This window comes from Streptomyces sp. NPDC031474 (genome assembly GCF_055581185.1).
The window spans coordinates 455269-511335 of record NZ_JBVIJX010000006.1 but is presented as its reverse complement, the minus strand read 5'-3'; the positions used below and the strand labels follow the sequence as shown (position 1 = coordinate 511335).

Sequence of the window (56067 nt, the reverse complement as noted above, 5' to 3'; positions counted from 1 at the left end):
TCGACCGGAAGCATCGTTTTCGAATCGGGCAGGATCGCGGCCACGTACCGGGCTGTGGGTACTGTCGCCTCATAGATCGTGCTCTGGTGGTGCAGGATGCCGTGCAGCTCGTCGAGCGCCTTGGTTCTCGCGCTCTGATCTGCATCCAGTAGCGCGACCAGAGTCTTGGGTGCGTCCGTGGCCGGCCCGTAAGCATGCTCCAGCGTGGCCCAGTTGGTTCCGGTGAGTGTCTCTTGCGGATCGGGCAGATCGGCGCCGGACGGCGGCATGTGCTTGGCTCTCACGCGATCCGCCACAAGGGCGCTATGTACTGCTCCGGGCGGCTGCTGATGAGCAGATGGCGCAGATCGTCACGCTGGGAGCCGCTGAAGCCCAAGACCTCTGTGAGGTGGCGGAACGTCGTGTGGGTGACTCCGCGGCTTCGGGCCTCATGCTCGAACTCGTCGAGCTGGGGCAGCACGGTACCGGGATCGACCTTTGCCGCTGGCTGGTCCTTGAGCCATGCGGCCTTGTTGCGTTCGTAGTCGATTTCCGAGTAGCCGCAGACCTCGCGGCTGTGCGTCTCGACCTCGTCCAGGGTGGTGGTCGACAGGATGGCGCGGGCCAACTGGTTGCGGTTCAGTGCCTCGTCCAGGTCGACCTCATGAACCGTCGGGCCATCGTCCGTGAGTGGGATGGGGAGTCCCGCGTCCCGTACCTCGCAGATGCCTCGTACCCCTCGGGCTGTTGCAGCGAGCATCCCGGTGGCCTCGGATGGGTGCCACTCCAGGATCGAGCTGACCGGCTCTGCATCCTTCGCGGTGAAGGTGTGGATGAGGGGCCCCAACAAACCGCGAACCTCGTCGAGCGGGAGTTCGCCATCAAGGCCGGGGCCGGCCACCAGTAGCCGGATAGGCGCGTTCACCTGGCAGGACGCGGCCAGGGTTAGGGCATCGGCTAGCGGGCTCTTGAGCGTCGGCTCATGGCCTCGCGCGAGGATGTCTCCGCCCACGTCCAAGAGGTCGATCGATGTCGGCTCCAAGTGGGTCACCAGCTCTTCGAGTTGGCGAGTGACGCCTTCGACGCCGTGGTGTGGGTCGATCAGAGTGAAGGTGTGCGGGAGCTCTGCCGCAAGCCGGGGGAGTGTGGATCCTGCTGGAGCGATCGGGCGGGCCGTGGCCGGCACTGACCAGACAGACGGGGTGAGCGGTTCGAGTCCCGTGAAGTCGGAGGGGCCTCTGGGTCCTGGGACCGGGTCGACCAACAGGCGGTCCCACGCGTAGGTGAGGATCACCGCCTGGTCGTCGTCGCCGTACAAAGCGGCGTCAAGCATTTCGGCGGCGACTGCGTCGCCCCCTCCTCCTGCTGCGACGATCAACCGCGTCATGTGCCCAACATTACGGGTTCGGCCTCTGGCCACTCACCCTATAGTGGCTAGAGGCCATAGCCACTTGGACGAGGAGGGGACATGCCTCAGATCGAAGAGGCGCAGCCGAAGTATCTCCAGATCGCTCACTACATCCGCGATCAGATCCTTCGGGGCGACCTGAGGGCGGGGGACGAGGTGCCTTCGGAGCGGCAGTTGGCGGCGAACTGGAAGGTGTCCAGGCCGACGGCCGCACGGTCGTTGGAGGCGCTGAGCCATCAGGGGCTGGTCGAGAAGCGGCAGGGGTCGGGCACGTATGTGCGCAGCCTTGAAGTCAACCGGCGGGCACGGGAGTTGTACGGGCGGGCGCGGCAGACGGGGAAGATCTACACCCCCGGTGAGTACGCGGTGATCACCTCGGCCGGGTGGCTGGAGGCTCCGGATCACGTCGCTGAGGCGTTGGGCCTGGTGAAGGATCGTCGGGCGGTGCACCGCCGGCGCGTGACCAACAACCAGGACGGCCCTATCACGCTGTCCACCTCGTGGTTTGCTCCCGACGTCGGGCAGCGGGCGCCCAAGCTTCTGGAGCCGGAACGGATCCAGGAGGGCACCCTGATGTACGTCGAGAACATGACGGGACGGCAGGGGAGTTATGCCGAGGACCGCATGTGCGCTCGGCAGGCGACTGACGAGGAGGCGGCAGACCTCCAACTGGAACCCGGATCAGCGGTCTTGATCGTGCACCACGTCGTGTTCGACCTCCAGGACCGGCCGTTGGAGTTCGCCGAAGCCACCTACCCGCCGCAGCGCTGGGCGTTCGAGCAGGGCTACCCGCTCACCTGATGGGTCGCCATTTCGGCGAACCGCTTGCACAGCGTGAGTGGCTAATGCCACTATCCAGTAAGTGGCTAATGCCACTCAGTGAAAGGGGGCACGGTGTGACGGGTCAGCGGCCGGAACGGGGCGCGCACTTACCTTGCCGGGGGTGTCGTGGGCGGGGCTGGAAACGTGTCAGCTCGCGCACGGCCCTGGCGCTCTCCACCGTCGACGACCGTGCCCGTGCCGCATCGAAACGGCGCTGCCTCGACTGCGACGGCAGCGGCAAGGAGTGAGCACGGATGGCTTACACGATCGACCGCTATCCCTCTGAGGACTCGCCGCGACTCGGGGCGATGACCCTGTACCCCGTCGCGGAGTCCGTGCATCTGTCCCGGCGCTGGTTCCGGAAGTTCATCGCCCCGTACAACCCGGCCTGCTCGGTCGATGACTGCGTACTGATGATCTCGGAGCTGGTGACCAATGCCATCGTCTACGGCGAGTCCGACGAGGTGTGGCGGGTCCGTGTGGAGTGGTTCCGAGAAGGGGCCTCGCTCAAGGTCGAGGTGCACAACGCAGGCTTTCCGGCGGGGGTGAAGCTGCGACGGCCCGACGCTGCTGACGCGCATGGGCGTGGGCTGCTCCTCGTCGACTCCATCGCCGACTCCTGGCACTCCGGGCCCAGTCACTTCGGCGGGACGGTCGTGTCCTTCGTGATGGCCGATGCCTGGCCCTCATGAGGCAGGTGTGACGCCGCAGTACTGCGCAACGGGATTTCTCGCTAGTCTGGTTGACCAGTTGACTTGGCCAATCCCGACGGGCGGCGTTCATGGCGTATGAAGTGGAGGCACCGAAGTACGTACGCCTCGCCCAGACGATCCAACGCCGCATCGAGGATGGCACGTATCCGCCGGGTACGAAGGTCCCCAGTGAGAATCAGCTGGTCCAGGCTTTCGGCATGTCCCGGCCGACCGTCGTGCGAGCCCTTGAGCTGCTGAAACGGGATGGCTGGCTGGAGTCCCGGCAGGGGTACGGCACCATCGTGCGCGGGCGGCCGGCCGGTGTTGAGCAGAAGGACCGCCGCGGGCGTGAAGTGCTGGAGCGTGACGAGTCGCAGACTCCGGGGCGTCTGGTCGCAGTCGATCAAGTGCCGGTTCCCGCCCGTGTCGCCTCGGTGCTCGGGCTGCCCAAGCGGGCCAAAGTCCTGATGCGCCGGTTCCTGGTCGAGGAGGACGGGGAAGCGGTTGAGCTCGTCTCGTCGTACTTCCCCGTCGGCCTCGTCGAGGGCACCGAGCTGGGGAGCTCCGAACCGCTGGGCGCCGGCGTTCGGGAGCACCTTGAGGGTCGGAAGAAGGTCCGCTTCGACCATGTGACGGAGCGGGTCTCGGCCCGGATGCCTGATGCCGGTGAGGCCGATCTGCTCGGCCTGCCTGATGGTGTGCCCGTCCTGAGTGTCCTGGTCGTCGCCTGTGATGCGTCCGGCCAGGCTTTGCAGGTCTCTGACGTGTTGCTGCCTGCTGATGGGCAGGAGCTCGAAGACACGTATCGCTTGAACTGAGCCCATTTCCGGGCCAGTTACCTCCTATTCTCACTTGACAAGTCAACTTGGCAACTCTAACTTCGGACTTGCTAAGTCAACCTGTCAGGTGGCAGGTTGATCGATCTCAGAAGGAGAACTCTCTGTGCGTGTGATCCGCGTTGACGCCTCGACCGCGACGATCCTGCTCACCGAAGCGCCGGTACCGAAGGTGCGTGACCGGCAGACCGGTGAGATCGCCAAGGACGCCGTGAGCGGTGAGGCGCTGATGACCGTCGGTGTCGTCTTCATCGACGAGGGGGACTCGTCGCTCATCCAGGTCACCGTCCCGGAAAGCGGCGTGACGGAGGGCCTGAATGTTGGCGCTCCGGTGTCGCTGCCGGGGCTCATTGCCCGGCCGTGGGAGAGCGTGTTCAACGGCCAGCAGCGGCACGGCATCGCCTACCGCGCGACCGCGATCGCGCCGGGCGCGTTCCCGGTCGCTCAGGCGGGCTGATCGTCGTGACGGACCTGATTACGTTGGCCGAGCTGGGCGCGCCGCTCGCTGCGATAGGCGGCGCGGCCTACGTCCGGCGCGCGAACCCGGCGGCGTACTGGTCCACGGTCGGGCTTCCGGTCTCGGTGGCCCGGCTGCTGGCCTCGTACTCCTCGACCATGGATGCCTGCGGCCTGACCGTCGAGCCGTCCCGGTTGCGGGTGCTGGCCATCAAAGCGACCAGCCGACGGGAGATCCGTCCCGTCCCGCCTCGCCGGGGCATCATCCGGCCCACTTCGACCGGCCTGCGCGTTCGTCTTCGGCTCGCGCCGGGCCAGGAACCCGCTGACGTCGCGGCCTCGGCGGAACGGCTCCGCCATGCCTGGGGCGTGCACGCCGTGTACGTGAAGGACGTCAAGCCCGGTGTCGTCGAACTGCGGCTCATCGGCTTCGACGTCCTGCGCAAGGTCCGGATGCCTCGCAGGATCGAGGGCGGGTTTCTCGAAGTGCCGGTGGCGCTTCGGGAGGACGCCACGGCGTTCTTACGCGACTACCGCGCCGTACCGCATGAACTCGTCCTCGGCGCGACGCTGTCGGGCAAGTCCATGTACCTGCGGAACCTGATTGCCGGTCTCGCCCGACAGAACGTCGCCCTGGTCGGCGTCGACTGCAAGCGGGGCGTCGAACTGGCTCCGTTCGCCGCCCGGTTCGCCGCGCTGGCTACCGATCCGGACGAGGCGGCCGAGCTGCTGCCCGTGCTGGTCAAGGAAATGGAGGACCGATACGACCTCATCAAGGCGCGACAGGGCATCGCCCCCGGCATTCCCGACGAGGAGATCACCTCTGATATCTGGGGCCGGCCCGAGATTGAACGGCCCACTCCCATCGTCCTGTTCGTCGACGAGGTGGCTGAACTCTTCCTCGTCGCCACTCGCAGGGACGAGGACCGCCGAGACGAGATGGTCACTCAGCTCATCCGGCTCGCCCAGCTCGGCCGTGCGGCCGGCATCTACCTGGAAGTGTGCGGACAGCGCTTCGGCGCTGAACTCGGCAAGGGCGCGACCATGCTGCGGGCCCAGCTCACAGGCCGCGTCTGCCACCGCGTCAACGACGAAGCCTCGGCCAAGATGGCGGTCGGCGACATCGCCCCCGAAGCGGTCTACGCATCCTGTGCCATCCCTGCCGAGCTGCCCGGCCTGGCCGTGGCCGGTGATACCTCCGGTGGCTGGTCCCGCATCCGTACTCCCCACCTGTCCCTCGCCGCCGCTGCGGCCACCTGCCGTGACACGGCCCACCTCGCCCCGGAAGTTCCGGCGCTCGCGCCCTTCCGGCCGTACGCCCGGCCCGTAGTCCTCGACACCCCCGAACCGGTACCTACCGCGCGCCTGTCCTCCGAGAGGACGGAGGACTGACTGATGCGCATCCCGCGGCCCGACCCGGTTTTGGTCCAAGCGGCCATCGCTGCAGCACTGTCCTTCGCCCACCTTCACGACCTCGCTGCGGCGGCCGGACAGGACGGCTGGAAGGCGTGGGCCTACCCGATCAGCGTTGACCTGCTCCTCGTCGCGGCCTGGCGACGGCTGCGCTCCGGTACGGCGAAAGCCGCTGGCTGGTGCTGGTTCGTCGTCGCCCTGGTCGCGTCGCTGGGCGCGAATGTCGCCACGGCCGGCCTGCTCGACCTCGACGACGTCCCGGCCTGGCTGCGCATCCTCGTCGCCGGGTGGCCCGCGGTCGCCTTCCTCGGTGGAACGCTCCTCGCGCACGGCACCCCGGACCGCGACCAAGGGCCGGAACCGGACCAGGACGACACAACCATGACGCCCGTGACACCGACTGCCCCCACCCCCGAGCTGCCCGCCGCCACCCCTCAACCGGCCGCACAGCCCGCCGCCGCTCCCGTCCCGCCCGCCCTCGTCGCTCTCGCCCGCAAGGTCGCCGACGACCACCGGACACGGACCGGCACGGACATCGACACCCCAACCCTTCGCACCCGGCTCGGCGTCCCGCTCCCGCTCGCCGAAGCCATCGCCGCCCAACTCGCCTGACTCCGGAGGACTTTCCACCTTGCGTCCGTCCACGCTCCGCGCGCTCAAGCGTGCCGCCGAGCTGACCCGACAGCACCGCCTCACCGAAGCCGTGCTCATCGCCGAACCGGTGATCCTCACCGCCGACACCCACGAGGGCGACGAGATCTTGCGTTGGCTTGCCGACCACGTCGCCGACTTCACCGGCGAGAACCCTGAGGAGCTCCCCTGATGCCCGCCAACCGCCGCTTCCGCAACGTCACCCGCATCGGTCCCGTCCAGGTCGGTACCGCCTACGACGGCCGCGGTCGCGAGAAGCACACCGCCGTCTGCACCGCTCCACGCTGCGGCTTCTCCAACGACTACGACACCCGCGCCGCCGCCGAACTCGCCGCCCGCACCCACCGCTGCCGCGTCCGCTGAGGAGCTGCTGTGACCGTCTCCCTCCCGCTCGTCTTCGTCCTGGGCGTCATCGCCTGGGCCACGATCAAGTTCCTCGGCGTCCGGATGTGGGTCGCCGTCGTCATCGCCCTCTTCGGCTTCTGGATCTCCCACACCTTCCTCGCCCCGGCCATCGAGTCCGGCACCCGCTCCGGGGTCGGCGTCGTCAACGGCGACAACCGCTGAAAGGAGCTCCGCCATGTTCCGCCCCAAGCTGCCCGACGTCCCCACTCCGCCGCCGACCCTCATCCCACAGCAGCACCACCAGCACAACCCGGCCCCCGCCGCCGGCCGCTCGCTCCACCCCTACGTGGGCCCGGTCGCCGCTGTCCTCGTCGGCGGAGTCGTCCTCACCGCGCTCCTGGCGGCCGTCGCCATCACGGCCATCTCCGTGGCCATCGCCGCCGTCGTCCTGCGCTCCCTGCTCAACAACGCCAACAGGCGCTGACCGGCCGCCGGGGCGGCAAACGCCGCCAAGCATCCCGCCGCCCCGGGGCCGTACCTCCCAACCGCAGAAACAGCCGAAAGGAACACCCATCATCACCCGGCAGACTCCGCCCCCGCTGGCGGAACTCTCCATGCTGGCCTCCCTCGGCACCATGCCCGAGCTGGCCCGCCAACTCTCCACCCTGGGCGGCTGCACCCACCCCGTCCGCCTCGACGGCCACCGCACCGAATACGCCGTCGACACGGCAACCGGCGAGATCGGCCGCACCCTGCACCACCTCGACTCGACCGCCCTCCCGGCCGGCCAACTCCTCGTCCGCTGCAACAACCGCCGCGCAACCCGCTGCCCGGCCTGCGCCGAGACCTACCGCCGCGACACCTACCACCTGATCACCGCCGGACTACGCGGCGGCAAGGGCACGTCGGACCAGGTCGCGACACACCCGCGTGTCTTCGCCACCTTCACCGCCCCCGGCTTCGGCCCGGTCCACAACCGCCGATCCGATGGCCGTCCCTGCCGCTGCGGTGCCCGTCACGACGAGAACGACAGCACGTTAGGCACGCCCCTCGACCCGGACCGGTACGACTACGAAGCGGCCGTGCTCTGGAACGCCCACGCCGGGCACCTCTGGCGGCGCTTTTCGATCTACCTCCGCCGGGAGATCGCCAAGCGCGCCGGCCTCACCCAACGCACTTTCCGCGACCATGCCCGCGTCTCCTTCGCGAAGGTCGCCGAGTACCAGAAACGCGGAGCCGTCCACTTCCACTCGGTCATCCGTATCGACGGCCCGGAAGGCGGCGACACGGCACCGCCCGCCTGGGCGACGGCAGAGCTCCTGACGGACGCCATCCAAACCGCGGCCGCCGCCGCCCGCGTCGACGGCCCGACCATCGATGGACGCGCACACGCCTTCGCCTTCGGCCGCCAACTCGACGTCCGCACGATCCGATCCGCCGACTTCGACAACGGCCAGGAGCTCACCGAACGAGCCGTCGCCTCGTACATCGCGAAGTACGCGACCAAGGGTGCTGAGACGGCGACCGACACCCTCGACCGCCCGCTCAAGTTCCTCGCCGAGCTCGCGCAAGCACGCATCTCCGACCACGCCCGACGCATGATCCGCGTCGCCTGGACCCTCGGCGCACGCCCCGAGCTCGCCGAGCTCCGCCTACGGGCCTGGGCTCACATGCTCGGCTTCCGCGGCCACTTCTCCACCAAGTCCCGCCGCTACTCCACCACCCTCGGCGCACTCCGCACAGCGCGCGCGGACTGGCGTCGCGCACAAGTCGCCGCGCCCGTCGCGACAGAGCCGACGGAAACCACCCTCGTCCTCTCCCACTGGGTCTTCGCCGGAACGGGCCTTTCCCGCGCCGAAGCCTGGCTATCCGCATCCCTCGAACCCGCTCCCGGAACGGAAGGGGAACCCACCGCATGACCGACCGCTACCTGTCCGTCGACCAGGTCGCCGAGCTGCTCGGCACGACCGCCCGCTTCCCCCGGCGACTGATCGAGGAGCGGCGCATCCGCTACGTGAAGGTCGGCCGACACGTCCGCATCCCCGAGAGCGCGGTCGAGGAGTTCGTACAGTCCCGCATGGTCGAGCCGCTGAGGCGACCGCGTCCGCGCTACGGGAGGGCTGCCTGATGAGCGGCAACCACAAGGGCAGGCGTCGCCGCTTCGGAGCGATCAGACGGCTCCCGTCCGGCCGCTATCAGGCGCGCTATCCGGGACCCGACGGCGTGATGCGACCCGCGCCGGAAACCTTCGCAACGATCGCTGACGCTGACGATTGGCTTGCCGAGAAGCAGACCGAAATCCGTCGCGGTGACTGGCGCGACCCGGAAGCGGGGTCGGTCAACTTCAAGGTCTACGCGGAGAAGTGGGTGGAGGAACGAGAGCTCTCCGTCCTCAGCGAAGACCTGTACCGCTACCTCCTGAACGACCACATCCTTCCCACCTTCGGCGAATCGGACCTCGACGAGATCACCGCACCCCTCGTCCGCGAATGGCGCGCCGAACGCCTCCGCACGACCAAGGCGAAAACCACGATCGCCAAGGCGTACCGCCTCCTGAAAAGCATCATGGAGACGGCCGTGGACGACGACCTGATCAAGCGCAACCCGTGCCGGATCAAGGGCGCCGGAAAGGAAAGGGCAACGGAACGTCGAATCGCCACCGTCGCCCAGGTCGACGCTCTCGCCGACCACATCGGCCCCCGCTGGCGTCTCATGGTCTACCTCGGCGCGTACGGCCCTCTCCGCCCCGAGGAGCTGGCCGGCCTCCGCCGCCGGGACGTCGACGTGGACGCACTGAAGATCAAGGTCCGCGTCGCCGAGCCGGAACGCACGAACGGCCGCCGCGCCCCCGGCGAAACCAAATCCGAAGCCGGAACCCGGACCGTCCACCTTCCCGAGTTCCTCCGCCCGGAGCTGCGCCTCCACATGGAGCTCTTCGCGGGCAAAGGCCCCACCGGCCTGGTCTTCCTCGGCGAGAAGGGCGCGGCCTTCCGTCGCAGCACCTTCGGGCGGACGTGGCGCAAGGCCCGTACCGCCGTCGGCGTACCGGAGGGCTTCCGCTTCTACGACCTTCGTCACACCGGACACACGCTCTCGACCCGCTCGGGTGCCACCCTCAAAGACACGATGGTCCGGGCTGGCCAGTCTTCCGAGAAAGCCGCACTGATCTACCAGCACTCCGACGACGACCGACAGCAGGAAGTCGCAGCCGGCCTCGACGCGATCGTCCGCAGGGCGCGCCAGGAAGTACAGGAGGCTGCGGCCGTGCCAGAACCGGAGACAGTCACCACCGACGATCAACGTTCTGGCACGAATCTGGCACGCGGCGAGTGATCGCAGAGGACAGCAAAAAGGCCCGGGTCTTTGACCTGGGCCTTCTTCATGGAGCGGGTGACGAGAATCGAACTCGCGCTCTCAGCTTGGGAAGCGACGGCGCTTGCGAGACCGTACAGCTGCTGACCTGCGCTCATTCTCGCTGGCGTGGCGGCCAGGGGCTGGGATTCGCACCGCTGTAGACCGTGGTTTACCAGTCTTATGGGCACGCTATGGGCACGCCGTCGGTTTGTGGACGTGACGGGCGCCTGCCAGTGGCTGGCGAGCGGCCGAGCCCCGGAGGCGAGCGTTGACCGGAAGGCCGTCGTTGCGGGAGCACATGGAGGATGAGGGGTCAGAGGCGGCCGAGTAACTCGGGGTGGAGGTGTTGGGAACAGCCCCGCGCGGGCTTCGCCGAGGCAAGCACGAAGGTCCAGGAGGTTCAGTGCTGGGTGCCGGCGGACCAGAGGGTTGTGCCCTGGTAGACCACGCTGACGTCGCCGTCGGTACCGAGGTACAGATAGGCGCCGTCGTGGCCGGAGGTGACGGAGCTCCAGACGCCCCAGGTGTCCTTGTCGTAGACGACGAGGTTGCCGTCGGCCTGCATGATGGCGCGGTATCCGGTGCCCGAGGTGCCCGAGGACCAGCGCCGGTGGTGGTTCTCGTCGTAGATGACGAGGTTGCCGTCGGTCTGCATCGTCATGGTCGTCCGGTTGGTCTGCCAGGACTCGCCCGGCATCAACTGCTGGTCATGTCGCACGGTCGAGGTCGTCCATTCGGGCGAGGCCGATACCGTCTCGCTCGGGTCCGGGTCCGTCGCCTTACCCGTGGGGGCTGTCGTCTTCGTCGTCTCGGCGCCGAGTCCCGCCGAGGGGCTTGGTGACGGCGGCGCAGCGGACCGAGTGGGTGAAGACGAAGAGGCTGCCGCCACGGGTGCTCGGTGCGGGAGCGGTGATGTCGAGGCAGCGGAGGACGCGTATGGCTCGGCGATCGCTGTGCTGCCTGCCCCGGCGCGGGGTTTCGTGTCGACGGCGGAGTCCGCTTCGAAGGCCGCGCGCGTGGCCAATCCCGCCGTCACCAGGACGGCTGTCCCGGCGAGTATGGCTGCCACTCTCCGGGCGCCGGTGCCCTTGCCGGTTACGACGGGTCGGAACAGGCGGCTGCGGACGGTCGTGGCACCGGCGGCTTCGAGGGCGTCCGCGAACTCGCCGGCATCGGCCCAACGCCCCTCCGGATCGGGCTCGAGGGCGCGTCGCGTCACGCGCCGGACTGCCGCCGGCACCTGGGGGCGCGGCGGCCCGGGCCAGTCGAGTGGTTCCGTCGCGCCCGGCAGGCTCCCGGTCAGCAGCTCGTAGGTGAGTACGCCCAGGCCGTAGACGTCGGCCCGCTCGTCGACTTCGACCAAGCGGTCCTCCGGGACCTGCTCCGGAGCCATGTAGCCGGGTGATCCCACGCCCTGCGTCAGTCCCGAGGCGTGCGCCAGACTCTTGGCCAGGCCGAGATCGGCCACCAGCAGCCGTTCACGGCCGCCCGGCACCGTCTGGAGCAGAATGTTGGACGGCTTGATGTCACGGTGCACGATGCCGACCGCGTGCAGGTCGGCCACGCCCCGTGCGGCCTGCACCGCGAACCTCAGCGCCTGGTCGACGGCCAGGGGACCCTGACCCACCCGGTCGGCCAGCGTGCCGCCGTCGGCGTAGGTCATGACGAAGTACGGCCGTCCGTCCGGCAGTTCACCGATGTCGTACACCTGCACCACGCGGTCCGAAGCGGCCTGGCGCAGCAGCCGGGCCTCGTCCAGGAATCGCTCCCGGAGGTCGGGCCGGTGAACCCATTTCTCCGCCATGACCTTCACCGCGATCGGGGCTTCGAGCATGTCGTCATAGGCGAGCCAGACCATGCCGAAACCTCCGCAGCCCAAAAGGCGCTGCAGGCGGTGACGTCCGACAGTGACGAGTGTTGACATGAGGGCGGGACTCCAGCGCAGTTGCCGTTCGACTTTCGACCGGACCAGGAGGCGGCGGACTCGGCACCTGGCCGCCGCGCCGCCTTTGAGCGGCGTCCGGTGCCGGTCACCTCCTCGCACCGAGGAGACGGTGAGGGCACCTTGCCGGGCACCCTTCCGGCTACCGGGGTCCTGCGACCGCAGATGCCTGCGTGTCAGTGTCGACGCGTGACGCGGCCGCGCACAACGTGCACAGGAACAACATGATCTCCATCTTTTGGGCACCGGCACAACGGTCCTGCCGGTAGCGCGATCTCCGATCACGCGCCCTGCGTGCAAGGGACGCCGCGCATCACAACCGGCTGCCGTACGGATGTCGGTCAGCCGGACGGTGTGGCGAGTCCGTACGCCGTGTCGTCGTTCGGCCCAAGCCATGTCCAGGTCATGGCCTCGTCGTGGACACGGACCAGCGCTCGCTCGCGCAGCGCGTCATCGTGCACAGGTCTGCATGGAGCAGCAGGACGGCCGCGGCCCGTCCCGGCCTTCCTGCACAAGGTTGGCGCGGTCGGCGGCCTGCTCGGTGAACTGGTCCGCCAGCGCTGCTGCCGGGCGTCAGTCCGGGCCCGGGCCGAGCATGCGGCGCGAGAGCTCGGCGAACTGGAGCAGTTCGGGCATGGTCCGGTGCTTGGAGTAGGCCAGGGCGACCATGCGCGGTGCGACGCCCTCCAGCGTCAGGTAGACGACGTCGTCACGGCGGTAGAAGTCGGACATCCCGGCCGGCATGACATAGCACCCGGACCCGAAGGCGACGGTCTGCAGGCATTCCTCGATCGTCGCCGGGAACCGTCCGGGGTCCCCCGGTGGCGCGACCGGATCGAGCGGGACACGTCCGCGCCATTCCGGTACGTCCCGCGGATCCTGCAGCAGGGTCATGTCCCGCAGGTCCTCGACGTGCACCGCCTTGAGTTCCGCGAACGGATGCTCGCTGGAGAGCGCCACCACACGGGCCTCCGGGAAGAGCGGGACCACCTCGAACATGCCCTCGGGCAGGGGCAGTCGGACGTAACAGACGTCGACCCGCCCGTCGAGCAGGAAGTCGACCTGGTCGGTGATCGAGGTGTGGACGACATCGATGTCCAGTTGCGGAGCCATCCGGGCGAACTCCCGCACGATGGGGGTGACGATGACACCCGGCATGAAACCGATGGTGAACTGATTCACCTCCCGGCTCGCCGTCCGCGCCCGCTGCTGCACCGCCTGCGCCATGGCCAGCATCGGCCGGGCGTCCTCCAGCAACTGGTGCCCCGCCCGCGTCAGTACGGTGCCCTGCCGGTCACGCAGGAAGAGGACCACGCCCAGATCCTCCTCCAGCGCACGGATCTGACGGCTGAGCGCCGGCTGCGTCATGTAGAGGCGGCTCGCCGCCCGCACGAAGCTGCACTCCTCGGCCACGGCCACGAAGTAGCGCAGCCGGCGTATGTCGAGGTCCATGCGGCTCATCGTAGCTACGCCCATCACGGCATATGCCGAAACGGCTTCAGAATCGAACAGATAGGCATTGGCGCGGTCCCCCTCGACCGGTCCACCATGGTCAGACCGAGGGGAAAAGCCACAACGTCCGCCACTGTCACAGCAGTTGTGTAAGACGCCGGGCTTGCGAGGACAGCCGGCCACCGTCGTGGGCCGGGGTAGGCACACCGCCGATCGGGAGCGGCCGCAGTGTGATGACCCCTTCGCGCTGCGAGCGTGGAGGCGATCACGCGACCGTCTCCTTGCGGGAGTACGCCGCGCCTTCGGGCATCGGCCCCACATCCGGCCTGCGGGGCGGATGCGCCCGACGAAAGGAAGCACCATGGCATTACGCCGGCACCGGGGCAGGGCCACGCCGTCCACCAGACACACCACGAGCGCTGCGGCATACGACGGCACGGCCCGGCGGTCGGTTCTCTCCCCGGTTCGTGCCCGTCCATCATGACCGGCAGATCCGAGCGCGCTGCCCCCGCGACATCGGCCTTGCGCGACGTCCTGCAACACATCGACGCCGATGCCGTGGTTCAGCGTGTGGAATCCGTACTTCGCCACACGCCCGAATACGTGCGCTCGGCGCGCGATTGCGGGGCCTCCGCTCTTCGCGCCTCGCTGCGCCGACACGCCGGCCTGCTCCTGCAATGGATGGTGAGGGGCACACCCCCGGACTCGTACGTCCTGTCCGAGATGTACGAGCAGGCGCGGGAGTGCGCCGCCGCCGGACAGCCGTTGGACGATGGCCTGCTCCTCCATCACCGGGCTGCGACCGTCTTCTGGGACGCCGTTCTCGGCCTGGCCACTGAGGAGGAACGCGGCCACCTGGCGGCCTGGACCGACCGGGGGCGGCGTCACCTCGACAGCTACCTCGACATGGTCATCCGGATGTTCACGCAGGCGTACGCGGACCAGGCCGACCTGCCGTCCGCACAGGGCGACCGCCGGGCGCACACCCTCTTCGACCGCCTCTGCGCCCACCTGCCCATCACAGTGGAGGACCAAGAGCGTGCCGCTCGGCTCGGCTTCGATCTGACACCTCCGTATGTGCCTTTCGTCGTACTGCTCGACAAATCCGCCCCTGCCGAGCGCGCCGATCTGGCGGCCCGCCTGCGCACCGCCGGAGCCCTGGCCTTCGTCGAGGACGTCCGCGTCACCGGACTCACCGGGCCCGCGTTCGACTGGTCCTCGTTCATGGCCGACCGACGCCTGCTCCTGGCGCAGGATCCGCCGACCGGGCGGACCGGCCTCCAGACGGCCGTCGACAACCTGCGTCTGCTGGTCGCTGTCGCATCGCGGTCCCAGCGGCGCGGACGTGTCCGGGTCGAGCATTTCCTGCCTCAGCTGCTCCTGGCGCAGTCTCCTGAACTCGCCGATGCAGTGGCCCACCGGGTCTTCGGTCCGCTGGCAGATGGGGACTACGGCGAACTGATGGCGACCCTTGCCTGCCTGACCGAGAACCAGTTCGACAGCGCCTCCACCACGGCCGCCCTTCACCTGCACCGCAACACCCTGCTGTACCGGATCAAGCAGATCGAGAAGCTCACCGGCCTCGACCTGCAGAGGCACAGCGACCGCGCGCTGGTGTGGCTCGCGGCCATCTGGGCGCAGGACTCCTCCCGACCAGTCGGAACGCGATCCATGCGGAACCACTGGCTGTCGGCTGCGTCCAACGGCGCTGACCCAACAGACACGTTCAATTCAGAAAGCGAGCAGCAATGAGAAGCCATCCGATGGAATCTCCGTCAGGGCTGGTGCCGATGCAGCGCCAGGTCGCGTCGGACCGGCGCCTTCCGAGCAATCCGCCAGCCACCGACTCGCCGCGTAGCAGCCGTCCCCATAATGCGGCCAGACCGGGCCTGCGGCCGCACGCCGACGTCATAAGACGGCTCCCCACGGCCCCGGTCCCGGTGGCCGTGGACGCCGCGGACCCGGTGACGCACGCAGGGCTGGCGGCCGGGCTGAGTCGCGGACCGAATGTGGCACTCACCACGGTGACCACGGCGGACGTCGTGGTGGCCGCGATCCAGACCGCCGACAACTCCACGTTGGAAGCGCTGGGCAGTCTGCCCATGCCGTCTCCGGCACGGATCGTGCTCGTCGTCAGCGACGGCTGGTACGCCGACCTGACGGTGGCGGCCCAAAGCGGAATTCGGGCCGTGCTCTGGCGGGCCGAGGCGCAGCCGCAGTCCCTGATCCGTGCCGTGCTGGCGGTCGCCGCCGGCGAAGCGCTGCTGCCGTCCGCGGTACAGGGCGAACTGCTCGACCAGGCAGACCGCCTCCAGCGCAACGTGCTGCTCCCCAAGGGTCTGACGCCGTCCGGTCTGAGCACTCGGGAGATCGACGTGCTCCGGCTGGTTGCGCAGGGCCTGGACCTCGCCGAGATAGCCGCCACGATGTGCTACTCCGAACGCAACATCAAGAAGATCCTCTACGGAGTCATCAACCGCCTCGGACTGCGCAACCGCGTCCACGCTGTCTCCTACGCCATCCGCAACAAACTCATATGAGCCTGCCCAGTGGGTCGTGCACATCGTGAACTTGCAGGTCGCGGGTCTGGTGTGGGTGAGGCTCGCCGAGCAGGCGCCACCGCAGGTCGCCAACGTGCCAAGCGGGTGTGCGCAGGACGGCCGCGTGCCAGTCTCCGTGTCGATCGCGGAGCCCACTGCAGTGGGCCTCCTGCAGTGGGCCTCGGCCCCGGGTGATCCGTTCGGCGCGGCGAAGCGTCCGGATGTTGAGCGAACGCTCTCGGGTCAGGCGTGTCGCCCGCCCCGGAATGCCTCATTGCGAGAGAGCGGTGGCACTTTCCGGCTGCTCGGACAGGTCGTCCTGACCGCGGAACGACAGCAGGCGTGAGGGAAGAAGCCAGAGGCAGGAAAGGGTTCCGCCGATCGCGCCGACCCACAGCGCCACGGGGATTCCTGCTGTCGCGGCGATGAGGGCGCCGGCGACCGAGCCCAGCGGCCGGAGGCCGAAACTCACGGTCTGGTACGCACCCCGGGTCTGTGAGCGGAGGTGAGGGGGAACCACCAGCGCGAACACCGAGCCGACCGAGATGTCCTGAACGGACTCACCGATGCCGCCCAGCAGTGTCGAGGCCAGGACCAGGGCGAGGACGAGACTGCCGGTGGCGCCGACGGCGGGTATCACGAGGAGCGGAGCGTGCGACAGCAAGCAACCGACCAGGAGCATCCGACCCAGACCGATGCGGCGGGCGAGCCGCGAAGCCAGGGCCGCGCCGACGAGTCCGCCGATGGCCTGCACGCTGAACACGAACCCGATCTGGGCACTGGTCAGGGACAGCTTGTGGACGTAGTACCAGACGAGCACCGACAAGAAGAGCATGTTGAAGAAGTTGCCGGTGGCGGTGACCGCGAGAGCTGTCCTGATCAGCGGGTTTCGTCGGATGAAGGCCAAGCCTGGGCGACGGTCGCGGCTCTCCGGGGAGCCGGGTTCGTGGCGGCGCTCCACCGGGCGCAGACGGAGGAGGAACAGGGCGGCCGTGACGGCGGTGGCAGCGTCCACGCCGACCGCTGCTGGTACACCGGCGAGTTGGACCAGGAGTCCACCGATGGAAGGTCCGGCCAGGATCGCGGCGGTCTGGCCGGTGTAGGAGGCCGCCTGCCCGGCCACGTAGAGCTCGGACGGCAGGGTGGTGGCGAACAGACCACTTTCGCTGACATTCGACAGCACCGAGCACAGGCCGATGACCGCCAGGATCACGGCAAGCTGAATGAGCGAGAGCACGCCGAAGGCTGTTGCGACCGGCACGCTGCTCAGGGCGGCGACCCGCAGGAGGTTGGCGCCGGCCAGGAGCCTGCGGTGGTGGCCCGTTCGGTCGGCGAAGGAGCCGGCCGGTATGGCCAGGAACAGGCTTGGGAGCCAGATCACGGCCGACAGGACGGCACTTTGGATGGCGTTCGCGCCCAGGACCTCGATCGCGGCCAGCGGCAGGGCCACCGAGGAGATGGAATCGCCCAGGGCGGCCAGAGTGGTGGCGGACCAGAGCTTTCTGAACGCGGAGTGGCGCAGCGGCGCCGGCACCGAAGGACGAGGGGCCCGCAAGGTGATGAATCCTGTTTCTCGCGATGACGGATATTGCGCGGAATGCGCGGCCGCTCCGGCCCCGAACGGGTAACCGGAGCGGCCGATGAATTTACCAGGAGTGCTGCTTCTTCATATTTCACCTCCACTGCTGATGAACTCCCCTCGACAAGGGAGTCGCTGGGAAAAATTATCGAGGAATGCGCCGCGCATCGCTAATGCCGATATTGTTTCCAGTCATGCTGAATCGACATTCATCGACCGCCGCTGGGCGAAAACTGACCTGCGATCAGAGAATCAGATAGAGCGTGAGCAGAGTGGCGCCCGTGGCCACGACGTAGACCTCGAAGGCGCCGCGGAGGAGCGCCGGGGCGTTGCGCAGCTCCATGAAGTGCAGACCGACCAGGCGTACCTTGATCAGCGCGATCGCCACGACCGCGCAGCCGATCAGGGTCGACGTGCTGCCTTCGATGCCCAGCAGCCAGCTGGACAGCGTGGCCAGGACGAGTGCTGGAAAGACCCACATGTGTCACGCCACCAGGTAGAAGAGCGGGAAGAGGACGAGCCAGAGCAGGTCCACCATGTGCCAGTACGCGGCCGCTCCCTCGGCGGCCAGCAGTTGGCCCCGGCTAAGGGCTGGCCGTCGGGACAGGACGATGAGGACCGCCAGCGCGCCAATCCCGATCGCCAGGTGGGCCAGGTGGATGCCGGTGAACACGAAGTAGTACATGAAGAATTCGTTGCTGCTCGGGGTATGTCCGTCGCGAATCACCAGCGCGTATTCAAAGCCCTTGACGGTGGCGAATCCGAGCGCGCAAAGAAGCGCCCATGGCAGTGTTCGTGCGGGTCTGCCGGATCGCAGCTGCCGCAGCCCGCGGACCACCAGCGCCGATGCGATCAGCAGGAGCAGTGTGTTCAGCAGTCCCAGGTCCGGATGGAGGGCCTGCTGAGAGGCCCGGAACATCCTCGGATACCGGCCGTGCAGTACCGCGATGAAACCGAAGAACACCGAGAACATGATCATGTCGCCGAGGAGGAAGACCCAGAGACCGGGCTCGCCGGGGACGTGGCGGTGGCGCTGGGGCGCCGAGTGCTCGGTCCGGGCTGCCGTGGCGGTCATGCCACGGGTTCCAGGACGGCCGGGGCCCGGTCGTCGTCCACCCGCTTCGCGGCCCGCACCATCAGGGGTGTCATGACGAGGAACCAGACACCGAAGGCACCGGCCGCGACCCAGAACGAGAGGATGCCGTTCCAGGCGAAGGGGCCGGTCTTGAAGAAGGTCAGCAGGATGCTGGGCAGGAAGAGGAAGGCCATCCAGAAGTTCAGGTACGCGGCCCAGCGGGGCAGGAGCGGCGTGGGACGCTTGTCGGCCAGGATCGCCACTCCGACCACGGTGGCCTGCCCGATGGCCGGGAAGGCGTTCATGACCAGCATGATCCAGGCCGTGTCGTTGAGCGCCATCGTGATGTCGGGCGAGCGGTCCGGCCGGTAGGCCGTCGCGGTGAAGATCAGGACCGGGACGAAGATCGCGGCCACGTTCGCGGCACCACAGACGAGTTGGATGGAAGCCAGCGGCTCCAGCCGTGAGTCGATACGCCGGATCAGGCTCGACAACGCTGCGACGAAGGGTGCGGTCGCCACGGCGCCGACGAGCATGACCACGAGGCCGGCACGGATCGAGTTGGCGTGGTCCGTGTAGAAGGCCGCCACCCGCTCCGCCGACCAGCTCGGCGCCATCGGCGGTATCCAGTGGGCGATCAGCAGGGCGGCGAAGAAGAGTGCGATGAACAGGTAACCGAAGCTCGCGCAGGCGATCAGGATTCGGCGGGACATGAGGGAATCTCCTGGTTCCGGAAGGGACGGGTACGGAGCGGGCTTCGCTGCACGGACCTGAGGGTGAAGGGGTGGGGCTGCCAGCCCGGCGATCGGCCTCGGGAAGGCTGCCGGGCCGGTGTTGCGAGGTTCTGGTCTGACGTCTGGCCGATGTCCTGGCGGCGTCAGGCCGGTGCGCTCAGATACGGGAACGCGGCGCGCAGCGTCCCGGTGGCGTGGCCGGCGTCCAGGCCCATGGGAACGGGAGCGTTCAGCACGATCTCGAACATCGCCTCGGGAGCGGACTCGGCGAGCCCTCTGCCGTTGCGCGCCTTCGCGCCGAAGTCGGCTTCGGTGCCCACCTGGTAGCGCAGGACGTCCGGGAAGATGACGTCCCGCGTCGCGGCGCCGTAGCCCTGCGGGTCGGAGTGCGTGTCGTTGGCGGCCACGAGACCCGCGACCTTCCGGCGTACGAGGTCCCCGTAGTTGTCGAGGTCGGCATGTGGATCAGTGGCGTTGTAGTCGTCGAAGCCGGCCTCGGTGACGTCGAACAACGTGCTGACGAGCGGAGTCGCGCACCGGTTGATCTGCAGCCAGCCGCCGTGGTGGTCGTCCAGCGCGGTGGTGGCCCAGACGCCGATCGTCCCCGATCCGATGAGCTCGTCCGGAACTTCGAGGACGATGGCGGTGACGTTGGTGCCGGCGAACAGGTTCGAGGCCCGCTTCGGGTCGAATGCGGAGAGATCCACCGCCTCGCCGTTCCGGAGCGCGGTCACGACCGCCGTGATGACGGTGCCGTCGAGGTAGAACGGGTCTCCGGCCCGGCCGACGAAGACGTTGACGCCGTCCGTCGTGGTGACGATCTCCTGCGTCCTGCCGGTTGCCACGAGGGCTCCCGAGGCGTTGCGGTCGCTGGCCTCGGCACCGGTGAGCCGGTCGAGCAACCAAGCCTGCCGGCCGTCCGGTTCGGGGGCGAGAAATCTGAACCGGAACGTCAGATCCTGCACCGCGTCGTCGTCGGTGTCGAGGTGGAACTCGTACAGCGCCTCTGGGTGGAAGCCTTTGTCGGCCGACACCGGGTTGGTGTTCATGACGAAGACCGTGCCGGTCCGTCCCTTGAACAGGTAGACATCGCTGATGTCCAGGCGAGGGTCCTGTTTCGCGGCAGCTGAATCCTGGTGGTGGGACATCGATCGGCCTTCCGTTAGGGCAGAGAGGGACAAGGCACGGCGATGCCTTGCCGACTCGGCGGTTGTTGTGTGCACAGCAATCGAGAGGTTCGGTTCTGCGAACCCGAGGAAGCTGCTGCGGTACCGGCCACCTCGATCGGTCGAGCGCGGCTCGTGGCGCGGTGTTCGTTCAGGGCCTGCGCCGAGCCGGTTGCCTGACGATCGCCGCCCTCAGGCGCTCAAGGCCGTCGCCAAGCAGTGTGTTACTGCCGCTGCGCCGGGCACCCCGAGGTCGAAGTGGGCCACGTCGAACATCCTGACCCGGGGCGGTCATTCGTCGCCAATGCCTATCCGCTGGTTCTGTATGCCGGTTCGGCATCAGTCCACTTGTGTGCACGTGATGCGGCTGACGAGGTGCGCGGACTCGGGATGGATCACACGCGACCGTGCCGCTGCTCCTTCAGCCCTGCCGTGCGGACGCTCGGGGTGGTTGTGCGTTCGCACGGGTGGCGTCCGTGCGCGGCGAGTTGCGGGGCAGCTTGCACGTGAGTGCGTAGATCACTGCACCGACGAGCGTTTCATCCACCATGCGCCACAAGAACTTCACTGTTACCGCTCCTTCGTCTTCAGGGGCCGCTGCGCAGCGGCCCTTCTCCGGACAATCCACCGGGTGCTCTCAGGGCCGTTTCGCGTCGCGTCGGATGTTGTCGGCAGCCCGTTCGGCGATGGCCAGGACAGTCGCGTTCACTCCGGTGTTGGGAATGGACGGCATCACCGAGGCGTCCGCGACACGCAGACCGTCGACGCCGTGCACTCTCAGGTCCGGATCGACGACAGCGAGGTCGTCCATCCCGATCCGGCACGTGCCGACGGGGTTGTAGAAGGTCGCCGCGTTCCTGCGGATGTAGGTGACGAGGTCGTCTCCCTTTTCCGGAGCGGTCTCCCGGGCACCCCACTGACCCCAGGCAGGCATACGGCCGACCTCTCGCGCGATGCCGAGGGCCGCGAGCATGGCGGAAACGTCAGCGTTGTCGGCGAGGTAGTTCGGGTCGATCAACGGCAGTCGGCCCGGGTTCGAGCTCCTGAGGCGAACCGTTCCCCGGCTCGCTGGCGCGGTGTGAGCGAAGGCGACCGTGTGTCCGCACTCGGGCGTCCCGACGTCCGCGATGTCCGCCGGAGCGTCGAGCAGCATCAGCTGAACGTCCGGAACGGCTGTCGCGCCGCTGTGCACCAGGGCACCGACCGTACTGAAACCATGGCTGGTGGTCAGTTGCCGCCCTGCCTCGAAGACCACAGGGCACTGCAGGTGATCGTGCAGATTGGCGCCGACTCCGTTGAGGTCGGCCAGCACCGGAATCCCGACATCGCGCAGATGTGCCGCGGGACCGATACCGGAGAGCAGCAGCAGGTGGGCGGAGCCCACCGTCCCCGCTGCCACGATCACCTCGCCGCGCGCCTCGGCGCGTTCCACTGTGCCGAAGGACGTGTATTCCACGCCGGTGCAGCGTCCGTGCTCGATCACCAGGCGCCTGACGTCCGCCTCCGTGACCAGGTGCAGATTGGGCCGGTCGAGCACCGGCACCAGATAGGCGTCCGCGGCGCTTTGCCTACGACCACCCGCCCCCGCCAGGTCGCACCAGAAGGCGCCGTGCTGCCGTTCACCATTGATGTCGTCGGTGAGATCGTGACCGGCCTCGGTGAGTGCGTCGAGGAACGTGAACGACCCGTCGTCGAGCTGGGTCGTCGGCGCCGCCCATACCGGCCCGATGACGCCGCGCAGGGCGGGGTTGCGGCCTATCGCCGTCTCCGTCCGGCGAAAGTACGGCAGCAGCTCGGTGTAGCTCCAGCCCTTCGCGCCGTTGTCCGCCCATGCGTCGTAAACGGCGCGGTGCCCGCGGACGTGCATCATCGCGTTGATCGAGCTCGATCCTCCGAGGATCCTTCCGCTGGGCCAGTGGTGACTGCGCGACAGCGTCCCGGGCTGCGATGTCGTCCAGCGTGACCAGAGGATCTCCTTGGCCGGGATGAGCGGGAACCCGACCGGAAGGTGCATGACCGGCGGCCCGAGCGCCGAGCCGGTCTCCACGAGAAGCACCTCCGCCGCCGCGTCTTCGGACAGGCGCGCCGCGAGAACACAGCCGGCCGTCCCACCACCGACGACCACATAGTCATAGGCAGTCATCTCTGTCCCGCCTACCCGTGCCTGGAAGCGCGACCCGGCAGCGGGGGCCCCGAGTGGGTGCTCGTGCCCGGCACGAGTAAGCCGCGATGCCACATCGTCAAAACCTTTTCTGTCAGCTCAAGTTCCTTCTGCCAATGAGCTTTGCGGGCCACGGCTCGTCGCGCCAATGCCGATTACCCGAATCGTCATGCCGATCGAACATGGCGACAGGACAGCGCGGTTCTGCTCGCCCACGCGCGCGCCTTTATGCCGAACCGAGCGCCGCAATCACGATTTTGGCGAACTGGTCGATGAACGGCATTTTCCGGTTCTTGGCGTACGCCAGCGCCACCATGCGCGGGGCAACCCCTGTGAGCTGGACGTAACGGATGTCTGGGCGACGGTAGAAATCGGCGAGGCCGGCCGGGACGACGATGAACCCGGTGCCGGACGCGACGGCTTCCAGACTCTCCTCGATCGAGGTGGGCCGTTCGGCTTCCGGACGGTTGCGTGCCGCTGTCGCGTCGAAGTCGGTGCCGCGCCACTCCGGTACGTCAGCGGAGTCCTGCAGCAAGCGGTACGGCGTCAGCTCCGTGATGTGGACGGTCTGTGCCTGTGCCAGCGGATGTTCATCGGAGAGAGCCGCAACCCGCTGCTCCGGGAACAGAGGAACGATCTCGAAGATGTCGACCGGCAGCGGCAGCCGGACGAAGCAGACGTCGACGCGACCGTCGAGCAGATAGTCGACCTGGTCGGTGGGCGCCGTGTGCAGCACCTGCACATTGACCTCCGGCGCCAGCGTCCGGAACTGCCTGACGATCGGCGTGACTATGACACCTGGCATGAAGCCGATGGTGAAGTGGTGCCCCTCACGGCTGGCGAGGCGGACTCGCCGCTGCAAAGCCAGCGATGCCGCGAGCAGCGGCCGTGCGTCCTCCAACAGCTGACCGCCGGCCCGAGTGAGCGCCGTACCCAGCGGGCCGCGCTGAAGCAGCGACGCTCCGAGATCGTCCTCAAGGGCACGGATCTGTCGGCTCAGCGCGGGCTGCGTCATCTTCAGTCGTTCGGCACCCCGCACAAAACTGAGCTCTTCGGCAACCGTCACGAAATAGCGGAGACGTCGGAGGTCGATATCCATGGCGCTATGTTAGCCACGCCGCTTTTATTGTCGAACTGTGATCCGGAAAAGCGCCTTGGGCTTTGGCGATGCCCAACCGGCATGACTTCTGCGCGAATCGGCATTGGCACCACCAGGCATCAATGACCATGATTGACCGCGCGCCGATGGTGTCGACCTGCAGGCGAGCGGGCTCTCCTTCTGCTTTTGACGGCGGTGAACCGAGGCAAAAACCGGAAATCGGCACCGACGTGAAATAATTCAAGACGAAGTTCGTGGGGATGCGCGGTACAGAGCCGAGGTAATCCGGGATGCCGTAGCGCCGGATCCCGTCGGCGTGGCCAGCGGTACGGCCTCCCGGAACGCGGCGGGGCGGTCCGGCTCGGATCACCTGAGCCTGGTGGTCCGTCGCAGCGCCGCCTGAAGCAGACGATCCACCAAGTCCCCGTACCCGATGCCACTGGCCTGCCACATCTGCGGGTACATCGACACGGGGGTGAAGCCGGGCATGGTGTTGATCTCGTTGATCACGAATCGTCCGTCCTCGGTGAGGAAGAAGTCCGCACGGACCAGCCCCTCGCAAGAAGCCGCCTCGAATGCCTTGACGGCCAGTCTGCGCACCTCACTGGTCTGGCTTTCGGTCAGCGCCGCGGGCACCACTCCGGGGATGGATTCGAGGTACTTCGCCTCGAAGTCGTAGTACGCACCTGCGTCGGGCGCCGGGATCTCGGCCGGCACGCTGGCCTGCGGTCCCTCGGGGAACTCGAGCACGCCGCACTCGATCTCGCGGCCCTGCACCAGGGCCTCCACGATGATCTTCGCGTCATGCCGGTGCGCCTCCGCGATCGCGTCCTCCAGCCCCGGCGGCCCGTCGACTCTGGTGATACCGATCGAAGAGCCGGCGCGTGCCGGTTTCACGAACAGCGGCCAGCCGTACACGACGGCGAAGCGGCTGATTCTCGCGCGGGCACCCGCCGCGTCGGACTGCCACTCACGGGGTCTGATCACCAGGTACGGCCCGACCGCGAGGCCGAACGAGCTGAACACCCTCTTCATGTACTCCTTGTCCTGGCCGACCGCCGAGGCGAGAACGCCCGCTCCTACGTAGGGGATGCCGGACAGCTCCAGCAGACCTTGCACGGTGCCGTCCTCGCCGTACGGTCCGTGCAGTACGGGAAAGACCACGTCCACTTCGCCGAGGACCTTGGGCTCCGTGCCGCGTTCGCTGCGGACGACAGTCCGGTCCGTCGGGTCGACGGAGACGATGATGTTGCCCCGGTCTGAATCGGCGAGCTGCTCGACCATGGGCTGCCGCCCGTCGACCATCGCCATGCGCTCGGGATCGTCCGCCGTCAGGACCCAGCGCCCGTCCTGGGTGATGCCGACCGGCAGGACGTCGTACTTCATCCGGTCGATGGCTCGCAGCACGGCCCCCGCGGTCACGACGGAAATGCCGTGCTCCGAGCTCCGGCCGCCGAAGAGGAGCACCACCAGCGGCCTGCGGCGCGATCCGGACGAAGGGAAGGTGGATTGTTCGGTCATGGTTTCTGCCTCCTTCGCTGTGCGGCGCCGGCCTTCCGACCGGAAGGCCGGCGCCGCATGCTGGTGGACCGAAGTCCTCTGTTGTCCGGTCAGCTGGTCAGCGAGGACCGGGAGACGGGGAAGTCGAAATAGGTGGACGGGTAGGGCTCGGCGGCGAAGGTGAAGTGCCACCATTCCTCGGCGAGATTCACGAATCCGAGAGATTCGAGCTCGTTCTTGAGCAGCAGTCTGTTGCTGTGCTGGACTCCCACGATGCGCGGGTCGAGCGTGTGCGCGAGCGTGTCGAAGCAGTCGAACCCGGTGCCCATGTCGATCGAGTTGTCCGGGAACCTCTGAGCCGTCGGCGCGTAGCACGGCTCAAGCTTTTCCCCGGGAACGTAGGGACGCGTCGGGTGGACCGGCAGCTTCACCAGCGTGAGGTCGATCGTGCTGCCACGGCTGTGCCCCGACTTCGCCGCGATGTACCCATCGGCGAAGAGGTCGGCCTTGTCCACCTGCGGGTAGAACTCGTCCTTCATCTTCAGGTCGGTCAGGTCCTGGGCCCAGTCGACGAACTGGTCCACCGCGCGCTGCGGCCGGTAGCAGTCGTACACCTTCAGCGTGTAGCCCTGCGTCAGGAAGTAGCGCTCGGCCTTCGCCAGTGCCTGTGCCGTCGGGGCGGTGACGATGCACAGCGGTTCGACATAGCCGTTTATCGGCGTGCCGATGAAATTATGGGGCGTGGCGTAGCGGATTTCCTGCAGAATCGCAGGGGCCACGTCGTGGAGCGCCACGAAATCGGCGGGTGCCTTGCTTTCCGTGCCGGCGGCCTGCGCGGTGACGGAGGCGCTCGTCACCGTGACAAGGACGGCCGCCAGAAATGCCAGCAGCATGGGGACGCGCATGCGCCCATTGTTGATTATCACTATGCCGTACCTCTACTTGATATATGGGCGGAGATTTTCCCCAGACCCGCAAACGGCGTCAGCGAGAGAGCCATGACGAAAATGCCGAAGAACAAGGTGCAGTGCAGGAGACCGTATTCGCCGACGAGTAAACCCGTGACCAGTACCGGCACGCACATCGACGTATAAGTGATGGTGTAGATGGCGGCCATCAGGCCCGCCCGTTCCGTCGCGAGAACGTTCGCTGTCACCAGACGGACGCCACCCTGGAACGCGGGCCCGAATCCCGCACCGGCCACCGCGGTCCCCACGTACAGGGCTGTGGAGGAGTCGCGGTGCGCGGCCAGCAGCGTGACGGCCACCCCCGTCGTCAGAAGCAGAGAGCCACCCAAAGCCGTTCGGCTGGCGTCGGCATGCCGGGTCAGCAGCACGGCGGGGACCGCACTGGCGGTCAGCAGGGACACGATCAGGCCGTCGGCGGTCGACGACGCCGATCCTGTGATGCCCCGGACCAGATCGGGCCCAAGGGACAGGTAGAAACCGCCCAGAGCCCAGACGGCCACGAACACGGGTGCGGTGACGAGGAGGGCTCGGCGACTGGACCGGGGAGCGCGGATCCGTGGTCGCAGTGAAAGCCAGGCTCCCGGCCTCGGCGACCTCGACTCCGGAAGGAAGGCCAAACCGAGTGTCTGCACAGCCAGCGCGCTGAACAGCAGCGTGTACATGCTGCCGAGGTGAGTCGGGATCAGATCCATGAGCAGGCTCGTGCCGATCGTCCCCAACGCCATGCCGATGAGCGGTGCGATGCTGACGAACAGGGGTCCCCACCGCCTGGCCACGTCGAGCAGGGCAGCACCCAGCGCACTCGTCGCAGCACCTGTGGCCAGCCCCTGCAGTGTCCGGGCGAGGATCAGCGAGGTCACGCCGCCGGCCTGCAGGAAAAGCAGCATGGACAGTGCTTCCAGGGCGAGAGCGGCGCCGATGACCGGCCGCCGGCCGACATGGTCGGAGAGCGCGCCGACGGTCAGGAGCGCGACCAGGACGCTCAGGCAGTACACGCCGTAGACCACGGTGACAGTGCCGGACGAGAGGTGCCAACTCTCCTGGTAGACGCGGTAGAGCGGAGTGGGCGCACTGGAGGCGACGAGGAACGTGGTGAGGACGGTCGATAAGAAGACAGCTGACCTACGCCGGGTAACCGCGCCATCGGCCCAACCGCCGGGCGGCCTTGCCCTTGCCTCGGACTTGGCATGAAGCTCTTCGAGCATCGTTGTTCGGCTCTCTGTACGGGAAGGGTGGAGTGGGACACGTGAGCGGCACCCGCAGGGCTCACGTCACTTGGCCTGTCGGCGCATTCGGAGTCATCGCCCCCGGAGTCGTCGCTCCCGCGACGCGCCACGGTCGCCCGCGAAGCGCGGTACACACCGGCGGAGTCGCGCTCTCAATGACTCCGGCGCCGCGGGCGACTCGACGGGCATCAGGGCGGCCTCCCGCCGAGGGGGACCGGGGGAGGCCGACGGGGACCACCGTAGGGCTCCGGGTGGCGTGCTCACGGCTGCCGTAGCGCATCGGGTACCAACGGGACCTCGGCAGGGGCCGAACGGACACTTCGGCGCGGCAGGTGCGGCGGATGGCGCGTCGGCGAGCTGGTGACATGCCGATCCGGCATCGGAACGGCCCGAGTCGGTATGGGCGGTATCGGCTGGACCCCGCCGAGAATCGGCGGGCGGGTCAGGTCTGCCTCTGTCGCCCGGCGACCCGCCGATGTCCGAGAGAGCCGGCCTTCGCCAACGCCTCCAGGCGCAGGTCCGGGCGCTGCAACCCCGGAGGACGAACACCGAACATGACTGGTCTCAGCATCGCCCAAGTCCCCGTCGGTCTCGGGGAAGAGGAGAACCTCACCTACCCGGTGAGCATCGTGCTCACGCTTCAGCGCGAGCAGACGGCGTCACTCCTCCGCGCCATGCGTAGTCAGCAGGTGCTGCCCGCCCAGACACACGCCTGGGGCTCCGAGCGTGCTTACAGCACCCTGCTCCACGAGGTCAGCCCTCGCCTCACCGTCCTGGACGTACCCGGTTCGCAGTGGAACGACGGTCTCGAGCAACGCGTGCGAGCGCTCAGCAACATTTCGTCCGTGGTCGTCCTCATACCGGATCACACGGATTCCGTACAACTCCTGCTGGCGGGTGCCGCCAATGTCCTCCCCCGCGACTCGCCGCCCAGGGAACTCGCCAGCAGAATCGCCGCCGAGCGGCGATGGCTGGACATGCGGCGCTCACCGCGGCGGCGGGCCGCGGATTCGCCACCGTTTCGCGCTGTCCGCGCCCGGCAGTACTCCCAGCAGGTCCTGTTGGACATCCTCTGTTCCGCCTCGCGGCCCTGGTGTTGCCACGATCTGTGCCTACTGCTCGGCACAGCCGGGGAACCGATGAGCCGCCGAGCGCTGCAGGGCAGGATCGTACGGCTCAACGAGCGGCTCACGCGGGACGGGCTGTCGGTCGACTGCACCACCCAATGGGGGCGCACGACGTTCCTGGGCCTCGTCGAGGAGTCCGGGGGAAAGCCTGGGCCATCGGAGCGCGGCAAGCATTAAAGGGACGACTTGAACGGCTCCTCTGGACACACGGCTTCATGCGACAACCCGGATTGCCCGCAGCCGAACCTATGGTCAGGACATCCGAGTCGGCTCCGTTCCTCGGGCATTGCCAGGCGGAGCCCGAGACCCTGCTCAAGCCATCGCCACGTGTGGCTGTGCGCCTAGGAGATGAACAGACCAACGGAGAGATGAACCAGTGGACGAGCGAGCGGCGACATCAGGCGAAGCATCGGAACCGGAGGAGTCGGAGGAAGCGGTGCGGGCCGCACTTCTGGACGCTTGGACGGCATGGGGTGGCGCAGGGGACGGACGTGAGGTGGGAGCCTCGTCGCGTTCGGTGTCATGGGGCATCGCAGCGCCGGAAGCGATGACTCTGTAGTGCACTGAAGCTCCAAGTCCTGGACGAAGGACAGGCGTTTTCCCGCTGCGAGATCAGATTTCGGCATGCTGATGGCGTCATCGTATTCACATGGTCGTCGTCCGGTCACGGCGACGACGGCCGCCCCCTGGCGACCGTGCCCGTTAGTAGCCGTCGCAGTGCCGACACCGCTGTGCAGATGAGACAGATACCGTCAAGCACGCCGGACAGCGCGGATGCCGCCCAATTGCCAGCAGCTCTCTCCGCTTTAAGCGTCAGAAACTCGGCGCTGGAAATATCGAAGAACGGCGGGAGAGTCCACTGGCTCATGCCGGATCGACATGGAAAGAAGCAGGATTGGCATTAGCCTTCCGCCGATGCGGCCGCCATAGTCGATTCTGCGAAGCGCCGCCGACCGCAACAATTACGGTTTCCATGCCCTTGCGGACCGCGCCGCTTCCCCTGCCGATTAGGCTCGACAACTCGAGAGGAACAACACCACATGAAGTCCACCGCTCGAATCAAAGCGCTGGCGGCTGCCGGGCTTGTGAGTGGCGCGGTCGTGGCCTCGCTGGCCGTGACGAACGCGAGCGCCGTCACGCCCCAGGCGAACGACCACGCCGTCGCCTCGCAGACGGCGCACCGCGCGAAGCCGACGGTGGTCCTGGTCCACGGGGCGTTCGCTGATTCCTCCAGCTGGAACAGCGAGATCGGCTACCTGCGACGCCACGGCTACCCGGTCCTCGCGATCGACACCCCGCTGCGCGGCCTGGCCTTCGACAGCGCCTATGTCGAGGCGCAGCTCAAGACCATCAAGGGCCCCGTCGTGCTGGTCGGCCACTCCTACGCGGGCGAGGTCGTCAGCCAGGTCGCCGCAAAGACGTCGAAGGTCAAGGCCCTCGTATACGTGGCGGCTCTCATACCGAAGGTGGGAGAAACCGCCGGCTCCCTGATCGGGCAGTTCCCCGGGTCGCAGCTCATTCCGGAGAACTTCCGCACCGTTCCGCTGCCCGGCGGTGACACCGACGTGTACCTCAAGGCCGACAAGTTCGGGACCGTCTACGGAAACGGGCTGTCGAAGTCGGATATCCAGGTCGCCTCGGTGACTCAGGAGCCGGTCGCCCTTTCGGCGTTCACCGACAAGGCCACGGTGAATCCGCCGGCGAAGACGCCGAAGTGGGCGGTCATCTCGACCGAGGACCACGCCGTGCCGACGGCCGCCCAGAAGTTCGAGGCCAACCGAGTGGGCGCCCACATCATCTACACCCGCTCGGGCCATGATGTTCCGTCGATCAGCCCCGGAGCGGTCAACCGTGCCGTCGTCGCCGCCGCTAAGTCCGTGCACTGATCAACCCCTGTAGCAGGGCCTCAGTTTGATCGACGCGAGGCTTCCGGCGGCCGTGTCATGGCCTTGCTCGCCGCTGTACAGGCACTCGCGATGACTCTCTACTGCCGCCCCGGACGGTGCAGGACTCGCAGCCGCAGGCGGTACAACGGACGGCTCCCGCAGGCCCGATGCCTGCGGGAGCTTTCCCGCTCTCTCAGCGGTGACCTCGTCCCCTTGCAGGACAGCGGCGCATGAGCGCCGCGTTCGCAAGCGGCTCGTCGGGTCCGAGTGCCCGCATTGCCGAATCTTGCGCTCGGGCGGCTGCGGCATGGACGAGCAAGGAGCACCTCCGCTTCTCGCCGACGTTACCGGTGACGGCCGCGTCGACATCGTCGGATTCGGCGGCCGGGGGTGTACATGGCCCGCCAGCTCTACCGCTGCTTCAGGGCCGCTGCTCCCGCCCCCATGTGCGGCCTGGCACGCCTGCGCCTGCCAGGCCAGCGCCTTGCGATCCGCTTGGCCACCGGGCCCTCACGGTCCAAAACCGGATGCCGGACACCAGCCGGGTCGGCTACCTTCCTCGTCGTGCAGGTGCGCAGGCAGCGGATACTTCGCCTTCCAAGCGGGTAACGCGGGTTCGAATCCCGCCGTCGGCTCCGGCCGATGTCGTCCAGCGGCCCAGGACGCCTTACGTCTCCGCCGCCGACCCTGATCTCTGCACACCAGACACCCACCGCCCGCTCAGGGTGGGTGGACCAGGTGAGTCTTCAGGAGGTGTGCTTGCCGCGGATGGTGAGTACTGTCAGGTCTCGGAACAGGCGGCGGTCGGTGCCTGGCAGCAGGGGTGCGAGCCGGGCTCAGACTCCGTCGGGGATACGGTCGTCCCGACCGACGCCGGCGAGTCAGCCGAGAAGCCCGATCTCGATGGCCAGAGCGCCCAGTCCTTCAGCCCGACCAACTCGACAGGCACCCCCGGCTACACCGGGCTTCTAACACCGCCACGCCGCTCGTGCACGATGACGACCGTCACGACTTTCTCCCCACTCCCCAGCTCTATGCTTAGCTCCGGTGCTCGCCGATTTGCCCGCTGGCGAGCCCGTTGACCAGCGCGCTCATCGCCGCCCTCGAGAAGAGCAACGGCCCACGGCTGATGTTCTTGGAGTCGCGCACTGCGGCGTGTCCCCTCAGTTCCGCGACTTCCACGCAGTCGTTCGCACCCCCGCTGTATGAGCTCTTCCGCCACCGCGCTTGCGCGAGATCGACGTCGTGCGGGGCAGTCGTGCTGGGCGTGCTCACTCTTCGAGCTCCTTGCTGATGCGTGCGATGTGGGTGCGGGTCTCCGACGGGTCGAGGGCAGTGCTCCTCAACTGGTCGAAGATGTCCGTGTAGTTCTCCACATCCTGTGGGGACTCGAGATACACGGAGTTCTTGGGATTCTCCAGCCACACCAGGTCAGGCGTGGGGTCCGGGAAGGTCAGGATGACGAACGGGCCGTACAGCCCGGGATGCGCGCCGAGTGAGAACGGCAGCAGCTGCACGGTGATGTTCGACCGCTCGCTCGCCTCCACCAGCTTCCGCATCTGGTCGCGCATCACCTCTACAGAGCCGACCGTCCTGCGCAGCACGGCTTCGTCGAGGATCGCCCAGAGTCTGGCGGGGGCCTCACCGCCCAAGCGGCTGTTCTGCCGCTCTATGCGGACCCTGACCAGGGACTCGACCTGCGGCGGGGACAGGTCCTTCCTCATCTGGGAGATCACGGCACGCGCGTAGTCCTCGGTCTGGAGCAGCCCTGGCACGAGCATCGGCTGGTAGCTGGCGAGGTGCGTCGCGCCGGCCTCCAGCGCGAGGTACCCGTCGTAGCGGGTCGGGGTGAGCACCGTCGAGTACTTCCGCCACCAGGGCTTTTGCTGCTCCTTGTCCGCTCGCACGAGGTCGAGCACGTCGGCTCGCCGGTCCTCGTCCTTGACGCCGTACAGGTCCAGCAGTGCCCGGACGAGGACCGGCGTCGTACCGCGCTCGCCGTTCTCGATCCGGCTTAGCGACCCCTGGTTGACCTCCAGTTGGTCGGCGACCTCGGTGAGGGTGAGCCCGGTCGCGTCACGCAGTTCCTTCAGCCGTGCCGCGAGCTGTCGCCGGTACACCGACTGTGGGACCAGGCTTCTCTTCAAGGCCATGGTGGAAGTCTCTCCGTACCGGTGACGCCTCTACAACCCATAAGGGTCAACTTCACCAGACATATTGCCTAGTTGGTGGTTGCGTCGGCATGCTGTCAGGAGTCGCGGTCGCGCGTTCGTATGGGCGTGCACCGCAGCCGACCGATGGGCGAGCATGACCACGACCTCGCTACCGGCACGCGCCTCCGCGTCGGTCCTGCACGCCGCACCAGGAGGGTGGGCCATGCCACGGACAACGCTGCTTCGGCAGCTGCTCCAGCAACGGCACCTGACGACGCACGAGGCTTTCGCCGCCCAGTACGAGCGGGCCGCCGCCCGGCTGGCAGAGCTCGACCGAGACCCCCGCCTGGCGTCCCTCCAGGTCTCTCCACGTCAGTTCGACCGCTGGTACGGCGGGGAGTTGTTGACTCTGCCCCGTCCTGACGCCTGCCGAGTTCTGGAGCACATGCTGGGCAGACCCGTGTCCCAGCTGTTCTCCACGGCGTACGACGGCGACTCCGCGTACGACCGCGACGAGGAGTCGAGCACCGGCCAGCAGGTGACGAGTGCGCCTCCGCCACGAGAGGACGACGAGAACCCACTGGACATCGTCACCCGGACCCGGCAGCTCACGGCCAGCAACGCCGACGACGCGACGCTCGCCTTCCTCGACTCCTCGCTGGAGGGCATCGCCACCCGGTACGAACAGGACGGGCCGTACGTCCTCCGCCCCCAGGCCCGCCAGGTGCGGCAGCTCGCCCACACCTTCCTCGACGGCCGCCAGCCCCCGCGCACGCGCCAGGAGCTCTTCCGCCTCGCCGCCCGCGCCTCCGGCCTGCTCGGCTACATGGCGGTGAACACGGGCGACTTCGCGCTCTCGGAGGCGTACTGCACCGAAGCCCGGGATCTCAGCCGTGAGATCGGCGACCTGGACACCGACCTCTGGGCGTGCGGAACCCTCTCCTTCAGCCTCTACTACGCCGGCCAGTACGACGAGGCAGACGCCTGCGCGGCTGCGGCCGTCGAGCGAGCCCCACGCCACGCCCAGTGCATCCGCCTACTCGCCAACGGCCGGGCACGGGCCCTCGCCAAGACCGGCGACCGGCGTGCCGTCGAGCAGGCCATCGGACAGACACTCCGCCTCTCCGACCTCCACGAGGTACCCGTCGGGCTGACCTCCTGCATCTCCTTCGAGCCATACGGACGGGCCCGGACGCTGGCGAACGCCGTCACGTCACACGTGGCGCTGCGCAACACGGCGCAGGTACTGCGCGACGCCGAGCACATCGACGATCTGGTGGAGCACTCGTCCTCTTCCTGGAGCCGTTCGCTCGTACGCCTCGACGTCGCCACCGCGCTGCTGCAGCAGCGCACGCCCGACATCGACCAGTCGATGGCACTGGGCCGTGAGGCCCTGCAGTTGTGCGGAGAGACACCGATCAGCTCCGTCTACCAACGCTCCCGTGACCTGCATGAGCAGGCCGGGCCATGGCGTGATCACCCGGCGGTACGCGATTATGACGACGAGTTCCGGACCTGGAGCTCGCAGCCAGCGGCCCTGGCCATGGCGTCATCTGCGTCGTAGGCGCTGAGGGTGTCGTCGCGCTCCGGGGCAGTGTGAAGCCGAAGGAGTACGTCGGGTGCCCCTGCTAAGCGCCGATCCCGCCGCGTTCCCCGCCGAGCCCCCCGTCGACACGCACGATCCGGCGGTCACCGCGGCCCACGACTGGGCGGCGTTCAGCGCACTCGACGAGATGACCGACCACTGGGCACGCCCCGGCTGGTCGGACGGCAGTCGCGCGTACTACTGGATGCTGACCTTCCCGGATGATCAGCGGCTCGCTGCTCTCGCCGGGCACTGCCAGGAGGAGCTGGCCCCTCTCGGCCTCGACCCGGTGCCGACGGACGGACTGCACATCACCCTCGCCCGAGTCGGAACGCCGGGCGTCGTCACCCCAGGCCAGCTGGACAGCCTGGCGCGGGACGTCGAGGCGCTGCTGCCCTCCGCTTTCTTCGTACACGCCATGCCGCTGGCCGGCTCCCGAGGCGCCGTCCGGTTGTCCCTCGGCCCCTGGGAACCCCTGCTCCGGCTGCACCACGTGCTGGCCAAGGCGGGGAGCAGCGTCGGTCTGGCCCCGAAGAAGCCGACGTCCGCTTTCCGGCCGCACCTGAGCCTCGCGTACAACAACCGTCGGCGCCCCGCAGCGCCGGTCGTGGACGCGGTCTCAAGCCTCCGAGCTCTCCCTGCCGTCGAACTCTCCGTGCCCGCCGTCCAGTTGGTGGAACTCCGCCGTGAGGGGCGGACGTACCGCTGGGATGTGCGGAAGAGCGTCCCGCTCGGATAGCACGCCGGCGTCCAGGGCGAGAACCACGACCACTTCCTTGCCGATCGCGGTCGGCCGGACGGACCACGCGGAGGCCAACTCGCCGACGAGCAGCAGTCCGAGACCACTGCCCGTCAACTCATCCACCGACTCCTCCGCAGAGCGTGCCCGGACTCTGGAGACATCCCGTCCCGCGTCATGGACGCGCAGTACCGCCACGTCCCGGTAGACCTCCACACACATGCAGTCCGGTCCGCCGGCTGTGTGCCTGAGCGCGTTACCCGCGAGCTCCGAGGCGATCAGAACGGCGTCGTCGACCCGCTCCGGCGCGGCATGGCCCTCGAGGAGCTCTCGTACGTGTCTGCGCGCGAGGCCCGAAGGCTCGGTGCAATCGGCCAGCTTCACCCAATGACGCCGTACTGGCGTCCGCCTGCAGAGGCGCTCTTCGTCCACCGCGTCCATCGCCGCTTCTCGTTTCCGCTTGGCACTGGACCGATCAGCCTCGCTACGCCTGAGCCGCGGCGGTATGCCGCGGCTCCGCCTCCTCGCGCGCCGCCGGACGGCGGACAAACGGCGTGCTGACGGCGTACCGCCGCCGACTGCCCCCGACGAGGCTGTTCGTCGAGGCGCCGGACCCTCGGCGTCTCGGCTCACCTGGCTGGAGGTAACGCGGAATGAGCGGCAGTGCAAGGCAGACCGCACCACACGAGGTGCCCCCGGGCACACGCCTGGTGTTGTACGCCTGCCTGCCCGCGTCACTCGGTGAGGCCGCCGACCACAGCGTGGCCAGCGCACAGCGGTACGTCGCCGATGCCGGCTGGGAGGCGGTCGAGACATACGTCGACCGGGCGGCACCGTTCGAGAGCCGTGCCCTATGCGAGGGCTGGCACAACGCTCTGGCCGCGGTCGAGCAGGGGAAGGCGGCCGGGATCGTCACCCCTCTGCTCGTGATGCTGGGCCATCTGGAGGAGGACAGGGCGAACCTCGCTGCCTGGCAGGCCCGGACCGGGGCGCTGATCACGACGCCGTGGGCGGTCGTCGACGCCGCCGGCTCCACGGCCTTACGGCGGTCGGCGGCGTGATGACCACCATGCGTCAGGGGGTTCTCCGGCAGCTGCTCGGCCAGGTCGGATGGGTGCTGCGGCATCCGGCGACGTACGTAGGTCGGTTCGGCTTCGGCACCTTCCAGGTTCTGTTCCTGCCCGTCCTGGTGACCGGCACAACGCTGACCACGCTCTACGCGGGCCAGTTCCGGTAGCCCCGGCCCGTGTCCTCGACTCCCCTCTCCGGATGCTCCGAATCCATGTCCCCCACGGAATCCGGTCAACCGGAGAGGGGCCGCACCCAAAGGTGCGAACGCAGAAACCCGGCCTTGCGGAAATCCATACGCAGGCCGGGCGGCACGACGAACCGTTCGGATCCTTCCGACAGAAGAGGAAGTGCGATGACCGCAACCATGCTCACCCCGATCACAACGGCCACCACCGGTGCGTCCGCTGCGACGGCCGCCCCCGGAGCGTCCGCCGACCCGTTCGACGTCGACCTGACCATCGTCACGGAGATCGGCGCCGACCTGCTCCCCAAGGCGTGTGGCACCGGCGACGGGTGTGCGCCGTCCTGTGCCTCGTCCTGCGCCAGCGCCGTCTGACGGCGGCTCGTGCAGGGGGTCGGGGGCGCAGCCGCCCCCGACCCCGCTCGTTCACAGCACTGACGGCGGAGGCATGGGGATGGGACGCGACGGAAAGCTCTACCAGCACACGGGCGCGGCGCTGCTGCGGGCCGCCGCGATGCCGCTGACGGGTCTACCGACATGGTGGCCTGATTCGTCCGACACGGAGGCGTGCGGCAAGTGGCTGAAGCAGGTGTGGGCCGATGCGCGGTTCGCCGACGCCGTACGGCAGGCAAGCGGCGATCTCGCCTCTCGGGTCGACGCGATCTGCGCTGGGCAGCCGACACGATCCAAGCAGGTCCGGCGCGCCGCCATGGCCACCGTCCGCTACTTGTTGCGCGCCAGCGGACGACCGACCCCGTTCGGCCTCTTCGCGGGAGTCACCGCGGCCAGCGTGGGCTCGACCCCGCACGTGAGGTGGGGCGACGCACACCGGGCCGTGGCGCGGGTGGATACCGAGTGGCTGGACGACGTCATCGTCCGCTTGGAGGCATGTCCGGCCCTGCTGGAGCGCCTGGATGTCGTCCTGAACAACCTGGCGGCGCGCCGCGGTGGACGCCTTCACGTCCCGCACGGCGGACCGATGGGCGCCTCCGTTCGGCGCACCAGCGCGGTACGCGTGATCGAGGGCCTGGCACGTCGGCCGGTCCGCTTCGCCGCCCTCTCCGAGCAGTTGGCCGCCTCCTTCCCCCGAACCGAGCCGCAGAACATCCGCACACTGCTCGGCGCGCTGGTGCGCGAGAAATTCCTGATCACCAGTTTGCGCGCGCCGATGACCGACACTGATCCGCTGTCCCACCTGATCGAGCGGCTTCACGGCGCGGACCCGGGCACGGTGCCGCAGGTCGCGCAGGTTCTGATCGAGCTGGAAGCGGTGCAACGCGCCGTACACGAGCACAACCGGCGACCGGCGAGCGCGCAAGGGCCCGCCCGGGAGGAACTCACAGGTCGACTACGTCGGCTCTCCGACGCGGGCCGAAGTCCCTTGGCCGTCGACCTGAGGCTGGACGCCGAAGTACGGATCCCCGAGAGCGTCGCGCAGGAGATGGAGAGGGCTGCCGATGCTCTACTGCGGCTCACGCGCCGACCGGCGGGCCAGGGCGTGTGGAAGGAGTACCAGGTCGCGTTCTGGGAGCGGTATGGCACCGGCACGCTCGTGCCGGTGAAGGAGGTCGTCGACCCGGCGTCCGGGCTCGGCTATCCAGCCGAGTACGCCGGCAGCCGCATGACCGCACCGCCCCCGACAGTCTCCGAGCGGGACGAGCGGCTGCTGGCCGTGGCCTGGCAGGCACTGGTCGGCGGCAGCAGGGAGATCGTCCTCACCGACGACCTGATCGACCGCCTGGCCGGCGATGCTCCGACCGGGCAGGAGGCACCACCCCACGTGGAGATGTGCGCGCGCCTGCATGCCGACAGCCTGTCCGCCCTGGAGGACGGGGACTTCACGCTCACGGTGACACCGGCACGCGCTGCGGGAACGCTCACCTCCCGGTTCACTCCGGTCGCCACCGGCACGGGACTCGACGAGGTCTACCGCCAAGTTCCCACGGGCGTCGAGAACGCGCTGACCGCGCAGCTCTCCTTCCCGCCGCTGTACCCGCACACAGAGAACGTCGCCCGCCTCCCCGCCTATCTCCCACACGTGATCCCGTTGGGCGAGCACCGCAGCGCCGACGACACCTCGACGACGCTCATCGACGTAGACGACCTCGCGGTCACGGCCACGCACACCCGCCTGTACCTGGTCAGCATCTCCCGCCGTCGCCTGGTGGACCCGCAGGTCTTCCACGCCATGGCCCTGGACAAGCAACCCCCGCCCCTGGCCAGGTTCCTGGCGCACCTGACCCGCTCCTTCGGCCCTGCCTGGACCAGCTTCGACTGGGGGCCGCACGGCGCACGGCTGCCGTTCCTGCCGCGAGTCCGCTACGGGCGTGTGATCCTCTCTCCCAGTCGCTGGAACCTGACCGCCGACGACCTTCCAAGCCGCGGCGCGGACATGCGGGGGTGGACCGACGCCCTCGGCCGGTGGCGGAAGCGGTGGCACTGCCACGATGCCGTCGAGCTGCGGGAGGACGATCGGACACGTCGGCTCCAACTCGACGTGCCCGCACACGCCACCGTCCTGCGTGCCCACCTGGACCGGGAAGGCCATGCTGTGCTGACGGAGGCGCCGACCGAGGAGACCTACGGCTGGATCGGCGGCCACGTCCACGAGATCGCCCTGCCGATGACCAGCACCCGCCGGCCGATACCCGACCCGCTCTCTGGCTTCCTCCCCGTGCTCACCAACAGCACCCTCGGGCCCGTACCGGGGGCGGTACAGGCACCCTGGCTGAACACCAAGATCTACAGCCACCCCGAACAGCTCGATGAGCTGATCGGCACCCACCTCGCGCGGCTCGTGGCCCAACTCCCAGGCACACCCGAGTGGTGGTTCGTCCGTTACCGCACCCCGCACGACCTCGACCACCTGCGCCTGCGCATCCGCACCCGTAGCCCCGGACAGTACGCCGCCTGCACTGAGCTCGTCGCTGGATGGGCCACCGGGCTGCGCCGCGAGGGACTCAGCAGCAAACTCGTGTTCGACACGTACACCCCCGAGATCGGCCGTTACGGCCCAGGCGCCGCCCTGCGCTGTGCCGAGGCGGTGTTCACGGCCGACTCGGCCTACGCCCTCGCCGCCTTGCAGGGCCCCGGAGTCGACGGCGTCGACGGACGCGCGCTGGCCGCGGTCGGCATGGTGGACATCGCCTGCGGCTTGCTCGGCCCCGACGAGGGCATGCGGTGGCTGGCGAACCGACCCGCGCCTCCGGCTCGCCTCGAGCGAGGCGTCAGCGACCAGGCCACCGAACTCGTTCGCCGCACTACGCCTCATGCCCGGGGCTGGGGCGAAGAGCTCGCCCAAGCGTGGCACCGTCGCGCCGTGGCCCTGGCGCTGTATCGCGAGGGCCTCGCCGAGAGCATGGACCTCGACTCCGTCCTGGAATCCTTGCTGCACATGCACCACAACCGCCTGCGTGGCCTGGACCGGGAGGACGAGAGGATCTGCCGCCGCCTTGCCCGTCAGTCCGCCGTCGCATGGGCCGCCTGGCCCGGGGAGAGCCGCTGATGAACTACGACGCGCCGCCCACACCCACCGGGCCCGGCTGGTGCCAGTCGCTGTACTCCGGCGCGGCGGGAGTCGCCCTGCTGCACGCCGTCAGGGCCCACACCGGCGAAGACGACAGGGGCGCGCTCCGGCCATGGGCCGCCGCCATGCTCAAGGGCCCTATCCAGGCCGCCGCCGAAGCATGCGGTCTGTACGAGGGCGCCCCGGCCGTCGCGTACGTCCTCAGCTTCACGCACACGAACACCTCCACTCGCGCCCTGGCGACCCTGGACACACACCTCGCCGACGTCACACGCCAACGACTCCAGCGGGCACACGCCCGCATCGATCACGGCGCGTTACCCACCCTGGGCGAGTACGACCTCATCAGCGGACTGACCGGGCTGGGCGTGTACCACCTGCACCGCGGCCACAAGACGGAACTCCGGGACGTCCTCGCCTACCTGGCGCGGCTGACGGAACCGATCACCATCGAAGCGCAACGTCTGCCCGGCTGGTGGACGGGAGACAGTCCCGATCTGCGACCGACGCCGCGATGGCCCGGCGGACACGGCAACTTCGGCCTCGCCCACGGCATCACCGGACCGCTGGCGCTGCTGGCCACGGCCCTGCGACACGGCCACACGGTGCCCGGACAGACGCAAGCCATCACCCGGATCTGCGACTGGCTCGACCGGTGGCGCAACGGCACCGGCTCGCGCGCCTGGTGGCCGGACCTGATCACCCGAGCCGAACACCGACGCGGCGAGGCCCAGCGCTCAGGACCGAGACGCCCGTCCTGGTGCTACGGCACCCCCGGCATCGCCCGCGCCCAGCAACTCGCCGGCCTCGCCCTCGGCGACCGTGACCGGCAACGGCAAGCCGAGCAGGCCCTGGCCGGATGCCTGACCGACGACCAGCAACTCGCCCAGCTCACCGACGCATCCCTCTGCCATGGCTGGGCGGGGCTCATACAGACGGTCTCCCGTGCTGCCGCCGACGCCCTCGACGACGAACTCGCGTCGCATCTACGCCGCCTGAACGTCCGGCTCAACAAGCACGTGGACCACCACGGCCTGCCGGACGGCGCCGGCCTGATGGACGGCACGGCAGGTATCCACCTGGTCCGTGTCACCGACCCCGTCTACACGGCGATCACCGCCCCCTGGGACCGCTGCCTGCTCCTGACAGGGTGACGCCGCGAACCGCATCCGCACACCAGGACAAATGAGAACGATCTGCCCCCTGCCGTACGCACAGCTGGGCACCTTTCGAAAGGACGAGATGAACACCACCACTGGTGCCTCCCCCGAGGGCCTGCGCAACCGCCTGGTCGACGCCATCCTCAAAGAGGATCTCTCCGGCCTCCGCGACGCACGCGTCGAGACCGCCATGCGGACCGTACCCCGCCACGCCTTCCTTCCCGACGCAACCATCGAGGAGGCGTACGCCAACAAGAGCGTGACGATCAAGGAGAACCCCGACGAGGACGCTCTCCCGCTGAGCTGCGCCTCCCAGCCCGACGTCGTGCACTTCATGCTGGTCCAGCTCGCCGTCCGCGAAGGCGACAACGTCTTCGAGATCGGGGCCGGCACCGGCTACAACGCCGCCCTGCTCAAGCACCTGACCGGGAAGTCCGGCCAGGTCACCACATGCGACATCGACGCCGACGTGACCGCTTACGCCCGCCGGACGTTGGACGCCAACGGATACGAAGACATTCGCGTCGTCACGAGGGACGGCGCCCTCGGCGCCCCGGAGTTCAGCCCGTACGACCGAATGATCGCCACGGTTGGCATGTGGGACCTCCCCTGCGCCTGGTGGGACCAGCTCGCCGTCGGCGGACGCCTCGTGGTCCCACTGCGGTGGCGCGGGCTCTCCAGGGCCGTGGCCTTCCAACGCGAGGAGGGGCGGATGCGGTCCGACTCCGTCAGGATGTGCGGCTTCCTCCCGGTGATCGGCCAGGACGGAGAGCGGAACGACTACATCGACGACGACCGGCTCGTCAGGCTCTACTGGGACGAGGACCAGCCCATCGCCCCGGAACTCCTTCGCGACGCGCTCACCCGACCGAAGTCGGTCGTCTGGACGGATGTGACGGTCGGCCCCGTCGAGTCGTTCGACGGCGTCTGGCTGCGGCTGAGCGCCACCGAGCGAGCGACCTGCCGCATCACCGCGAAGCCCGCAGCGGTGGAGGCCGGCCTCCACCGCCCCGCCTCACCCGCCCTGAGCCCCGCCCTCGTTGAGGGGGACTCCATCGCGTACCTCACTCTGGAGCGGACCGCCGAAGACCCCGAGATTGAACCCCGGTTCCGGCTGGGAGCCGTCGGCTATGGCCCGGCCGGCGCCGATCTCGCCGAGCGGATCTGCGCGCAGATCCGCGCCTGGAGCCCGGCCCGGACCGCCGAACCCGTCGTCACGGCCTACCCCGCAGACACACCGGACAGCGACCTCGCCGACGGAGCCGTGATCAACCGGCCCTCCGTGCGGCTCGTCATCAGCTTCTGATCCTGACGCAGGTGGGCGCGGCCGTTGACGGGTGAGGCCGCGCCCACCGAAGCGAGAACAGAGCGATGTCGCAGCACGTGGTCAGCCCTGCGCAAGGTTCGCCTCACAGGTGGTGCACCGTCGCACGGCCCGCCACCTCGAATTGCCCGCGGTGGCGGTCGCCGGAGAAGCACTGCTCAACCGCTCCCAGAGCCCGGGAGGAGGATTCGGGATCCACCCCCAGCGCGGCGGCTGTACGTCGTCCTCGGTCATGTGTTCGCACCATCCCGGCCTGTGCGCGCACTGGGCAGGGGAGATCAGGATGGTGTCCTCCGGGTGAGTACGCCACTCCGTCCTCACGAACGTACTCACCGAACGCGGGGTCGCCAACGCCGACGCGGACGAGCCCGGCGGACACTCGCATCCGAGCCCGATGACGATCTTGCCGCCGCACTCGTCGCAGCGCTCCACTTCCACTGGCCTCGTACCACCCTCACGCCGTGCCGGAGTCAACCCGGTAGACGATCTTCCCATCGAACTCGGCAAGCCCGAGTGACTTGTAGAAGGCCCGTGCCCCACCTCGGTGAGGAGGACGACCCTTCGGTGTCGTGTGCTCGGTGTCGGTGATGGTGGCGGCTGACGTAGGGGTGATCAGCGCCGCCGGGCCTGGGGTTCCTGCGAGCGCGGAGCGGTGGGGTGTGCTGCGTGGCTGGAGTTGGCTGCTTGGGCTCGTGGGCCGGGTGCGTGTCTTTCGCCGAGGCGGTGGATGCGCCAGGTCAGTGCTCGTGCGGGGCTGTGGGTGTCGTCGAGCGTGCGCTGATTGAGGGCTTGGTCCAGGAGAGCGGTCGCGTTGTGCCCGGCGGCTTCCGCCTCGGCGAGCACGGTGGCCAGGGCGTCCCAAGCGGAGTCGGCCAGGATGCGCTCCGCATGCTCGGGGACCGCCTGCTGGAGCTGGTGGGCGTAGCGGCGTTTTGTCTGCGGGCTGGGTGCCCGGCTGGCGAGGCCGACCAGGACCGGTTCGGCGATCTGCCCGTACGCGGCCTGCAGATGGAGGAGGGTCTGCTGGGCTGCCGCCTGCTGCTGGGCGTGCTGGTGGGTGCGGTGCCAGTGCATCGCGTAGGCGACCGCGGTGAGCGCGACGTCCAGCAGCATCGCCAGCCCGGCACCGTCCCCATGCCGCACGGGGTCCTTCCAGATCGCCTGGACGCTGCGACGCAGGACGCGGGCGCTGGCGTGGTCGGCGACGATGCGGGAGCGGGTGGCACGCTCGAAGGCAAGGGCGGCTCGTTCGAGTTCGGTCCGCACCGCGATGGGGGCTGTGAGCGGGAGCAGGTCGAGTGCTCCGCCGAGCGCGGCCAGCTGGCCCTGGGCCACTGCGTCGTCGCTGTGGGCCAGGTGGTGGGGGATGCGTTCGGTGGCGGCGGTGGCCTGGTGCCAGAGGTTGCCTGGCCGGATGGCCACTGGTTCGGGAGTGGTGGTGGCGAGGCGTTGGCGGATCTTGGGCAGGGAGAGGTCGCCGGCGAGGGTGGAACCGGCGTAGAACACGGGCTCGCCCTCGTCGTTGGTGTCGCCGGGTAGGGCGAAGTTGCAGCCGAGCGCGTCGCCGGAAGGCCCGAGCTTGAGGCGCACGGTCACGTCGGTGGCCTCCAGCAGGGCGAAGAACTCGGCCTCGGTGGAGGCGGCTGCCATCGCGCGGCGGACGCGCAGGCGCAGGATTTCGCGGGAGGTGGTGTCCTGGTCCAGGCGCCTGGCCTTGAAGACTTCCTTGCTGGTGGGGCGTTTGGCAGCGGTGCCGTCGCCGGGCTGCAGTCGGCGCAGTCCGTAGTCGATTTCGATCTGGCGGGCTTCCGTCTGGACGGCGCGGATGTCGTGGTCGCGGCGGGGGCGTCGGGCGTCCTGGCGGACGAGGGTGGCGGCGATGTGGATGTGGTCGTCGGCGTGGCGGACGGCCACCCAGCGGCATCCCTCCGTGTCCCCGGTAGGGGCGATACCTGCTGCGGCCACGATCCGGCGGGCGATCTCGGCCCACTGGGCGTCGGACAGGATGGGATCCTCGGGGGCGGCGCGGACCGGGCAATGCCAGATGGTCGTCTGGGGTGCCCGGCGGCCGAGCATGGCCACCGGCTGGTCGAGCTGAGTGTGGAGCTGCTTCTCCACCTCCTTCGGGTCGCGGTGAGGACTGCGGCCCGGGTCGGGGGCGAAGCCGTTCCAGGACGCCACCAGGTGCGGGTCGACGTGCTCGTTGGCGGTGCCCTTGCCGAAGAGGTAGGCGATCAGGCGGCGGGTGTCACCCTTGCCGAGGATGATCTTCGGTATCACCGGCTCACCGCCCCTCTACGATCTGGGCGACCGCGGTGTCGACGGCGGCGATGGCCGCTTCAACGCGCTCCAGGAGGCGAGGGACGGTGTCGGGCTGGGGCCAGGCGCCGTCCTTGTTGAGGTGCCACGTGAGCTGGTTGAGGTTGTTGCCGACTCCGCCGAGCTGTCCGTTGGCGGCCATCAACGCCTTGACCATGGCGCGGTAGTCGGCGACCGCGGCCGAGGGGTCCTCGGCGCGGGCGGCGGCCAGGGATGCCTCGGCGACGTAACCGCCGACCGGCATCCGGCTGACGTCGGCAGCGTGTGCGAGTTCGGCGAACTCGCTGTCGCTGTAGCGGGGATGGGCACGGTGTTTGCGCAGGCGCGGCTGACGCAGTCGGCGACGCGGAGCGGACGGCTGCACGGGGTGCGGCGACGACGTGGTCTCGCCCCCTGTCTTGGTCGGTCCCCCTGGGCCGGCCGACTCCGGCGCCCCTGCGCCGGATGGCTCCGCCTCCCCCGGGGCGGGGGCCGGGTAAGGACTCCTTACCGGACAACTTGCTGCGCGGTTGTCTGGGGCGATGGGTGTCTCCTGCCGGTCGGTGTGTTCGTGGTGTCGGTCGTGCATGTGTTTTCTCCGGGTGTGTTCGGTAAGGGAACTGAGCCGCAGGGGCGCCGAGCGAGGGCAGGGGCCGGAGCAATTCGGCGGTGGTGGGCTGAGGTCTGGACGGGTCAACCGAGATAGGCGCTGTCCGAGCGAGGGGCTGCGGTTGAAAGGAGAGCGACGGGACCGTCCCCGAAGTGCTGCGGTGCACGGTCCCGAGACGCTTGGGGACCGGGACGCGACGGTAATCGGGGACGGTCCCCCTGACACGTCGTCATGGGGACCGTCCCCCTTCCACTGCACGGTCCCGGTCCCCGAGGGGACCGAAGGGGCTGCTGTGGGGGACGGTCCCCGTTTTGGGGACGCTCTGGGACCGGCATGAAAGGCCATTTAAGCTGCGGTTTCAGAGGGGATCGGTCCCCGAAAGTCGTCGGCACGGTCCCCGGGACACGGTCCCCAAAGTGTTCGTGGGGACCGTGCGCAACCGCTTCGGGGACCGACGGTCGTAGCCCCACGTAGTTGCCGCGAAGAGCGACGCTGACCCCTCACGCAGCTCGGTGTCGGTCCGTCCGGGCAGCGGCAAGGTCGACGCGCGACGGGTGGGGAGTTGCACGTACGCCATGGCCCCGGGCGGTTCCGTCGGGGCTCACCCTTCGCTGACGGCAAGGGGAGCCCACGGGTGCGCGGCACCAGCCGCACCGGACAGCGAGCGCATCCGGGACGCCCTCGGCGACGGCGGCCTCGCGTGCGGCGCGGGTCGGACGGTAGCGGGCAAGCTCGGCGCGGATGGCCGGCGGGATGCGCGACCCCATCTCACGTAGGCGTTCCTCGACGTCGCCAGGCAGGCCACCGTTGGTGATCTGCCGGTGCGTCGTGGGTGCGGCTATGCCGGCGGCGACCGCGTTCCGGGAGCGGAGCAGCTCGGCCCGCCAGGCGGCCGGATCGTCCGGGTCGGCGGCGGGAGTGGGGTCGGTGTGCCGGTCGAGGCGGTCGCGTCGGTGGGCACGCCACCTGCGGGCGATGTCCACGGGCAGGATCGGATACGGCGAGTCGAGGACGTGGGAGCGTATTGCCTCGCGGACGTCCCAGCCGTGGTCGGTGGCGAAGGGCACGTCGTCGAGCAGCTCCTGCCACTGGGCGATCTGGTCACGGGCCTCGCTCGTGCCCGTGCGGATGGTGCGGGGATCAAGGCGTCCGGTGTAGGCGAGGACAGCCGCGATTTCGCGTCGGTCCAAAGGCGGGTTACTCCGTTCCGGTCGGTTCGTCGAGGGCGGCGAGCAGGGCGGCCATGTGCGCCTCGGACCGCGTCATGCCGGGCGTTTGCGGGGAGGGTGTGCCGCCTGGCAGGGCGTAGAGGTTGGGGCGGCCGGGGGCGGGGGTGTGCTCGCGGGCGATCCATGCGCGCCAGTCGGCCACCCATGCGGCGGCGGTGCGGGGCGCCCAGGCACCCCGGTAGGCGCGCCACTTCTCGTCGGCTGCGTGCAGCGCGTCCTCGCCGAGGCGGTCGAGGTGACCGTGGTGCTGCAGCCAGGCACGGGCATCGTCGTCGATCTGCCACTCGATGGCGGAGATGAGCGGAGCAGAGGTGCTGCTCTTACCGTTCACCTTCGGTTCTCTTCTGTTCTGGGGGTCAGAATCTGCACCCCCTCCGGGTCGGAATCCGTATCCCCTGGGGGTCGGATTCTGCTCCCCGGGGTCGGATTCCGCTCCCCCTTCGACGTGCTGGGCAGGGTCGGATTCTGACCCCCCGAGGGGCGGATTCTGACCCCCCTGGGCCGGATTCCGGTCCCGCACCGGGGCCTGCTCGCCGAGGAACCGGGCGGTGACCGGGAGGTGGTAGTACGTCTCTCCCCGAGGCCCTTTGCGGTCGGGGAGATGCACCAGCTCGCCGCTGGCTATCAGCTTGGCCAGCGCGTCGCGCACGGCGGTGCGGGAGGCGTTGGCACGTTTCATGAGGGTGGGCACGGACGCGTACGCGACGCAGTGCCGGTCGCGGCACCGGTCGGCGATCAGGGCGAGGACCATGCGGGCGGTGCCCTTGCTGTGGCTGTGGTCCCACACCCATTCGCGAGCGTCGTAGCTCATCGGGCGGCGGCTCCTAAGTCAGGACGGGGAGGTGCGATCGACCCTCGTCGGGCGGTGCACGGGGAAGGACGGCTCACAGCCCCAGTCCGAGGGCACCGGATAGGGCTGATGGCGTCGTGTAGCCAAGACAGCCACATCAATGCCGCGCAAGTCCAGCATTCCGCCGGGAAATCAGACAGCTGACGGCGAACGTGTGCTGCGAGGCATCGCCAAAACAATAAACCCGGATCGGCGGTTGCCGAAATAACGCACCGTCAGATGAAGCCAGAAGCATCACATCGGGGACCCGTTGACTCCTGCTGGGGCGCAAGCTACAACACAACACCGCACGTCAGATCGCTGATCGGCATGCCGTTCAGCGTCCCTTCCCGCTTCCACGGAACCGCTTCGCGGCGGACCCGGGAGCGCAACATAGACCACGATCGCCGGTTACCCAAACCGGCGAATGGACCATTCAATTGGAGCCATGCCCCCACGATCATTGGAAATCGGTCCGGCAGGAATACAGGCGGCCCGTGCCATCGAAATCCTCCGCACCGAACGTGGCTTGTCGCAACGCCAACTCGCCGGCCGCGTAAACGCCCTCGGCCACCTGATGTCCAACACCATGCTGTCCCGCATCGAACGCGCCCAGCGCCGATGCGACGTTGACGACCTCATCGCGATCGCCGAGGCCCTCCACGTCCCAGCCCTCGCTCTCCTGCCGGGCGGATCCGCCGTTTGAACCACCGTCGCCCGGCCGTACCGAGGCTCGTCTCTTCAATCCCGCACTCGAGTGAGGACCCACCGCCCTTGCGCCTGCCCGCAATACCCCCTGCTCCCGCTCGTACTCGGCGTCCCGCAGCGAAGGAGGTGGTCGCGAATGGCTGATCGCCTCCTGACAGTGGCGGAGGCCGGCGAAATGCTCGGCACAGGCGAGCGCTTCGTCCGCCGCCTGATCGCCGAGCGCCGTATCCGCTACGTGAAGCTCGGTCGCCCGGTGCGCATCCCGGAAAGCGCGATCGCCGAGTACGTGGAGGCGCGCACCGTCGAGCCGGTCCGCCGCGTCCGCACCCGCTACGGGAAGGCGGCCTGATGGCGGGACGCAAGCCGCAGCGGCGGCGCGAGTTCGGCACAGTACGCAAGCTCGCCTCCGGCCGATGGCAGGCCCGCTACCTCGGCCCGGACGGCCAGCGGCACAAGGCACCGGAGACGTTCGAGACCAAGTCCGACGCCCAGGACTGGCTCAACCTCGTCCGCGCGGACATCGAGCGCAACCACTGGCGCGACCCGGAAGCCGGTGCGGTCAACTTTGAGAAGTACACACTCCGTTGGACGGAGGAACGTGGCCTGGCCCCAACCACGCTCGACCGCTACGACGGCCTGCTGCGCCTGCACATCCTGCCGACCTTCGGCGGCAAGGACTTGGACGAAATCACCCCGCCCTCCGTCCGCACTTGGCGAGCCGAGCGCCTGAAGGCGACCGGCGCCACCACGGTCGCCAAGTCGTACCGTCTGCTGAAGGCCATCCTGCAGACGGCGGTCGACGACGACCTCCTGCGCAGCAACCCCTGTCGCATCAAGGGCGCAGGCAAGGAGGAGGCCGACGAGCGCCCCACCGCCACCATCGAGCAGGTCTTCGACCTCGCCGACGCCATGGGCCCGCGCTGGCGCCTGATGGTCCTGCTCGGCGCCTTCGCCTCCCTCCGCCCGGAGGAACTGGCCGAACTCCGCCGTCACAGTGTCGATCTCGACGAATGCTCCCTGCGCGTCACGCAGGCTTCCCCGGAGCTGACCAATGGCAGGCGTGTCACCGGCGACCCCAAGACCCGGGCGGGCAAGCGCACCGTCTACCTGCCCGACTTCATGCTCGGGGAGCTGCGCCGCCACCTGCAGTGGTTCGCGGAGAAGGAGCGGGACGGCCTCCTGTTCGTCGGTGAGAAGGGCGCCCCATTCCGCCGCTCGACCTTCGGCCGCAAGTGGCGCAAGGCGAGGACCAAGGTAGGCATGCCGGACAACTTCCGCTTCTACGACCTCCGCCACACCGGCAACACCCTCGCGGCCGACACCGGCGCCAAGCTGAAGGACCTCATGGTCCGTGCCGGCCAGTCCTCGGAGCGGGCACAGCTGATCTATCAGCACTCGACGGCGAAGCACCAGCAGAAGCTGGCGCGGGGCATCGACATTGAGGTGCGCGCGCGGCTCCGCGAAGCCTCGCCAGGAACACAGCGAGGTGCTCGCGAGGCATGAGCCTCTCCTGCCCGCCCTTATGGGGGACCGGCTCTTCAGCCGGTCTTCCCTGCGTAGGTAGACAAAGAAGCCTGCCTTGCCGTCCTGTCCTGGTCTCGCGCCCTGGCCCAGGACCGCGTCGTGAGCGTGCTGGCGGGCTCAATGATCATCGGAGTGTGCCAGCGCCCTATGCCGCTTTGGTCCTGCCTCTCCGTACTTCCTGTAGCGTCCTGAAGCGCACAACTGGGATGCTGGGGGTAGAAGATCTCGCGAGAACTGGAGGGAGTGGACCATGGCGTACTCGACTCGTATGGCTGCGGCTCTCTCCGGGGCCACCACCGGGCAACTGCGCTCATGGCGGCAGGACCGAGGCAACGGACCGATTCTCTGCCCTGAGCTCGCTGCCAAGCCTGCCCTGTACTCCTTCCGGGACGTCCTAGCGCTGCGCGCGTTCGCGATCCTCCGGCAAGACGTATCGCTGCAGAAGATTCGCAAGGCGCTGGCCACACTGAAGCGATTCGGCGAGTTCGAGCACCTGTCCAGCTATTCGCTGGTCGCTGAGGGCGACTCCATTGTCCTCGTGGGCCACGACAACGACGACCACGCGACGGATCTCGTCAAGCACCCCGGACAGCGGGTCATCGCGACGATGGAGGACATCCTCCAGGAGTTCGCGCCCCGCGCCGGCGTCGTGGTCCCGCACCTTCTGCGGCCCAAGCAGCACGTCAGTGTGGATCCGGAGACGCAAGGGGGACAGCCGGTCATCACCGGCACTCGTGTCCCGTTCGATGCCGTCGCCGAACTCGTGGAGGACGGTATCCCACCTGAGCAGATCGCCGACTACTACCCCGGCGTGACAGCGGAGGCGGCCCGCGACGCGGTGTCCTTCGCCCTGTATGTGGACAGCTACAGCCCGGGACCGCGCGCTGCCTGATGCGAATCCTCATTGACGAGAACGTCCCGGTACAGATGCTGGAGATGCTCAGGCGACTGCTGCCCGGGCACGAGGTCCGCCACGTCAGCGAGATCAAGTGGACTGGGAAGAAGGATCTCGCGCTCCTCCCCGACGCCGCGAAGAGAGGCTTCGAAGCCTTCCTCACCAAGGACGGGCGTCAGCTGGAGGACCCGTCGGAGACGACCGCCATCAAGAAGTCCGGCATGCACCACATCCGATTCAGCCACGGTCACAAAGGCATGGTCGGCCTTGGGCTGGCCATGGGCGCTGTGATCGCCGCCATGCCTCTGATCGTCCGTGAACTCGACGCGGCGGAAGGCCAGCAGCTTGTCCACATCAAAGGTCTGAACCCCGGCATCAAGCAGCGGTTCGATCTGGTTGACCCTGTCAAGGAACCGCCTCGCTACTGGCCGCGATAGTCACGCTCGGCGACCCTGTTCGAACGATCTTGGCTGTCCGCCGCAGCTCGGGGACGACTCGCCGCACTGAGCAGGGCTGGGTGAGGCCGTGACGAAAGCGGGTCGACCGTGCCAGTACCTGTTGTCGCTGTCGGGCGGTTGGCTGGGTTGGGCTCAGCATCTTTTCGATTCGGTGAACCAGCAGTAGGCAGTCACTCCCGGAGTCGGAAGCCCCCTCGGAGACGATGTCGTCCCCTGCGGGCGTTCCGGAACCGGCGGGAGAGAGGGTGGAGCCAATTCCACAGGGCGCCGGCGCCAATCCTTCGACAAGCGCAGCGCCTATCCTCCAGGGCTGCCGCAAGATGACGTCCAAGTACACCGCCATGTCAACTACCGCAACCCGCCAGTTACTTGCTCTGCGACGACGGCTTCATGTGGTACATACTGCACCGAGGCACAGCTGAGGTGGGGGCATCCGGGTGGCGTCGTACAACTTACGTCTGCAGCGTTGGGCGGTACGACTGTGGGCCCGCCACCGGCTCCGGCTCCGGAGATCTGGTCAGCAGAATGGCTGGGCCGGAACACGGAAAAGGGAACTGGACGCGGCACTGGAGAAGTTGGATATCCCGCTGGAGGGAGCTTCGAGGGTTCGGGGCGTTCTCGGATCATGGCGTCCGAACTGGCCAGCCTGTGCGCTCGGCGTCGTCGGGGGCTGGATTGTCGCTTGGGCATGCTGGCGCATCTCGCTCGCAATGGTGGAGGCCAGCGTCTTGCGCATGCACTGGGCCTGGGGCATGCGGGCCGTGGCGCACTGGCGGTGGATGGGCGAGGACGGGAACGAGGCGGCCTTCAGCCTCGTCGACGGGACGGTTCTGGTCGTGGTCATGTCCGGCGTGGTCCTGGGGCCAGTGTTCTGGGCCATGCGATGGAGTTCGACCGCCCGCTACCGGCTGGTTCTGGGAGTTATCGATGCGATCGTGGTCGGTGGCAAGGCGCGCGCGGCGCCTCGTGGCCGGGGACGGTCCAGGGCACTGCGGCAGCTGGACCAGAGGTGTCGACACGTTGAGAAGCGCCTGTTCAAGGTGCACAGCATCGCGGGTTCGGTTCCGCGGCGCTCCTTCAGGCTTAGGCTGATCAAGCGGCATGCCGCGCTGGTTGCCGGGGCCCAGCGGGTGGCGCTGCATCAGGTGGACGTCGACCCGGAGCCCGCGCTGACCGAGCTGGCACGGTTGCAGCTCGTTATCGCCGAGAACCATTTGTACGGTCGGCAGGCAGCGCTCCTGCCCGCCGAGCTGCTCCAAGATGTCCGGCCCGTGTCGCGTCTGCGGAACACCTGGCGCGAGTCGGCCCACGTCGCCATGGCCATCCTCGCGGCCATGGCTGCGGCAGCTGGCGCCGCGCGCGCCCTGCCGTCGATGGGGGTGGGAGAAGACGTGCGTCCGTGGCTGATCCTGGGGGCGGCGGTTCTCGCCGCGACCCTGGTGGCCGGCTGGGGGCGGGTCACCCGCATCCTCGAACTGTTTCCTGCCTGACGCTGGGCAGCCCGGTTCGGTTCGGCTGAGTGGACCCTGGCGCAACTCCAGCTTTGCTTACGCGACTTCGAAACCCTTGTCGGTAACCGTGACCCAGGTCACATGAGATGCGTCTCACGATTCGAGACGCCTCGCGGCTGTGGTCCCGAAATGGCGCCTGGAGAGTCGCGGGAAGGGGGTCCGACCTGCACTTAGGGCACGCGGAGGGCACGCCGCCCCCAAATTGGTCTAGACAACAAACAAACCCCAGGCCGCTGACCTGGGGTTTCATCATGGAGCGGGTGACGAGAATCGAACTCGCGCTCTCAGCTTGGGAAGCTGATGTTCTACCATTAAACTACACCCGCGTAAGATGCCGGTCGGTGACCGGTGTCCGAACGCTCCGTCACTCTACCCCATGCCGCGCCCCGGGCGCTGAAGCCCGGGGGCTGGGACGTCGACTGCCGTTCGGAGATGATCGGTTGGTTGAGGTGGAGTGCCTCCGTTTGTTCGGTTGCTCCGTTTGTTCCGTTGTTCTGTTGCTCCGGGAGCTCAACCGGTTGCCGGCGCTGCCACCCAGTCGGGGTGGTTGGGCATTGCGGGGGTGGTGGGGCCGTAGAGCCACGGGGTGAGGAACGGGGCCAGGTCCTGGCCCGAGACCTTGGACGCCAGCTTGATGTAGTCCGCCGTGCCGGCGGTCCTCCCGCGGTACTGGGTGATCCAGGCCCGCGAGATCCTGTCGAAGGCGGCCTCTCCGACCTTCTCGCGCAGCGCGTACAGCACCAGAGCGGAGCCGTCGTAGCGCATGCGCTTGAAGAGGTTGGGTTCGGTGGGCTCGGCGGGGGCTCCGTAGTCCCGTCGCCACACGTTGTGATTCTCGTACGCCGTCTTCATGGCGGCCTCGAAGCTGCCGCCGCCGTGCGACTCCGAGTACAGGCGCTCGTAGAAACGGGCGTATCCCTCGCTCAGCCACAGGTCCGACCAGGTGCGGATGGCGACGCTGTCGCCGAACCACTGGTGGGTCAGCTCGTGCACCAGATTGCGCTCGGCGTCGACCTGGGTGCCGAGGAGATCGGCCTTCGGGACCAGGGACAGGGTCTGGGTCTCCAGGGCGACCCCGAGGTCGGTGTCGCCGACCAGGATGCCGTAACGGTTGAACGGGTAGGGGCCCAGGCGCTGTTCGAGCCAGGCGAGGTGCTGGGGGGCGAGGTCGCGGTAGGCCTTGGTGGGGGCGGCGAGGTCATCGGGCACGTAGTCGCGGATCGGCAGGCCGCCGGGGCCGGTGTGGTCGTCCGTGGTGAACTTGCCGATGCCCAGTTGCACCAGCTGCGGGGCGATGGGCCGTTCGGACCGGTACGTCCAGAGGACCCGGCCGTCGGGGCGCTTCTCGCGGGACTGGAGTCTGCCGTTGGCCACGGCGGTCAGATCGTTCGGCGTGCTGATCCGGAAGGTGAACGGCGCGCGCAGGCTGGGGTGATCGTTCGCCGGGAAGATCATTTTGGCGCCGTTGGGCTGCGGATAGAGCACGGTGCCGTCGGGCGTGGGGATCCAGCCGTAGTCCTCGATGGCGTCGTCGCGGTGCCGTATCTGGGTGGGGTCGGCCGTGTAGGTCACCGTGACGGTGAACGCCGCGTTCTTCGCGATGGCCGAACGGGGGGTGACGACGAGTTCGTCGCCCTCGCGGACGGCGTCCGCCGGGGCACCGTCCACCGACACCGACGTGAGGGCGTTGCCGGCGAAGTCGAGGTCGAAGCGGGACAACGCCTGGGTGGAGACGGCCTCGATGGTCGTTTTCGCCGCGAACGGCGTCTTGGGCGCCTGCCAGTCGAAGTCGAGGGTGTAGTGGCGCACCGTGTAGCCGCCGTTGCCGTCGAGCGGGAAGAGCGGGTCGCCGAGCCCGGGCGCACCGGGGGACGGGACAGTCGTCCCGTCGGCCGCCCGGGCGATCGAGCCGCCGGTGAGCGTGGCGGAGGAGATGGCTGCCGCGGTGACGGCGGCTATCAGGGCTCGGCGAGAGGGTATGGACGCGGGTACCCAAAACGGTATGGACAGGGGCATGGGAATGGACATGGGAATGGACATGGGCATGACAGATGGAGGCCTCTCAGCGGGATGATCTGCGGGTGGGCCGGATCTGTGGCGCGATATCACGCCTGAAGCGGTCCCAGCTTCTCCAAGAGGCGTCCAAGGGCGCAAGCAATTCAAAGCTGTGCGAAGGGTCGAATCCGGCCGTATCGCGCGGATGCGCAGCGGGTGCCGAGGGGAGGGATCCGGGTGCGAGGGGCCGGAGTTGGGGCGTACGGTGGGGGAGCCGATGAGGGGTCGGGCGGGGTCGGAGTGCCGCCTGCAGCTTCGTCCCGTTCGTCCCGTAATGTGGCTTTCGTTGTCCGGTGGAAACAGCCGGACGGGGCTCTTGGGGAAGGGACTCTAGGACTTGATGGAGCGCACCGTCGTCCGTTGTGCCGATGGGCACGTGTTCAGCACCGCTACGTTTCCGATGCAGCAGGCCGACCGGCTCGGTCCCGGGCGGCTCGTCCGTTGCCCTCGGTGCGCCCGGTTGCGGAACGCCGTGCCGGTGATTCTCGAAAAGCGGTAGCGATAGAGCGACACGAGGGGCCTGGCGCGTGGAGTCGTCCGATTGTGGCGGCTCCGCGCGCCTTGCGTATCCTCGGGACGTGCTTCTCTCAGACAAGGACATCCGGGCCGAGATCGACGCCGGACGGGTCCGGATCGATCCCTACGACGAAACCATGGTGCAGCCGTCGAGCATCGATGTCCGGCTCGACCGGTACTTCCGGGTGTTCGAGAACCACCGGTACCCGCACATCGATCCGTCCGTCGAGCAGGCCGACCTGACCCGGCTCGTGGAGCCCGAGGGCGACGAGCCGTTCATCCTCCACCCCGGGGAGTTCGTGCTCGCCTCGACCTACGAGGTCATCTCGCTGCCCGACGATCTTGCCTCGCGGCTGGAGGGGAAGAGTTCCCTCGGGCGGCTCGGGCTGGTCACCCACTCCACCGCCGGGTTCATCGACCCCGGGTTCTCCGGCCACGTGACCCTGGAGCTGTCCAACCTCGCCACCCTGCCGATCAAGCTCTGGCCGGGCATGAAGATCGGCCAGCTGTGCATGTTCAAGCTCAGCTCGCCGGCCGAGTCCCCGTACGGCAGTGAGCGGTACGGATCCCGGTACCAGGGCCAGCGCGGGCCGACGGCCTCCCGGTCCTTCCTGAACTTCCATCGGACCCAGGTGTGAGCGCCGCCGCGGGCGGGACAGAGGGCGCGGAGGGCGCGGAGCCAGTGCACGTGGACGCGGACGTGGCTCGGGAGAATCTCACCTACGAGCAGTTCGGGACCGCCGTCCGCGAGCTCGCGCAGACCATCGCCGACGACGGGTACGTACCCGACATAGTCCTCAGCATCGCCCGCGGCGGCGTCTTCGTCGCGGGCGGGCTGGCGTACGCCCTCGACTGCAAAAATCTCCATCTGGTCAACGTCGAGTTCTACACCGGCGTGGGCACCACTCTCGAGATGCCCGTCATGCTCGCGCCCGTTCCGAACGTCATCGACTTCTCGGACAAGAAGGTCCTCATCACCGACGACGTCGCCGACACGGGCAAGACGCTCAAGCTGGTCCGCGACTTCTGCCTGGACACCGTCGCCGAGGTACGCAGCGCCGTCATCTACGAGAAGTCGCACTCGCTCGTGAAGTGCGAGTACGTGTGGAAGCGAACCGACGACTGGATCAACTTCCCGTGGAGTGTTCTGCCTGTGGTACGTAGGACGGGGGAGCCGGTCACTCCGTCAACGGAGGCCCTCTGACCCGACCAGCCTCCGGCCAGATGAGCACGCAATCTCGACGAGACAAGCACGGCCATCACTCGGCGGATGGTCGAGAGCCG

Annotated in this window: 56 protein-coding genes and 1 tRNA gene (2 of these 57 cut by a window edge); 33 read left to right on the top strand and 24 right to left on the bottom strand. The window is 68.3% G+C overall.

The window, feature by feature from the left end; all coding sequences use genetic code 11:
* Positions 1–284 carry the beginning of a hypothetical protein gene (locus ACZ5SK_RS15395; RefSeq protein WP_361709397.1) on the bottom strand. The gene continues 496 nt to the left of window position 1, outside the view, so the window shows 284 of its 780 coding nt (coding positions 1–284); its start codon is at positions 282–284; the stop codon falls past the left edge of the window.
* Positions 281–1366 carry a DUF1152 domain-containing protein gene (locus ACZ5SK_RS15390; protein ID WP_361709400.1) on the bottom strand — a complete coding sequence of 362 codons (1086 nt, stop codon included), beginning with the start codon at positions 1364–1366 and terminating at the stop codon, positions 281–283. The genes ACZ5SK_RS15395 and ACZ5SK_RS15390 overlap by 4 nt, the downstream gene beginning before the upstream one ends.
* A gap of 81 nt (positions 1367–1447) precedes the next feature.
* On the opposite strand from ACZ5SK_RS15390, the gene ACZ5SK_RS15385 reads away from it, so the two are divergent.
* From ACZ5SK_RS15385 to ACZ5SK_RS15325, 13 genes are all read left to right on the top strand, one after another.
* Positions 1448–2188 (top strand): GntR family transcriptional regulator, encoded by a 741-nt coding sequence (locus ACZ5SK_RS15385; RefSeq protein WP_361709403.1) that lies wholly within the window; start codon positions 1448–1450, stop codon positions 2186–2188.
* Between the two features lie 275 nt (positions 2189–2463).
* Positions 2464–2901, top strand: coding sequence for an ATP-binding protein (locus ACZ5SK_RS15380; RefSeq protein ID WP_399320113.1), 438 nt, complete (start codon positions 2464–2466; stop codon positions 2899–2901).
* 89 nt (positions 2902–2990) lie between these two features.
* Entirely contained in the window at positions 2991–3719 is a 729-nt protein-coding gene (locus ACZ5SK_RS15375) for a GntR family transcriptional regulator (protein WP_361709407.1), read from the top strand.
* A gap of 124 nt (positions 3720–3843) precedes the next feature.
* Positions 3844–4194: an SCO3933 family regulatory protein gene (locus ACZ5SK_RS15370; protein WP_361709409.1), complete on the top strand. Its 351-nt coding sequence runs from the start codon at positions 3844–3846 to the stop codon at positions 4192–4194.
* Between the two features lie 5 nt (positions 4195–4199).
* Positions 4200–5585 carry an FtsK/SpoIIIE domain-containing protein gene (locus tag ACZ5SK_RS15365; protein WP_361709412.1) on the top strand — a complete coding sequence of 462 codons (1386 nt, stop codon included), beginning with the start codon at positions 4200–4202 and terminating at the stop codon, positions 5583–5585.
* 3 nt (positions 5586–5588) lie between these two features.
* Positions 5589–6218, top strand: coding sequence for a DUF2637 domain-containing protein (locus ACZ5SK_RS15360; RefSeq protein WP_361709415.1), 630 nt, complete (start codon positions 5589–5591; stop codon positions 6216–6218).
* 19 nt (positions 6219–6237) lie between these two features.
* A complete protein-coding gene (locus ACZ5SK_RS15355; RefSeq protein ID WP_361709418.1) occupies positions 6238–6429 on the top strand; it encodes a hypothetical protein in 192 nt (63 codons plus the stop codon).
* Positions 6429–6620: a mobile element transfer protein gene (locus tag ACZ5SK_RS15350; protein WP_361709421.1), complete on the top strand. Its 192-nt coding sequence runs from the start codon at positions 6429–6431 to the stop codon at positions 6618–6620. Before ACZ5SK_RS15355 ends, ACZ5SK_RS15350 begins: the two co-directional genes overlap by 1 nt.
* A gap of 9 nt (positions 6621–6629) precedes the next feature.
* Positions 6630–6824 carry a hypothetical protein gene (locus ACZ5SK_RS15345; protein ID WP_361709424.1) on the top strand — a complete coding sequence of 65 codons (195 nt, stop codon included), beginning with the start codon at positions 6630–6632 and terminating at the stop codon, positions 6822–6824.
* A gap of 13 nt (positions 6825–6837) precedes the next feature.
* Entirely contained in the window at positions 6838–7086 is a 249-nt protein-coding gene (locus ACZ5SK_RS15340) for a SpdD protein (protein WP_361709426.1), read from the top strand.
* A gap of 130 nt (positions 7087–7216) precedes the next feature.
* Positions 7217–8521, top strand: a complete 1305-nt coding sequence (locus ACZ5SK_RS15335) for a replication initiator (protein ID WP_361709429.1) — start codon at positions 7217–7219, stop codon at positions 8519–8521.
* Positions 8518–8730 carry an excisionase family DNA-binding protein gene (locus tag ACZ5SK_RS15330; RefSeq protein ID WP_361709431.1) on the top strand — a complete coding sequence of 71 codons (213 nt, stop codon included), beginning with the start codon at positions 8518–8520 and terminating at the stop codon, positions 8728–8730. Before ACZ5SK_RS15335 ends, ACZ5SK_RS15330 begins: the two co-directional genes overlap by 4 nt.
* On the top strand, positions 8730–9935 hold the full coding sequence (locus ACZ5SK_RS15325) for a tyrosine-type recombinase/integrase (RefSeq protein ID WP_361709434.1): 1206 nt from the start codon (positions 8730–8732) through the stop codon (positions 9933–9935). The genes ACZ5SK_RS15330 and ACZ5SK_RS15325 overlap by 1 nt, the downstream gene beginning before the upstream one ends.
* Before the next feature lie 421 nt (positions 9936–10356).
* Here ACZ5SK_RS15325 and ACZ5SK_RS15320 read toward each other — a convergent pair whose 3' ends face one another.
* Entirely contained in the window at positions 10357–11880 is a 1524-nt protein-coding gene (locus ACZ5SK_RS15320; RefSeq protein WP_334578455.1) for a protein kinase domain-containing protein, read from the bottom strand.
* Between the two features lie 591 nt (positions 11881–12471).
* The gene (locus tag ACZ5SK_RS15315; protein WP_334578454.1) at positions 12472–13350 is read right to left on the bottom strand and encodes a LysR family transcriptional regulator; all 879 of its coding nucleotides are present in this window, start codon (positions 13348–13350) and stop codon (positions 12472–12474) included.
* Between the two features lie 570 nt (positions 13351–13920).
* On the opposite strand from ACZ5SK_RS15315, the gene ACZ5SK_RS15310 reads away from it, so the two are divergent.
* Together ACZ5SK_RS15310 and ACZ5SK_RS15305 are read left to right on the top strand one after the other, a co-directional pair.
* Positions 13921–15102: a PucR family transcriptional regulator gene (locus tag ACZ5SK_RS15310; protein WP_334578453.1), complete on the top strand. Its 1182-nt coding sequence runs from the start codon at positions 13921–13923 to the stop codon at positions 15100–15102.
* Positions 15103–15359: 257 nt separating this feature from the next.
* Positions 15360–15890: a response regulator transcription factor gene (locus ACZ5SK_RS15305; protein ID WP_334578452.1), complete on the top strand. Its 531-nt coding sequence runs from the start codon at positions 15360–15362 to the stop codon at positions 15888–15890.
* A 271-nt stretch (positions 15891–16161) separates the two neighbouring features.
* On the opposite strand, the gene ACZ5SK_RS15300 is transcribed toward ACZ5SK_RS15305, so the two are convergent.
* From ACZ5SK_RS15300 to ACZ5SK_RS15255, 10 genes are all read right to left on the bottom strand, one after another.
* On the bottom strand, positions 16162–17424 hold the full coding sequence (locus ACZ5SK_RS15300; protein ID WP_334578451.1) for an MFS transporter: 1263 nt from the start codon (positions 17422–17424) through the stop codon (positions 16162–16164).
* A 289-nt stretch (positions 17425–17713) separates the two neighbouring features.
* Complete coding sequence (locus ACZ5SK_RS15295; RefSeq protein WP_334578450.1) at positions 17714–17950, bottom strand: cytochrome C oxidase subunit IV family protein; 237 nt, start codon at positions 17948–17950, stop codon at positions 17714–17716.
* Positions 17951–17953: 3 nt separating this feature from the next.
* On the bottom strand, positions 17954–18544 hold the full coding sequence (locus tag ACZ5SK_RS15290; RefSeq protein WP_334578449.1) for a cytochrome c oxidase subunit 3: 591 nt from the start codon (positions 18542–18544) through the stop codon (positions 17954–17956).
* On the bottom strand, positions 18541–19257 hold the full coding sequence (locus ACZ5SK_RS15285) for a hypothetical protein (protein ID WP_334578448.1): 717 nt from the start codon (positions 19255–19257) through the stop codon (positions 18541–18543). The genes ACZ5SK_RS15290 and ACZ5SK_RS15285 overlap by 4 nt, the downstream gene beginning before the upstream one ends.
* Positions 19258–19421: 164 nt before the next feature.
* On the bottom strand, positions 19422–20426 hold the full coding sequence (locus ACZ5SK_RS15280) for a DUF4331 family protein (RefSeq protein ID WP_334578447.1): 1005 nt from the start codon (positions 20424–20426) through the stop codon (positions 19422–19424).
* Positions 20427–21081: 655 nt separating this feature from the next.
* Positions 21082–22587 (bottom strand): GMC family oxidoreductase, encoded by a 1506-nt coding sequence (locus ACZ5SK_RS15275; RefSeq protein WP_334578446.1) that lies wholly within the window; start codon positions 22585–22587, stop codon positions 21082–21084.
* A gap of 244 nt (positions 22588–22831) precedes the next feature.
* On the bottom strand, positions 22832–23704 hold the full coding sequence (locus ACZ5SK_RS15270) for a LysR family transcriptional regulator (protein WP_293990195.1): 873 nt from the start codon (positions 23702–23704) through the stop codon (positions 22832–22834).
* Between the two features lie 366 nt (positions 23705–24070).
* Positions 24071–25225: a D-alanine--D-alanine ligase family protein gene (locus ACZ5SK_RS15265; protein ID WP_334578445.1), complete on the bottom strand. Its 1155-nt coding sequence runs from the start codon at positions 25223–25225 to the stop codon at positions 24071–24073.
* An 89-nt stretch (positions 25226–25314) separates the two neighbouring features.
* The gene (locus ACZ5SK_RS15260; protein WP_361709443.1) at positions 25315–26109 is read right to left on the bottom strand and encodes a M15 family metallopeptidase; all 795 of its coding nucleotides are present in this window, start codon (positions 26107–26109) and stop codon (positions 25315–25317) included.
* 20 nt (positions 26110–26129) lie between these two features.
* Complete coding sequence (locus ACZ5SK_RS15255) at positions 26130–27377, bottom strand: MFS transporter (RefSeq protein ID WP_361709446.1); 1248 nt, start codon at positions 27375–27377, stop codon at positions 26130–26132.
* Between the two features lie 575 nt (positions 27378–27952).
* Here ACZ5SK_RS15255 and ACZ5SK_RS15250 point away from each other — a divergent pair.
* Together ACZ5SK_RS15250 and ACZ5SK_RS15245 are read left to right on the top strand one after the other, a co-directional pair.
* Positions 27953–28702: a response regulator gene (locus tag ACZ5SK_RS15250; protein ID WP_361709449.1), complete on the top strand. Its 750-nt coding sequence runs from the start codon at positions 27953–27955 to the stop codon at positions 28700–28702.
* A gap of 863 nt (positions 28703–29565) precedes the next feature.
* The gene (locus ACZ5SK_RS15245) at positions 29566–30411 is read left to right on the top strand and encodes an alpha/beta hydrolase (protein WP_361709451.1); all 846 of its coding nucleotides are present in this window, start codon (positions 29566–29568) and stop codon (positions 30409–30411) included.
* 1038 nt (positions 30412–31449) lie between these two features.
* Here the strand turns inward: ACZ5SK_RS15245 and ACZ5SK_RS15240 are convergent.
* Positions 31450–31686 carry a DUF397 domain-containing protein gene (locus tag ACZ5SK_RS15240; protein WP_468576107.1) on the bottom strand — a complete coding sequence of 79 codons (237 nt, stop codon included), beginning with the start codon at positions 31684–31686 and terminating at the stop codon, positions 31450–31452.
* Entirely contained in the window at positions 31683–32564 is an 882-nt protein-coding gene (locus tag ACZ5SK_RS15235; protein WP_361709456.1) for a helix-turn-helix domain-containing protein, read from the bottom strand. Before ACZ5SK_RS15235 ends, ACZ5SK_RS15240 begins: the two co-directional genes overlap by 4 nt.
* Positions 32565–32787: 223 nt before the next feature.
* On the opposite strand from ACZ5SK_RS15235, the gene ACZ5SK_RS15230 reads away from it, so the two are divergent.
* Positions 32788–34128 (top strand): hypothetical protein, encoded by a 1341-nt coding sequence (locus ACZ5SK_RS15230; RefSeq protein ID WP_468576105.1) that lies wholly within the window; start codon positions 32788–32790, stop codon positions 34126–34128.
* A 55-nt stretch (positions 34129–34183) separates the two neighbouring features.
* Positions 34184–34888 (top strand): 2'-5' RNA ligase family protein, encoded by a 705-nt coding sequence (locus tag ACZ5SK_RS15225; RefSeq protein WP_361709462.1) that lies wholly within the window; start codon positions 34184–34186, stop codon positions 34886–34888.
* On the opposite strand, the gene ACZ5SK_RS15220 is transcribed toward ACZ5SK_RS15225, so the two are convergent.
* Complete coding sequence (locus tag ACZ5SK_RS15220) at positions 34769–35329, bottom strand: ATP-binding protein (RefSeq protein ID WP_361709465.1); 561 nt, start codon at positions 35327–35329, stop codon at positions 34769–34771. The two genes, ACZ5SK_RS15225 and ACZ5SK_RS15220, sit on opposite strands and share 120 nt — an antisense overlap.
* Before the next feature lie 212 nt (positions 35330–35541).
* On the opposite strand from ACZ5SK_RS15220, the gene ACZ5SK_RS15215 reads away from it, so the two are divergent.
* The 6 genes from ACZ5SK_RS15215 (at position 35542) to fxlM (ending at position 42132) form a co-directional block, all read left to right on the top strand.
* Positions 35542–35949 (top strand): hypothetical protein, encoded by a 408-nt coding sequence (locus ACZ5SK_RS15215; protein WP_361709467.1) that lies wholly within the window; start codon positions 35542–35544, stop codon positions 35947–35949.
* Positions 35949–36125: a hypothetical protein gene (locus tag ACZ5SK_RS15210; RefSeq protein WP_280858727.1), complete on the top strand. Its 177-nt coding sequence runs from the start codon at positions 35949–35951 to the stop codon at positions 36123–36125. Before ACZ5SK_RS15215 ends, ACZ5SK_RS15210 begins: the two co-directional genes overlap by 1 nt.
* Before the next feature lie 186 nt (positions 36126–36311).
* Positions 36312–36515 (top strand): FxLD family lanthipeptide, encoded by a 204-nt coding sequence (locus ACZ5SK_RS15205; RefSeq protein WP_107443177.1) that lies wholly within the window; start codon positions 36312–36314, stop codon positions 36513–36515.
* Between the two features lie 79 nt (positions 36516–36594).
* Entirely contained in the window at positions 36595–39645 is a 3051-nt protein-coding gene (locus tag ACZ5SK_RS15200) for a lantibiotic dehydratase (protein ID WP_361709471.1), read from the top strand.
* A complete protein-coding gene (locus tag ACZ5SK_RS15195) occupies positions 39645–40820 on the top strand; it encodes a lanthionine synthetase C family protein (RefSeq protein ID WP_361709473.1) in 1176 nt (391 codons plus the stop codon). The genes ACZ5SK_RS15200 and ACZ5SK_RS15195 overlap by 1 nt, the downstream gene beginning before the upstream one ends.
* Before the next feature lie 88 nt (positions 40821–40908).
* Positions 40909–42132, top strand: coding sequence for a methyltransferase, FxLD system (gene fxlM / locus ACZ5SK_RS15190; protein ID WP_361709476.1), 1224 nt, complete (start codon positions 40909–40911; stop codon positions 42130–42132).
* A 630-nt stretch (positions 42133–42762) separates the two neighbouring features.
* Here the strand turns inward: fxlM and ACZ5SK_RS15185 are convergent.
* The 4 genes from ACZ5SK_RS15185 to ACZ5SK_RS15170 all read right to left on the bottom strand — a co-directional run bounded on the left by ACZ5SK_RS15185 (position 42763) and on the right by ACZ5SK_RS15170 (position 47098).
* Positions 42763–44430 (bottom strand): relaxase family protein, encoded by a 1668-nt coding sequence (locus ACZ5SK_RS15185; RefSeq protein WP_361709478.1) that lies wholly within the window; start codon positions 44428–44430, stop codon positions 42763–42765.
* Between the two features lie 4 nt (positions 44431–44434).
* Positions 44435–44833, bottom strand: coding sequence for a plasmid mobilization protein (locus ACZ5SK_RS15180; RefSeq protein ID WP_361709481.1), 399 nt, complete (start codon positions 44831–44833; stop codon positions 44435–44437).
* A gap of 725 nt (positions 44834–45558) precedes the next feature.
* Positions 45559–46248: a zinc finger domain-containing protein gene (locus tag ACZ5SK_RS15175; RefSeq protein WP_468576102.1), complete on the bottom strand. Its 690-nt coding sequence runs from the start codon at positions 46246–46248 to the stop codon at positions 45559–45561.
* Between the two features lie 7 nt (positions 46249–46255).
* Positions 46256–47098, bottom strand: coding sequence for a helix-turn-helix domain-containing protein (locus ACZ5SK_RS15170; RefSeq protein ID WP_468576101.1), 843 nt, complete (start codon positions 47096–47098; stop codon positions 46256–46258).
* Positions 47099–47564: 466 nt separating this feature from the next.
* On the opposite strand from ACZ5SK_RS15170, the gene ACZ5SK_RS15165 reads away from it, so the two are divergent.
* From ACZ5SK_RS15165 to ACZ5SK_RS15140, 6 genes are all read left to right on the top strand, one after another.
* Entirely contained in the window at positions 47565–47822 is a 258-nt protein-coding gene (locus ACZ5SK_RS15165) for a helix-turn-helix domain-containing protein (RefSeq protein WP_361709490.1), read from the top strand.
* 138 nt (positions 47823–47960) lie between these two features.
* A complete protein-coding gene (locus tag ACZ5SK_RS15160) occupies positions 47961–48173 on the top strand; it encodes a helix-turn-helix domain-containing protein (protein WP_361709493.1) in 213 nt (70 codons plus the stop codon).
* Positions 48173–49327: a tyrosine-type recombinase/integrase gene (locus tag ACZ5SK_RS15155; RefSeq protein ID WP_361709496.1), complete on the top strand. Its 1155-nt coding sequence runs from the start codon at positions 48173–48175 to the stop codon at positions 49325–49327. The genes ACZ5SK_RS15160 and ACZ5SK_RS15155 overlap by 1 nt, the downstream gene beginning before the upstream one ends.
* A gap of 271 nt (positions 49328–49598) precedes the next feature.
* On the top strand, positions 49599–50240 hold the full coding sequence (locus ACZ5SK_RS15150) for a DUF433 domain-containing protein (RefSeq protein WP_361709499.1): 642 nt from the start codon (positions 49599–49601) through the stop codon (positions 50238–50240).
* Positions 50240–50680, top strand: coding sequence for a DUF5615 family PIN-like protein (locus tag ACZ5SK_RS15145; RefSeq protein ID WP_361709502.1), 441 nt, complete (start codon positions 50240–50242; stop codon positions 50678–50680). The genes ACZ5SK_RS15150 and ACZ5SK_RS15145 overlap by 1 nt, the downstream gene beginning before the upstream one ends.
* A gap of 731 nt (positions 50681–51411) precedes the next feature.
* Positions 51412–52191, top strand: a complete 780-nt coding sequence (locus tag ACZ5SK_RS15140; protein ID WP_468576099.1) for a hypothetical protein — start codon at positions 51412–51414, stop codon at positions 52189–52191.
* A gap of 273 nt (positions 52192–52464) precedes the next feature.
* Here the strand turns inward: ACZ5SK_RS15140 and ACZ5SK_RS15135 are convergent.
* Both ACZ5SK_RS15135 and ACZ5SK_RS15130 read right to left on the bottom strand, forming a co-directional pair.
* Positions 52465–52538: transfer RNA gene (locus ACZ5SK_RS15135), tRNA-Gly, on the bottom strand.
* 184 nt (positions 52539–52722) lie between these two features.
* Entirely contained in the window at positions 52723–54228 is a 1506-nt protein-coding gene (locus tag ACZ5SK_RS15130) for a M1 family metallopeptidase (protein WP_457495105.1), read from the bottom strand.
* A 617-nt stretch (positions 54229–54845) separates the two neighbouring features.
* Between ACZ5SK_RS15130 and dcd the strand changes: the two genes are divergently transcribed.
* Together dcd and ACZ5SK_RS15120 are read left to right on the top strand one after the other, a co-directional pair.
* The gene (dcd, locus tag ACZ5SK_RS15125) at positions 54846–55421 is read left to right on the top strand and encodes a dCTP deaminase (protein ID WP_361709511.1); all 576 of its coding nucleotides are present in this window, start codon (positions 54846–54848) and stop codon (positions 55419–55421) included.
* A 50-nt stretch (positions 55422–55471) separates the two neighbouring features.
* Positions 55472–55987, top strand: coding sequence for a phosphoribosyltransferase (locus ACZ5SK_RS15120; RefSeq protein WP_468157755.1), 516 nt, complete (start codon positions 55472–55474; stop codon positions 55985–55987).
* 55 nt (positions 55988–56042) lie between these two features.
* On the opposite strand, the gene ACZ5SK_RS15115 is transcribed toward ACZ5SK_RS15120, so the two are convergent.
* Positions 56043–56067, bottom strand: the final stretch of a protein-coding gene (locus tag ACZ5SK_RS15115) for a hypothetical protein (RefSeq protein ID WP_361704902.1). 281 nt of this gene lie beyond the right edge of the window; the window shows 25 of its 306 coding nt (coding positions 282–306); its start codon lies beyond the right edge, outside the window — the gene reads right to left on this strand; its stop codon occupies positions 56043–56045.

What these genes read in the sequence shown, in the direction of transcription:
- ACZ5SK_RS15390 (WP_361709400.1), bottom strand. Translation starts at nt 1,366, where the DNA reads ATGACGCGGTTGATCGTCGCAGCAGGAGGAGGGGGCGACGCAGTCGCC.
- ACZ5SK_RS15385 (WP_361709403.1), top strand. Translation starts at nt 1,448, where the DNA reads ATGCCTCAGATCGAAGAGGCGCAGCCGAAGTATCTCCAGATCGCTCAC.
- ACZ5SK_RS15380 (WP_399320113.1), top strand. Translation starts at nt 2,464, where the DNA reads ATGGCTTACACGATCGACCGCTATCCCTCTGAGGACTCGCCGCGACTC.
- ACZ5SK_RS15375 (WP_361709407.1), top strand. Translation starts at nt 2,991, where the DNA reads ATGGCGTATGAAGTGGAGGCACCGAAGTACGTACGCCTCGCCCAGACG.
- ACZ5SK_RS15360 (WP_361709415.1), top strand. Translation starts at nt 5,589, where the DNA reads ATGCGCATCCCGCGGCCCGACCCGGTTTTGGTCCAAGCGGCCATCGCT.
- ACZ5SK_RS15350 (WP_361709421.1), top strand. Translation starts at nt 6,429, where the DNA reads ATGCCCGCCAACCGCCGCTTCCGCAACGTCACCCGCATCGGTCCCGTC.
- ACZ5SK_RS15340 (WP_361709426.1), top strand. Translation starts at nt 6,838, where the DNA reads ATGTTCCGCCCCAAGCTGCCCGACGTCCCCACTCCGCCGCCGACCCTC.
- ACZ5SK_RS15335 (WP_361709429.1), top strand. Translation starts at nt 7,217, where the DNA reads ATGCTGGCCTCCCTCGGCACCATGCCCGAGCTGGCCCGCCAACTCTCC.
- ACZ5SK_RS15330 (WP_361709431.1), top strand. Translation starts at nt 8,518, where the DNA reads ATGACCGACCGCTACCTGTCCGTCGACCAGGTCGCCGAGCTGCTCGGC.
- ACZ5SK_RS15325 (WP_361709434.1), top strand. Translation starts at nt 8,730, where the DNA reads ATGAGCGGCAACCACAAGGGCAGGCGTCGCCGCTTCGGAGCGATCAGA.
- ACZ5SK_RS15320 (WP_334578455.1), bottom strand. Translation starts at nt 11,880, where the DNA reads ATGTCAACACTCGTCACTGTCGGACGTCACCGCCTGCAGCGCCTTTTG.
- ACZ5SK_RS15315 (WP_334578454.1), bottom strand. Translation starts at nt 13,350, where the DNA reads ATGGACCTCGACATACGCCGGCTGCGCTACTTCGTGGCCGTGGCCGAG.
- ACZ5SK_RS15295 (WP_334578450.1), bottom strand. Translation starts at nt 17,950, where the DNA reads ATGTGGGTCTTTCCAGCACTCGTCCTGGCCACGCTGTCCAGCTGGCTG.
- ACZ5SK_RS15290 (WP_334578449.1), bottom strand. Translation starts at nt 18,544, where the DNA reads ATGACCGCCACGGCAGCCCGGACCGAGCACTCGGCGCCCCAGCGCCAC.
- ACZ5SK_RS15285 (WP_334578448.1), bottom strand. Translation starts at nt 19,257, where the DNA reads ATGTCCCGCCGAATCCTGATCGCCTGCGCGAGCTTCGGTTACCTGTTC.
- ACZ5SK_RS15280 (WP_334578447.1), bottom strand. Translation starts at nt 20,426, where the DNA reads ATGTCCCACCACCAGGATTCAGCTGCCGCGAAACAGGACCCTCGCCTG.
- ACZ5SK_RS15275 (WP_334578446.1), bottom strand. Translation starts at nt 22,587, where the DNA reads ATGACTGCCTATGACTATGTGGTCGTCGGTGGTGGGACGGCCGGCTGT.
- ACZ5SK_RS15270 (WP_293990195.1), bottom strand. Translation starts at nt 23,704, where the DNA reads ATGGATATCGACCTCCGACGTCTCCGCTATTTCGTGACGGTTGCCGAA.
- ACZ5SK_RS15265 (WP_334578445.1), bottom strand. Translation starts at nt 25,225, where the DNA reads ATGACCGAACAATCCACCTTCCCTTCGTCCGGATCGCGCCGCAGGCCG.
- ACZ5SK_RS15260 (WP_361709443.1), bottom strand. Translation starts at nt 26,109, where the DNA reads ATGCGCGTCCCCATGCTGCTGGCATTTCTGGCGGCCGTCCTTGTCACG.
- ACZ5SK_RS15255 (WP_361709446.1), bottom strand. Translation starts at nt 27,377, where the DNA reads ATGCTCGAAGAGCTTCATGCCAAGTCCGAGGCAAGGGCAAGGCCGCCC.
- ACZ5SK_RS15250 (WP_361709449.1), top strand. Translation starts at nt 27,953, where the DNA reads ATGACTGGTCTCAGCATCGCCCAAGTCCCCGTCGGTCTCGGGGAAGAG.
- ACZ5SK_RS15245 (WP_361709451.1), top strand. Translation starts at nt 29,566, where the DNA reads ATGAAGTCCACCGCTCGAATCAAAGCGCTGGCGGCTGCCGGGCTTGTG.
- ACZ5SK_RS15235 (WP_361709456.1), bottom strand. Translation starts at nt 32,564, where the DNA reads ATGGCCTTGAAGAGAAGCCTGGTCCCACAGTCGGTGTACCGGCGACAG.
- ACZ5SK_RS15230 (WP_468576105.1), top strand. Translation starts at nt 32,788, where the DNA reads ATGCCACGGACAACGCTGCTTCGGCAGCTGCTCCAGCAACGGCACCTG.
- ACZ5SK_RS15220 (WP_361709465.1), bottom strand. Translation starts at nt 35,329, where the DNA reads ATGGACGCGGTGGACGAAGAGCGCCTCTGCAGGCGGACGCCAGTACGG.
- ACZ5SK_RS15215 (WP_361709467.1), top strand. Translation starts at nt 35,542, where the DNA reads ATGAGCGGCAGTGCAAGGCAGACCGCACCACACGAGGTGCCCCCGGGC.
- ACZ5SK_RS15210 (WP_280858727.1), top strand. Translation starts at nt 35,949, where the DNA reads ATGACCACCATGCGTCAGGGGGTTCTCCGGCAGCTGCTCGGCCAGGTC.
- ACZ5SK_RS15205 (WP_107443177.1), top strand. Translation starts at nt 36,312, where the DNA reads ATGACCGCAACCATGCTCACCCCGATCACAACGGCCACCACCGGTGCG.
- ACZ5SK_RS15200 (WP_361709471.1), top strand. Translation starts at nt 36,595, where the DNA reads ATGGGACGCGACGGAAAGCTCTACCAGCACACGGGCGCGGCGCTGCTG.
- ACZ5SK_RS15195 (WP_361709473.1), top strand. Translation starts at nt 39,645, where the DNA reads ATGAACTACGACGCGCCGCCCACACCCACCGGGCCCGGCTGGTGCCAG.
- fxlM (WP_361709476.1), top strand. Translation starts at nt 40,909, where the DNA reads ATGAACACCACCACTGGTGCCTCCCCCGAGGGCCTGCGCAACCGCCTG.
- ACZ5SK_RS15170 (WP_468576101.1), bottom strand. Translation starts at nt 47,098, where the DNA reads ATGAGCTACGACGCTCGCGAATGGGTGTGGGACCACAGCCACAGCAAG.
- ACZ5SK_RS15165 (WP_361709490.1), top strand. Translation starts at nt 47,565, where the DNA reads ATGCCCCCACGATCATTGGAAATCGGTCCGGCAGGAATACAGGCGGCC.
- ACZ5SK_RS15160 (WP_361709493.1), top strand. Translation starts at nt 47,961, where the DNA reads ATGGCTGATCGCCTCCTGACAGTGGCGGAGGCCGGCGAAATGCTCGGC.
- ACZ5SK_RS15155 (WP_361709496.1), top strand. Translation starts at nt 48,173, where the DNA reads ATGGCGGGACGCAAGCCGCAGCGGCGGCGCGAGTTCGGCACAGTACGC.
- ACZ5SK_RS15150 (WP_361709499.1), top strand. Translation starts at nt 49,599, where the DNA reads ATGGCGTACTCGACTCGTATGGCTGCGGCTCTCTCCGGGGCCACCACC.
- ACZ5SK_RS15145 (WP_361709502.1), top strand. Translation starts at nt 50,240, where the DNA reads ATGCGAATCCTCATTGACGAGAACGTCCCGGTACAGATGCTGGAGATG.
- ACZ5SK_RS15140 (WP_468576099.1), top strand. Translation starts at nt 51,412, where the DNA reads ATGGTGGAGGCCAGCGTCTTGCGCATGCACTGGGCCTGGGGCATGCGG.
- ACZ5SK_RS15130 (WP_457495105.1), bottom strand. Translation starts at nt 54,228, where the DNA reads ATGCCCCTGTCCATACCGTTTTGGGTACCCGCGTCCATACCCTCTCGC.